Source organism: uncultured Roseivirga sp., assembly GCF_963973945.1.
GTDB lineage: Bacteria > Bacteroidota > Bacteroidia > Cytophagales > Cyclobacteriaceae > Roseivirga.
Window position 1 is genome coordinate 288,357 of sequence record NZ_CAXBBV010000001.1, and the last position, 57,671, is coordinate 346,027.

Below are 57,671 nucleotides of genomic sequence, written 5' to 3' on the forward strand. Positions count from 1 at the left end.
CTCGGCACGAATTCCAAGCCTATGATGCCATCGATACCAAAGCCTACTGTAGAGTCATCATATCTTCTGTCACCTCTTCCGAAGTTCGTTCCTGGGTTTCCATTATTGAAAAAGGCAACGTGACCACCATAGCCATAAAACCAATTCAATTCTGGAGTTTCAAAAGCAGTTGTACGTTTTTCATGTAGTCCAGTAACGCTAAAGCCGTTACCCCAAAAACCTAAGATTCCTTCAAAATTACCTTTATTGAAAGTTACACCACTAGTTCCCCCAAAGCGGAGCCCTACTGCTGTATTATAGTTTTGCGCCTTTGCCTCATTTGAAACGGTAAAACATAGCGCTAATATGAATGTTGTTACAATAAATTTTTTCATCGTTTTTTGGTTTAATATGTGTTGGTTATTTGTTGTCAAAAAGGTCTTCGATGTTTGATTTTACATTTTCTAAACCTTCGCTTACTTTATCGTAAGTTTTACTTACGGCAGATTTTGTGGCTTCCCATGCTTCTTCTGTAGCGTCTGCAACATCATCCATGGCTTCTTCAAGTGCAGATTTTTCATCTACTAAATCTTCTCTGATTTCTTCTAACCTGTCTTTTGTTTCATCTCCTGCATTTTCCATTCTTTTATCTAAATCCTCAATGGCTTTATCAATATTAGCTTCGGCCTTTTCAAGGCGTTCAGTTAGCTCAGCCTTTTCATCAGCAAATGATGACTCATTCTGGCAACTCACTAGTCCCACTACGGAAAATACAACAATTAGGGTTATGGCTTTACAAATATTTTTCATGACTGTTTTATTTAAAGTGTTTAAGTTTAATTACTAAGCTTTTGGTAAGAGCTTAATTTCTTTTGCTTCCAATTGTTCAGAGAGCTTTTCTCCTCCTTTAATTCCAAAATCCAATGTTCTGATTGGGAATGGAATCATAATATCATTTTCGCCAAAAGCCTTCTTAATGGCTATAATTGCCTCGCTTTTAGCTTCTAGGTACATCGGTTTTTTAGGATTATACTCAATCCAAAACATCACCTTAAAGTTTATGGAAGAACTACCAAATTCTTCATAAACCAGTTTTATAGGTTCACCATCCACTAAATACTTGTTAGTGGCAACGGCTTTTTCTACAACTGCCGTTACTTTGTCCAAATCATCTCCATAAGACACCCCCACTTCCAAATCTATTCGTCTGGTATGTGTTCGGGTGTAGTTGGTAAATGGGTTTTGGAAAATATCTTTATTGGGAATAATTACATGTAGCCCTTGGAAAGTTCTGATGAGTGTTGACCTCAACTCAATCCGTTCCACAAAACCTGTATACCCATTAGTTTCTATAATATCGCCTACAACAATTGGTTTTTTGAAAGCCATAATGACTCCGGAGATAAAATTGGCAGAGATGTCTTGAAAGGCAAAACCTAGTGCCAAACCAATGATTCCGGCACCAGCTAATAGAGACGTAACTGCTTTTGTAAGTTGAAGAACGTTTAAGGCAACCACCAGGCCAATGACCAAAGTAAGTAATGCCATAATTGTTGAAAAGAGCCCTATAATAGCAGCTTGGTCAGAGAATTTAGATATCAGTTTTCTTGTACCAGCCTTCACTAAGCGCGACAGAACATAAAAAGCTGTTAAGACCAAAATTGCCACTACAATATTGGGCAACATTGATGTTAATGCTTCTAGCCATCCTTTTAGCTTGCTTGATACAATGTCTACAGCATCATTTATTCCGAAATTCATAAGGTCAGTCAGTTATTATTTGTTTAAACTCTGCAGTGATCTCACGTTTAGTCTTGTCAAGTCTCACTTGTAGTTTGCTAATTAATTCTTCTTCATGCCCTTCTACATACTTCAGATCTTCATCCTTAAGCTCTTCGTATTTTTGCTTTAGTCCTTTCTTGATCTGATCCCAATTCCCCTGAAGAAACCTTTTCATATTTTGTTGTTCTAAGTTGGTTCTGGCTGTTGTATAGAAATAATTATACCAAGCTGCCTCAATTAATAAAAACACGGTTTAAACCAAATCAGGCTATTTTGGAAATAGGAATTTATTTAGAGCGTGGAATATTTTTCACAAAAAAGGGTGGAAAAAAGCCCCCACCCTTAATTACCACATACACCAACTTCAACTTATTTTTTAGAAAAAGCGGTAAGCATCCAATGGTTCTTCTCTGTATATTTTACCATAGAGTTAACCATATCTACTGTTCCGCTATCGCCATTGTTAAGAGCAACATCAATTACACTGAACATGTGCTCTAATAAAATTTCGTAGTCTTTTAAAATTTCTGAAACCATCTCCATTGCACTAAGGTCTGTGCTAGACTCCTTAATGTCAGATGTCTCAAGATAATCTCTCATATTGCTCAGAGGGGTTTGTCCAAAAACCCTAATTCTCTCTGCTACATCATCAATAGCAACTTTGGCATCGTTGTATTGTTTTTCAAACTGTTCGTGAATATCAAAGAAATCAGGTCCCTTTACGTTCCAATGAAAGTTTCTTAATTTCTGATAATGCACACTGTAATTAGCCAACAATCTATTCATTGCATCTACCAACTCCGCAGTTTCCATCTTTGTATAACCCAAGCGAGCGAACGCTCTTTTTTGTAGTTTTTCCTTGGGTTTCTGTGCTGTTTCTCTATCAGTTATCATATCTCTTTTTTTAAATGTTTATCAACTCTTGTGAGAGTATAGGCCAAAGTCGTTCCAATAGCCCCTTGGCTTTAAAAGCAAGATTTAATAAATATTATGAGCAATTTGGTCTACAAGCTTGGGGAGGGGTTCCCTCAATCTATCATAAAAGAGATTCGAAAAACGGTGCCTTCACCAACTGTGCTGGTGGCAGATATTTGCCCTGTGTGACTTTTGATAATATTCTGAACAGCGGTAAGGCCTAGGCCCATCCCTCCAGATTTTGCCGTGAAAAAAGGTTCAAAAAGACTATCCATGCTGTCTTCTGGAATCCCAACTCCGTTATCTGTCACTTCCAAGAACAAGGTATCATCCTCTTGATAAGTTTTTACTGACAATATTCCTTGGCCTGCCTTCATTGCTTCAATGGCGTTAATGAATAGATTAATTAAGGCAGTCTTCATTTGATCTGAATCCAATGGAATTAAAGGAATTGAGGGATCATAATCCTCTATCAGTTTCATTCCTTGAAGCTTTAATCTATCCTTTACAAGAAGTAGAGTCTCCTCTACTACATCATTCAATAGGGTTTTTGTAAGCTTTAATGATTTTGGCTTAGAAGACTCCAGCAATTCTGTAATTAGATTACCAATGCGCTTAGAGTTACGTTCAATAATATCGATGTACAAGTCCGCTTCTTCTACCTCTGGCGGAATTTCATCTTTCAGCTGATCTAAGGCCAATGACAAATTTGTTAACGGATTCCGTACTTCGTGCGCAATGCTTCGTGCAATTTTTCCTGTCATTGAAAGTTTCTCTGCCCAAATCAGTTCTCGCTCTGACAGCTTTTTTCTGGTAATGTCCTTTATAATGCCTTGATATAACCTTAGCCCTTCTTCTGTTTGACTCAATTCAACCACATTGATTAAGCAGATTCCTGTTTTCCCATTACTAAGCAAAAGTTCCGCCTCAAACTCTTCTACTCGGTCATTCTTATAGAACTCCATATTGAAGCGAATAAAGTCTTCTTCATTCAAAAAGAAGTTTTTGAAGGTAAGACTCCTCATAGCTGAACGCACATAACCAAATGTCTTGAGCATGGCGTCATTGGTTTCTAATAAGAGCAATTCATTATTTGTAATAAAAATGGCATCTATCGACTCTTGGAAAAGCTGTTCATAACGGACATCTGAAGCCTTGGCTTTTCTTGCGGTTTTTTCATGCTCGCTTATATCCAAAAAACTTACCGTAAGTCCATCGCCTAATGCACAAGCGTGAATTTCAAACCAATTATCGAAGTGTTCTCCTTCATAGTGTTTTTTTACACTTATGCTTTTCCGGGTTTCTACCACCTTGGCGTATAGATCGAATAGACCTGCTTCTTTATTGCCTGGCATCTTGGTTAAAAGCGTGCTACCCACCATTTCGCTAGATGAAATGCCAGTAATTTTCTCGGCTTTAGGGTTAATAAAACGGCACTTAAAATCTACAATCTTATCCTTTTCGTCACGAATAGATTCAAAGGAAATTATTCCGTATGGTGCGTTGTCAAAAATAGATATGATCAGGTCTTCGAATTCAGGTCTTCTATTCATACTTTCTGTTAATGTTAGGGTAAATTTTACTCACAAGTGGTTTCAATTCCCCAATAAAAATGTAAAAAAGCGCTACAACTACCTCTCAGATAAATGGCATAACCTTTTCTAATTGACTGTGCAAAAGCACGTAACAATTAAACTAGAAAGTCATGAAAAAGATTATTATAACAAGTATTTTTTCTCTGTTGAGCCTAGTGGCCTTTACAAATATGAGCCATGCACAAGAGTTTAGGTCAGGTATAAAGGGTAGTTTTAACCTTAGTAATTTATACACAAACGACATAGATGACAATAACTTAAGGGCTGGCTTTAGTCTTGGTATATTTAAGGAAAACCAGATTGGGCCTTCTTCAGCTATTCAAACCGAACTTTTATTTTCAACAAAGGGGAATCGGTCTGAGTATAGGTCTGGACCATTCGATGGAGAGGCAAAGTTCAATTTGAATTACATTGAGTTACCTATTATGTTAGATCTAAAGGCTGGTTCAGCTCTTGATGTTTCTTTTGGGCCGTATGTTTCTTATTTGATTAGCGCCAATATTACCACCGAGGGTGATTTTGGAAATTCTTTTAGCGAAATAGACCGAGACAATCTTAAACCATTCGATTTTGGTTTTTCTGGTGGTTTAGGACTTAATTTTGGTACTACCGAATTGGGCGCTCGTTATAATTTAGGGCTTACAGAAATTGCCGACTCTGATAATGCTAGAGCTATTATGGGAGACGCTAAAAACTCCGTAATTCAGTTTTACATTGCTTTAGGTATGTAAAACATTAGAAAATATAATAGAAAGGCCCGGCAATGTTATCGGGCCTTTTCTGTTATCGATTTGTTTACTTTTCTTTAAAGGTTAATTCCGTAAGCTTTCAGTTTATTATAGAGTGTTTTTCTATCTACTTTAAGCAAATCTGCCGTTTTGCTCTTGTTGTTTTTAGTCCGTTTCAACACTTCCAATATTGCTCGTTTTTCAGCCGCCTCTGCTACCGACTTTAAGTCTGTGGGCACTTCTCCATTGAAAGACACCTGCAATGATGAGTCTATTTCAGATAGATCTGGGGACACAATTTCTTGTGGCAAATGAATGGTTTCTATGAGGTCTCCTTGACAAAGTAAAACTGCCCTTTTTACCACATTACTCAACTCTCTCAAGTTTCCATGCCAAGGGTATTCTCTCAGTTTTTCCTTGGCTTCATCTGTAAAACCCTCGACTTCTTTATCCAACTGCCTATCGGCCATAAGTAAGAAGTGTTCGGCATAAACAATAATATCGTCTGGTCTTTCCCTTAATGGGGGAACTTCTATTCTAAATTCATTCAATCTATGGTAAATGTCTTCGCGGAATTTACCCTTTTTTACCATTTCCTTTAAATTCTCATTCGTGGCCACTACCAGTCTAACATCTACTTCTACTTCTTTTGTAGCTCCTAAAGGTTTCACTTTTCTTTCTTGGAGTACTCGTAAGAGTTTCACTTGGTTCTCATAAGTGAGGTTTCCTACTTCATCTAAAAAGAGTGTTCCACCATTGGCCAATTCAAAGCATCCTTTTTTGTCAGCAATTGCTCCAGTAAAAGCACCTTTTTGGTGACCAAAGAGTTCGGAACCAGCTAAATCTTTTGGCAACGCACCACAATCAACGGCCTGAAACGACTGATCGGCTCTTTTGCTTTTTTCGTGAATAGCGGTGGCTACAAACTCTTTCCCAATGCCTGTTTCACCCATAATAATCACCGACATGTCTGTGGGGGCTATCAATTCAATATGTTTGGCTAAAGTTTGAGCGGCCATGCTAACGCCTTCTACAAATTCATTCCTGACTTGTTTCTTTTTAATTCTTGCTCTAGGATGGTTTTCTTCCAGCTTTTGATTCAGGGCACTCTGAATTGTCAAAAGAATTTCGTCTGGATACAAAGGTTTGGTAACGTATTCAAAAGCTCCTCTTTTGAGGGCTTCTACCGCCACACGAACATCGGAGTAGCCAGTAATAATGATTACCTGAATATTGGAATCTATGATCTTAATCTTTTGAAGAATTTCAAGTCCCGAATAGTCTGGCAACTTGAAATCACAAAGCACCAAGTCTACCTGATTGGTCTTTAGCCAATCTTCAGCCTCCTTTCCACTGTTTACAACAAAAGCTTCATACCCCTTTTTAGAAAGATATTTTTGGAGGAGCAGGCATATATCCTGATCGTCATCAATTATTAAAATTTTTTCCATTTTACTTTTTTACAGTATTTAGTATCGACTGCTTATTGAAAGGTTTGTGAATAAAATCGTGGACACCAAAAGCTTTGGCTCGACTTAACTCTTCATGCCCATCATGCGCACTTATTATTATTATTTTGGCATTTTTGGCCTTCTCTTGGATTATCGGCACCAGATCGAAGCCCGTTCCATCCGGAAGGTTCAAATCCAAAAAATAGTAGTCATATATTTTATTTAAAAAGTCTTCCCTTGCGGTAAGCATTCTATCAAAGTAGGTTGTGTTAAGCCCTTCATTTTGTAAAAATTTTGACACCATGTGCCCAATAAATTCTTCATCGTCCACAATTGCCACACTCTTCTTTTCTTCCATGGTTCTCTTATGCTGTCTGAATATATCCCTTGTTGGGGAATAAACTACACAGAATATTTATTAAAGTCTAGTAATGCTCACTTTGTTCACAACGGCACGAAGTTTTCTCTATAAATGGATAAAACGAGCTTTAAAAGGAGTGTCTGAATTAACAGAATTTGCAAATCGGGCAATCGAAGCTCAAAATTAAATGGATATCGAATATTGACGATATGCTTTTACTAACACAAAATTTATGGAATCATTACTGTTGAATACATTTGGCTGGAGAAAAAAAATTCCAGAAGAAATTAGAACCCCCACACTTATTGCTCTTTCGCATTACCCAGAGCTTAAGGGTATCAAAATAGAGTTTCGATTTGCTCAAAACAAAAGCAAGTCAGTTATGAGCGCTCGGCCGTCTTTCCGTTCGGTGTTTAGCATTTTAGAAGAGCGTACTTATGTAATTTACGTGAGAAGAAGATTTAACATTGATGGCAAGCTAATGCAAATTGAAGAGCTTCCTCAAACCATTTTGGTAGGCTGGATTGGCCATGAGCTTGGTCATATTATGGACTATAAAGATCGTTCGGTGCTTTCCCTTTTGGGTTTTGGGCTTGGTTACCTTATTTTAGGTAAATATATACGAGCAGCGGAAAGAAGGGCAGACGAATTTGCTGTTCGACACGGTTTAAGGGCTGAAATATTAGAAACTAAGAACTTTATTCTTAACAATACACACTTACCTGAGCGCTACAAGAATAAGATCAAAAGGCTCTATCTATCGCCAGAAGAAATTATGGAAATAGTGAATACTGATGAGAAGGAAATTCCTAAAAAATTAGCTGCGGTTTGATGAAATAAACTTTAAAAAGTCTTTCATTTCGCTCTCCCCCATCATTTGAGGGATCTTAATTTGCCCTCCTTTTTTCTTGGTCTGTTCTGCCCAATCGTAAAAGACCTCAGGAGCTATCAGTTTAACCTTAACACCCTTTAAAGCTTTACTTCTGGCTACTCCGTAGTTTTTATTTGCAGCCTTCAAAGCATCATCTAAGGCCTTGGCTAAAGCTTCTTCTTTTAAATTAGAGCCTTCTTCTGTTCCAATTACCCATTGGTGATAGAAATCTCCATCGTATTTAACTGCTGCTACAGTAAACTCTGAAATTGATGCGTCAAACTCTTCTTCAAGCTTGTGTATGGCATCGGTCATTTTATTTACTGAAAGTTGCGAACCTACTACATTCAGAAAAAACTTTGTCCGACCTGTAATCTTAATTTCAGCCTTTTCTTTATTGGTAAACCTTACTGTATCACCAATGCTATATCGCCAAGCGCCACTTACTGTAGAAATCAGCATTGCATATTCATTCCCCTCTTCTACCTGAGCTAAACTAAGGGCAGGCGCATCTTCTAATGGTGCTCCTTTGTCATCAAAGTATTCGGGCTGAAAAGGAATAAACTCAAAGTAAATTCCGCCATCATATGCTAACTGCATCGACATATCGTCATTAGGATTTACTTGAAGTGCAATAAAGCCTTCTGAAGCCAAATAGGTATCTAAATAGAGCAATGGGTGATCAAGTAACTTTTCAAAGCTCTCTTTGTGTGGCTCAAATGGGACTCCTCCCGTAGTAAATACAGAAAGGGAGGGCCATATTTCATGAATGTTTTTGAGATTATTATGCTCAATTACTTTCTTAAGCATAAGCTCAATCCAAGAGGGGATTCCAGAAAGTGCTCCAATATCCCAATCTGGTGCTTGTTCGGCAATACGTTGTACACGTTCATCCCAGTCTTGAATCTTGGCTATTTCTTCTCCGGGTTTATAGTAGCCTTTAAACCAAAACGGGATATTGCTGGCACTTATTCCACTAATTTCTCCCTCAAAATGGCCTTCTTTTTCTTCAAGCTCGGTACTACTGCCCAGCATAAGTATTCCTTTTTGAAAAAACTCATCGGGCAGGTCATATCCAGAAAGGCTCATAACCTGCTTAAGCCCCGTGGCTCGAATTGCTTCGATCATTTCATTTGTAACGGGAATACGTTTGCTTTCTGCCCCAGTTGTTCCAGAACTAAGTGCAAAATACTCGGGGCTACCAGGCCATGTAACATCGGGAATTCCCTCCACAGTCTTATGCCACCATTCCCCAAACATTCTATCATAGTCAAAACATGGAATAGACACTCTGAATGACTTAGTGAGGTCTTCCGATTTCAGTATTTCATTGAACTGATATCTTTTACCAAAATCAGTGTCCTTAGCCTTTTCAAGAAGGTTTTTTAACACTTCAGCTTGCGCCTCAATTGGGTTTTTATCTTCCTCAAAAATTTCGTTGGCGACATCAATTGATTTCTTAATTAGCTTTCCTAGTAGTGGCATTTGGCTCATTTAAACGATTAATGAACTGATGATTGCAAGAGTTTTGCCATTATTCAAACTCATTGGCTTTAAATAAAAGAAGCCACCCGTATGGTGGCTTCGTAGATTGACTACACCTCAACCAAATAGTCGTCTACCGAAAGTTTTAATATTGATAATATAATATTACCAATTCAACATAATAATAAATAATTAAATTTATAAAAAAATTCTTACGATTTCTTTACATAAATCATATTACTCTAAAGTTAGTCTCTTAAAGTTTCTTTGTAAATAGACCTTTAGGTCTAACCTAAGCCACTGCTTAAAAGCAAAACTGCTGAACAGAGAACCCCAGTAGGATTCTCTGTTTTAAGCAGCTCAAACAAGAACACCCACATCCTGAATTTGAACAGATATAGTCCTAAGACTATTCTTTTTCAAATCTAAATGCTTTATAGCCCGTGGTAAATAGACCTCATGGTCTAAATTCAATTTTTGAAAGAATGATTCTGTACCTATATGTAATTATCACTCTAGTGATATTAAATCTTTAATTGATTTTTATTTTGAAGTACCCAGTTTAACAGAGAGTGTGTTGTTCGTGGTAGTTTAAGCTTTACACAGATATTATGTCTGTGATTTTTGATGGTACTCCCACTTAAATCAAACATTGAAGCCATTTTTTTGAGGTACATCCATTCGCAATTTCCTTTAAAATTATCTTTTCCATTGGAGTAAACTCTGGGAGTCTCTTTGTTTCAGTTTTGCTGGTTTCCACCAATGGTTTATAATTCTTGAAGGCCGAGTGTAATGTGGTTTCTAACGAGAAAAACTCATATGGTTTGATTAAAAAGGCAAATGGGCTAGTGGCTTTTACTTGACTAATGGATGCATTATCTATAGAGCCAGAAAGGTAAATGAATGGAATATTAGAGTTCTGTTTGATATACCTGGCAACGTCAATTCCTGAGCGCTCTCCTTCTATATGAATATCAAGGGTAACAAGGTCTGGGGAGTAGGTTTTAAAATAGGAAATTGCTTCGTCATAAGATCTTGCAACAGGGCAAGTTTCATAGCCAGATGACTGAAGCGACTCGCAAAGACACTCTGCAACTTCTAAATTATCTTCAACAACTAGTATTCTTTTCTGTTTCAAAATAAGTTCGTCTAATCAACAATCATTAATGATGAAAGTTGGTATGTTAAAACTACACTTACATTTAAAATCAGTAAATAGACCTTTAGGTCTAAATTGGTCAGCCAAGAATGAGATTTACCAGATCAACAAGCTCTTGATTAACAAATGGTTTGACAAGATAAGCTGTAGGCTGAGTTAGCTCTGCTTGATGCCTGATTAATTTACTACCCAAAACGGTGATATAAACAATTGGCGTATTAAAACGAGAGCGAACCCATGCAGCAAATTCAATCCCCGTCTTCTTTCCTTGAAGACGAATATCAATAATTACTAAGTCTGGTTGGTGTGTATTGTATGATTCTATGGCGCTATTAAAGTCAAAGACGGGCTCGAGTGGACAAAACCCTATACTGGCTACAGTCATAGCAATATCATCGGCAATGATTACTTCATTTTCAACGACAAGCACTTTTTTAATTGCCGACAGGGTTTCTGTTCCGACCATAACCGCAAATCTATTGCTAAGCAACAGATAGGTAAATAGACCACAAGGTTTATATTATTCTAAGAGCACTTTCTTTACTGATTTACAAACTCACTTTGAGTAAAGTGAATTTCAAAAATTGCTCCATCCTTATATTCGTATTCGTAATGACCATGAAGCTGAAGTGCCAATCGACCAATGAGCCAAATACCTGTGCTTTTGGCGGTTTTCACATCAAAGTTTGCTGGTAATCCAGGACCATTATCTTTAAAGGTCAATACATTCTTTCCATTTTCTTCCTTAAGGTCAACCTGTATTTTAAGCAAACCATTTGGCTGAGAGGCGTATTTAAAGGCATTTGTAACTAACTCGTTTGCAATAAGACCCATCGGAACCATATTATCAATATCTAAGGTGTAGTTGGGGTCAATGTCCATTTTTACCTCAGAGGTTTGGCCTTCAAAGGATTTCTGAATTTCATTGATAAGGTTTTGCAGATATTCGGCTAAATGTATAGTCAAGCCTTCATTGTCGTAAAGCTGGCTATGGATCAACGCCATTGATTTTACTCTGCTTTTACCTTCTGAAATAAGTGCTTTTGTAGCTTGGTCGTCTACGCCTTTAGCTTGTAGTTCAAGTAAGCTAGAAAGGATTTGAAAGTTATTTTTTACTCTATGATGAATTTCGGTCAGAAGAAGTTCTTTTTGATGTAGCTCGTTTTCTACTTGGTCGCTTTTAACCTTAAGTAATTCAGCTAGCTTCTTTTGTCGAATAAAACCATAATAAATAATAATGGCCACTATGAGAATAGCTACCCCCACAATAATGACCATAAGTTTTGAACGCTTTTGAAGCGTAGTCTCATACCGAGACTGTAAAAGCTTTTCTTCATTCTTTAAACTATCTGTGATCTGCTTCTGACGAAAATCATACGATAACTCGAGCTCTTTTACTTCTCTAATTTTCGCTTCACTAAATAATGAATCTCTTAAGGCTACATAAAAATTAAGGTACTTATAAGCATTCGTATAGTCTTTTTGCTGGCGGTAAACATCATTCAAAATCCACGCGATGTCCATTTGATCTTTCTTCTTACCAAGTTGTTCCCAAATATTATAGCCTTTTATAAAATAGGGTAAAGCTTTTGGGTCGTTGCCTACATTACTCCAGTAAGAACCTTGAGCTACACTCACTAATCCTGTAAAATCTGGCTTGTTGATTTCGGGTAGTAAAATTTCTATCTGCTCCAAATAGTATCTGGTACTATCATATTGCTCAGCATCTCGATACGTATCAGCTAAATGTTTGTAGGCAAAAGCTTTACCGTAGGTGAAATTTGCACGTTTGGCATATTCTACTGATTGCTTAATTACTTCTTTTCTTCTGTCAAAAGAAACACAATTGCAGAGTGAGTAAACACTAGCCAAGTTGTTAGACCAAACATTTAGTCGTCTATTATCTCCCTCGGGCTTTAGTATCTCAATAATTTGATTGATGCGCTCGGCACTTTTATCATATTCACTCAAGGAGTAATATATAAATGACTCTCGATTGAGAATATCAATAATTACCGATTTATTATCGGGGGTGCTTTCAGCTAGAATCTTACTCTTGTTCAGCTCTTGGAGTGATTGAGAGAAAAGGGATAAGTGATTGTAAACTGAAGAAAGCAACAGTCTTGCCTTAATAAGAGAAACTGTATCATGAGCAACTTCCGCTAAAGTCAATAACCTCTGCGCAAAATATTTTGTGCTGTCATAGTCGTTTTGTAGCTGTTTTGCATAGGCAACTCTATAGGTTGCTTCAGCCATGTTAGCAGTGTCACCTTGATCTGTATATATATCTAGAGCTCTTTGTGCATGTGTTTGCATTTCTAAGCCATCAAAACTCGATACCAAAGCTAGCTTGTATTCAATATCTGCCACTCTCCGGAAGTCCTCTAACTGCTCCGCCAGTATGATTTGTGCAGAATACAGCTGAACTAGACTGTCTTCAGATTTAGTTTCACTAACAATCAGTTCTAGGCTATCAAGTTTTGTCTTTAAGTTATCTTGAGCAAAGGGCTTAAATGGGAGCAAGACTAAAACTCCAATAATGGCAACATATCTAAGTACTAAATGGCAGAAGTAGTGAGGGGTCATGGCCATTAAATATACTGATTATTCTCCATTACCCATTTAAGAAGCGAGTGGGTTCCAGATGGCAAGTCGAGCTTGACACATATATTATGACGATGATTTTTGACTGTGCTCTCGCTAATAAACAATTGTTCTGCAATTTCTTTTGTAGAGAGGTTTTCAGATATTTTTCGTATCACTACCTTCTCCATTGCTGTAAGATCAGGAATTTTTACACTGTCGATATTTACTCTTGTTTCTGAATAGCGTCTTTGGTTGTTAAAGGCAATTTCAATCGCTGTCATTACATCTTTGGCACCATATGGCTTAACCAAATAAGCGTAAGGCATGGTGTTTTTTGCCAGTTCCAAAGTTTTAGCATCGGTATGCGAAGACAGGTAAATGAAAGGAATATTTAAATGCTCTTGAATGTACTCTGCTACGTCCATCCCAGTTTTTCTTCCGCCTAAGTTAATGTCCAAAATGGCTAGATCTATTGGCTCATTACTCAATACCTCTATGGCTTGTTTATAAGAAAGGGCAGGTTCCATCGCTTCATAGCCAAGTTTGTTCAAAGTATTGCAAAGATCGTCTGCAATAATCACCTCGTCATCTACAACCAAAATCCTTTTCTTCATGGTTATTTAATCAACAAGTATTACTTCTTTCTCCATATTATAAGCACAAAATATATAGGTATCATTCAGAACTGCTCAAGTTAAACATTCTAACCGCTCCATAATTGAGATCAAGTATTATTTAATGCCTTCTCAAAACAAAACAGAGAGATGGAATATTCATTGAGAAACAACCGAATACGCTCACAAAACCTAAAGTAAAGTTTTGGTAGTGATACATTTATGATTGTAAGGTCAGTTTTAAAGCTAGCACATAAAAAAAGCGACTACCATATCTGATAGCCGCTTTTTCTAAAATTTTACTTGAATGGTTTATCCGTTCATAGAAATCAAGAACTCTTCGTTGTCTTTCGTTCCTTTCATTCTGTCTAATAAGAATTCCATGGCTTCGATTGAGTTCATGTCCGACATGAATTTTCTCAGAATCCAAACGCGTTGTAATTCCTCTTTGCTCATCAATAGATCTTCTCTTCTTGTACCAGAAGCAGGAACATCGATAGCAGGGTAAACACGCTTGTTGGCCAACTTTCTATCCAGTTGAAGTTCCATGTTACCCGTACCTTTGAATTCTTCAAAGATTACTTCGTCCATTTTAGAACCAGTTTCGATTAGAGCAGTAGCGATAATTGAAAGCGAACCTCCGTTCTCTACATTTCTAGCAGCACCAAAGAATCTTTTCGGTCTGTGGAGTGCATTGGCATCAACACCACCAGAAAGAATTTTACCTGAAGAAGGCACAACGGTGTTATAAGCTCTGGCCAAACGGGTAATTGAATCCAAAAGGATAACTACGTCATGACCACACTCTACCATTCTTTTTGCTTTTTCTAACACGATATTAGAAACCTTCACGTGCCTGTCGGCCTGCTCATCGAAAGTAGAAGATACTACCTCAGCTTTTACGCTTCTGGCCATATCTGTAACCTCTTCAGGTCTTTCATCAATCAATAAAATGATCAGATAAATTTCAGGGTGGTTCTCAGCGATCGCGTTAGCAATTTCTTTTAACAAAACAGTTTTACCTGTTTTAGGTTGCGCTACAATCATACCTCTTTGTCCCTTACCAATTGGAGCAAACATGTCCAAAATTCGGGTTGAAGTAAGGCTTGGCTTAGTACTTAAATTGATTTTCTCTTCAGGGAAAAGAGGAGTTAAGTATTCGAAAGGAACTCTATCACGAATTTCCTCAGTAGTCTTTCCATTTACAGACTCTACTCTTAACAGAGCGAAATATTTTTCACCTTCTTTCGGAGGTCTGATTTGGCCTTTTACAGTATCCCCTGTTTTTAAACCAAACAATTTGATTTGAGAAGGCGATACATAAATATCGTCTGGGCTAGCCAAGTAGTTGTAATCTGAAGATCTTAAGAAGCCGTAGCCATCTTGCATAATCTCCAAAACGCCTTCGCTTTCAATTAAGCCATCAAAATCCTTAATGCTCTGATTGTACTGCTGTTTGTTATTTTTTCTATTGTCTCTTCGATCACCGTTTTCTCTTCGGTCGTTATTTCTTCTTTCTGGCTTTGCATCTCTAGCTTCGCCTTCTTGTTGCTCACCTTTTTCTTCTTGCTCACCACCTTCATTCTCTGAAGATTTTGGTTGAGCATCTTTATTTCTATCAGGACGTGGTCTTGGACGAGGTTTTTCCGCTTTCGCTTCATCATTCGCTTCTCCCGTGTTTTCAGACTTCTTAGGAGCCTCTTCTTTCTTCACATCAGTTACGTTTTCACGCACCACTCTTTTTTGAGGTCTTTCAGTTCTCTCAGGTCTTTCTTTTTTCTCTTTAGGAGCTTCAGACTTAACCTCTTCTGTTTTTGTAGTGGATTTTTTCGGCAACGCCTCATCTGGGGTTCTGGCCTGCTGATCGAGAATAGCGTAAATAATTTCTTGTTTTGCGAGCTTTTTGTAGTTCTTCAAGCTCATCGCTTCTGCAATTTCTTTCAATTCTGAAAGCAGCATTAGCTTCAATTCTTCAATGGTGTACATAGATTTATACTTTGGGGAATCCCTTATCCGAATGGGTGGGAGTTAATTAAAATTAATGAAATAATTATTTGAGTAATTCAAGAGATGATGTGCAGAAAAAGATCACTCTCATCCTAGGAACATGCAATTATAGAGCATCTCTTGCTACTTATCAAACATTGAACGGTAATTTTCACAAAAAGGATATACTTAGCAGGTTTCGCACCCGCTTTTTTAGAGGAATTGATTTACTTTGCCACCGTAAACGAATAATTAAGTCATGCTGCAAATCAGCCAGATAGTAACGGAAAAAGAAAGGGTAATAGAGGGATTGAAAAAACGCAATTTCCCCAATGTTGAACAAGTTTTGGATCAAGCCATTGCGCTTGACGACAAACGTAAATCGTCTCAACAAAACCTAGATTCCAATTTGGCAGAGGCTAACGCACTTGCTAAAGAAATTGGCGGCTTAATGAAAGCTGGAAAACGCGAAGAAGCCGAGGCCATTAAAGGTAAAACTGCCGACCTAAAAGCCGCCAGCAAAGAACTGGCAGAGGTGAAAGATCAGGTAGAAAAAGAGCTTTTGGCTCTATTATATACCATTCCTAACGTGCCACATTCTTCAGTACCAGCAGGAAACTCAGAGGAACACAACGAAGTTCTGGACACGGTAGGAACCACTCCAAAACTACATGATAAAGCTGTGCCGCATTGGGATTTAATTAAACAATACGACATTGTTGATTTTGAACTGGGCATTAAAATTACGGGTGCGGGTTTCCCTGTATATAAAGGAAAAGGAGCTCGTTTACAGCGCTCTTTGGTGAACTTCTTTTTAGATGAAGCCGTAAGCGCTGGTTATTCTGAAGTGCAGCCTCCAATAATGGTAAATGAAGCCTCTGGTTATGCCACAGGTCAATTACCAGACAAAGAGGGACAAATGTATCATGTAGGAAATGAGAACTTATATCTGATTCCTACTGCCGAAGTGCCTATTACCAACTTATATAGAGATGTAATTGTAAATGAAGATCAGTTGCCAATTAAGCATACCGGTTTTACACCTTGTTTTAGAAGAGAGGCCGGAAGCTGGGGTGCTCACGTTCGTGGGTTGAACAGGCTCCATCAATTCGACAAAGTTGAATTGGTACAAGTATGTAAGCCTGAAGACTCTTACAAAGCACTTGATGACATGTGCAAACATGTTGCTGGCTTGTTAGAAAAACTTGGTTTACAATACCGAATTTTAAGACTTTGCGGTGGCGATATTGGTTTCACTTCTGCTCTTACCTTCGATTTTGAGGTATATTCTGCTGCACAAGAAAAGTGGTTAGAAGTAAGTTCAGTAAGTAATTTCGAGACTTTTCAGGCCAACCGTTTAAAGTTGAGGTATAAGGATGAAGATAAGAAAACTCAGCTTTTACATACCTTAAACGGAAGTGCCCTAGCACTGCCAAGAATAATAGCTGCCATTTTAGAGAACAACCAAACTCCAGATGGTATCAATATTCCAGAAGTACTTGTGCCATATACTGGCTTCGGTAAAATTTAATTTGAAATACAATGGGGCTTAGGCCCCATTTTTTATACCTATCATGAGTATTATCATCAGAAAAGGAACCCCAAACGATTTAAATCAAGCTTTTGAACTTGTTCAAGAATTGGCAGAATACGAAAATGCACTTCATGAAGTAGAAAACTCTGTGGAAAGAATGATGGAAGATGGTTTTGGTAAAAAACCCATCTTCGAATTTTTTGTGGCCGAAGAAAACGGAAAAATTGAGGGCACGGCTATTTTTTATTATCGCTATTCTACTTGGAAAGGCAAAGCCATTTTTCTTGAAGACTTGGTGGTTAGAAAAGCCAAACGAGGCGCAGGCATTGGTAAAAAGCTTTTAGATGCCATCGTTCAAGAAGCCAAAGATGTAGATGCCCGCCAAGTGATGTGGCAGGTGCTCGACTGGAACGAACCCGCCATTAACTTCTACAAAAAACTAGGAGCCGACTTAGACGAAGAATGGATCAATTGTAAGCTAGAGCTTAAGCAGATTCAAGAGTATAAGATGGGGTAAAAGGGTAAAAGAGGATTTCTACCTTTTATACTCAATCACTCCACCTCCTGAAGTAAAGTTCTAAAGGCAGCGAATTTACCAGGAAAGGCTTCTCCTGCTTTTTGCTGAAGGCCAGGGGCGTGTTGACCAAGGTAAGCTTGTAATTTGCTATGATCTTCCGCAAAATATTGAATGCTGTAAGACGAAGACTCCTCTTCTTCTCTCATCACTTTAAAAAATTTATACTCAACAAAAGCACCTGTAGCCATTACTTCGGGAATATGAATATCGCGCATCCACACTTTCCAATCTTCCTCTACAGTTTTTTCAATTGCTACGGTAACGTTGTATAAGATCATAAATATTAGTTTTACTGCAAATCTAAAACAATCTGCTTGAACCCTAAAACAATAAGCGGTTCATCAAGTTTTTCAAAATCATGTTAAAACAACTTCTCTCTACAGGTCGTCAAAATCAACGTATTGCTTTTTTTCTCTTAATAGCCATGCACACTGCTGGGGTGCTAGGTTTATATTTTGAAGAAAGTAGAGCACTTTTTCAGTCGCTTACACCTTTTAACCTACTTCTTACAGCCGCCATTATTTTTCACTTTGAAGAAGGTAAGAATATCAAATACTTCATCTTCATTATTTTCACCTTTCTATTCGGTTTTTTTATTGAAGTAGCAGGCGTTAAAACAGGAGCAATCTTTGGCGAATACGCTTATGGTCCAACTTTAGGTTTTAAGCTTTTTGATGTACCCCTTATTATTGGGCTTAACTGGGCCATACTAATTTACATTACGGGAATTTTCAGTAACAAGCTATCTAGCAGCCTTTGGCTACGCTGTACTCTTGGAGCAGCAATGATGATGGTACTCGACCTATTAATTGAGCCTGTAGCTATACGTTTTGACTTTTGGCAGTGGGCAGGTTCAATCATTCCCGTTCAGAATTACCTAAGTTGGTTTTTAGTAGCTTTTCTGCTCCATTTCATTTTTCAAAAACTAGACTTTTCCAAAAACAATCCACTTGCAATAAAGCTTCTTATTATAGAAGTAGCTTTTTTCGTAAGTCTTAACCTAATTTAAAATTCTGTTGAACAAAGCATCAAACATTGAGTTATGCCGCTAATGATTAAAGCTATGTTGTGGTTATTGGCTGGTTTCATTTTAATGGAAGCTTTCTCATGGTGGATTCACAAGTATATAATGCATGGGGTTTTATGGAAAATTCACAAAACCCATCATCAACATACAAAAGGCTATTTCGAATTAAACGACCTTTTCACACTCATTTTTGGAGGTACAGCCGTAGTGCTCATCTTCTTAGGAGTTGAAAATTTGGATTACAGGTTTTGGTTAGGTTGTGGAATCAGTTTGTATGGAGTACTGTACTTTATTTTACATGATGTGCTCATACACAAGCGACTGAATTTGCTAGGAAGACCAAAGTCGAAGTATTTAAGAGCCATTGCAAAGGCACACAGGGCACATCATAAATCGAAAGAAAAGGAAGACGGAGAATCTTTCGGACTTTTTATGATCCCAAAAAAGTATTTTAAAGAAGGAGATATTTAGGTGGCGAATTATTCAATTAAAGATTTAGAACAACTGTCGGGTATTAAGGCGCATACCTTAAGAATCTGGGAACAACGCTATGACCTAATCAACCCAAAGCGCACAGAGACTAACATTCGGTTCTACGACCAAGATGATTTAAAGCTAGTGCTGAATGTGTCATTATTGAAAGACAATGGCGTTAAAATATCTAAGATTGCTGAAATGACACGTGAGGAGCTGAATGAAGCTATTCTCAATATTTCTGAAGAAAACACCAGTTTTGCCGATCAAATTTATGCCCTTACCCTCTGCATGATTGATTTAGATGAACAGGGTTTCGAAAAAATAATTAGTTCTAGTACCCTTAAATATGGATTTGAACGAACCATGATGGGTCTGGTCATTCCATTCCTATCTAAAATAGGAGTGATGTGGCTTACAGACTCTATAAATCCAGCCCAAGAACACTTCATCAGTCATCTGATTCGCCAGAAAATTATGGTGGCCATAGATGGTGAACCAGCCAACACCAACAGCTCTGCTAAAAAATACATGCTCTTTTTGCCCGAGGGCGAACTTCACGAACTAATCTTGCTTTTTGCTAATTATCTCATCAAATCTAGAGAAGGGAAAGTAATTTACTTGGGGCAAACATTACCGCTTGATGACTTAAAAATGGCTTATGAGTTATATGAGCCCGAATATCTTATCACAGTGCTTACAGGCAAGCCAGAAGGCCTAGGTGTTACCCAGTATCTTGAAAATCTCTCCACCATTTTTCCTAAATCAGAAATCCTTGTGAGCGGTAGACAAGTGGTAGGACAAGACCTTGAATTGCCTGAGAACGTTCTGTGTATGGCTAGCCTAAATGACCTTATCAACTTTGTGGAAGAAAATTCCACACCCTCCACCCCATAGGAGTAATATTCTCCACAACCCAAATCACTTTTAAAAATAGTTCTCTTTCTATCAGAATTATTCTTAAATTAAATAAGCCAACTCAAAACACTTCTTTACGATCTCTCAGAGCATTTATCGCTGCTTTTGAACGACCCTATGTCTAAATGTTAAACTTTATTTAACATCTGTTTTCAAAAGCTTCATGATTTTTGTTTGAATTTTGTTTAACGTTTAACCATATTTGTTCAACAAAACTAAATTACCATGACAGTTCTTGAATACAACCATGAGATCGGGCTTATGACAAAGTCATTAAAACCCTTCGCATTAAAACTTACTCGAGACTCAGAAGATGCGAATGATCTACTACAAGAAACCTTGATGAAGGCTTATAAGAATAGAGAAAAATTTTCAGAAGGAACAAACCTCAAGGCATGGTTATATACTATCATGAAAAACACCTTCATCACCAATTATCAAAGAATGATGAGAAGGGGTACTTTTATTGACACCACCGACAACCTTCACTTTATTAACACCTCAGGCAGTAGAGTTGAAAACAATGCCTATAGCGAGTTTGCTCTAACAGATATAAACAACTCCATCGATCAGCTTGATGATGTTTATAAAACGCCTTTCATGATGTATTTCAGAGGGTTTAAATACCAAGAGATTGCCGATAGAGAGCAAATTCCGATTGGAACGGTGAAAAATAGAATTCACATTGCCAGAAAACTTTTGAAAGATAAATTAAGGACATATAAAACACGTTAGTTAAATAGCCTCTATGAAAAAAGGCGAAGTGGTAGTTATAGGTGCTGGTTTTGCAGGTTTTTCTGCAGCCATTTGCCTGGCCAATAAAGGCTTTAACGTTAAGATATTAGAAAAGAACCCTACCATAGGAGGACGAGCCCGACAGTTTACTGATTCGGGCTTTACTTTTGACATGGGGCCAAGCTGGTATTGGATGCCCGATGTTTTCGAGTCGTTTTTTAATCAATTCGGAAAAACTACAGCCGACTATTACGAACTCATTCGGCTCGACCCTTCCTATCAGGTCATTCATGGCAAGAATGATTACATGCCGATTCCCGCAAACATGCATGAACTCGAGCGGCTATTCGATTCGATTGAACTTGGTGCTGGAGAGCAACTTCGAAAATTCCTTAAAATAGCCGAGTACAAATATGAAGTCGGTATCAACAAGTTTGTTTACAAACCCAGCCGTTCCATTCTTGAATTTGCGAACCCAAAACTGGCCGTTGATGCAGTGAGGCTTCAAATATTTCAGTCCATGGCCAAACATGTTCGCAAGTTCTTTAAGAATGACAGACTTATACAGCTTATGGAGTTCCCTGTGCTCTTTTTAGGCGCATTGCCCGAAAACACTCCCGCTATGTATAGCTTAATGAACTATGCCGATATGGCTTTGGGTACTTGGTATCCGAAAGGCGGCATGTTTAAAATTATAGAAGCGTTAGAAAGCTTGGCCAAGGAAAAAGGGGTTGAAATATTAACAGACCACGAAGTAACCTCTATTAATTATTCAGGGAAAAGAGCCACAAGTGTAAGCACAAACCATGGTGATTTTAAATCGGATGTTGTAGTAGCCGGTGCCGACTACCATCATGTGGATAGCATGCTGCTCGATAGCGAAACCAGAAATTATGATGAGACTTATTGGGACAAACGCGTAATGGCGCCAAGTTCACTGTTATACTATGTGGGTGTGAACAAAAAACTAGAAGGGCTCCTTCATCACAACCTGTTTTTTGATACAGATTTTGCCCCGCACGCTCATAACATTTACACTGATCCAAAATGGCCAGAAAAGCCGCTTTTTTATGTTTCGGCTCCCTCAAAAACAGATAATACAGTGGCCCCAAAAGGCTGTGAAAACATTTTTATGCTTATTCCTGTAGCTCCTGGCTTAGATGACACCGAAGACATAAGAGCCCACTATTTCGACCTAATGTTAGAGCGGATGAAGGATAGAATGGGCCTTGATTTCAAAGAAAATATAGTATTCAAGCGATCTTTTGCGCACAAAGACTTCGTAAATGATTACAACGCTTTTAAAGGTAATGCATATGGTTTGGCCAATACTTTAAACCAAACCGCAATTTTAAAACCGCAGTTGGCAAACAAAAAGTTAAACAATCTGTTTTACACCGGCCAACTAACAGTTCCCGGCCCCGGAGTACCCCCCAGCCTGATTTCGGGACAAGTAGTGGCAAAAGAAATTATAAAGGACTTCGGTTAAGGTGTCAATGAATTATGTAATTTGAATTAATGGAATTATTTGATCAAACCACAATGGAGTGTAGCAAGCTGATTACCCAGCGATATAGCACCTCTTTTACTCTTGGGATTAAAACCCTTGACAAAAAATTCCACATGCCTGTTTATGCCATTTATGGCTTTGTGCGCTATGCAGACGAGATCGTAGACACATTTCACAACTACGATAAAAAATCACTTCTTCAGAATTTTAAAAAAGAGACGTACAAGGCCATTGAAGATGGCGTAAGTTTCAACCCTGTTTTGAACTCCTTTCAGCTTGTGGTGAACAAATACAAAATTGATCACAGTTTAATTGAGGCGTTTTTACATAGCATGGAGTTAGATTTAGAAGAAACTACCTACGACCAAACTGGCTATAATGAATACATATATGGCTCTGCCGAAGTGGTGGGGTTAATGTGTTTGAAAGTTTTTTGTGAAAACAATCAAATCTTATATGATTCTCTAGTAGCACCTGCAAAAAAACTAGGGGCAGCTTTTCAAAAAGTAAATTTCATCCGAGACATTAAAAGCGACTATGAGGAAAGAGGAAGAGTTTATTTTCCGGGAGTTGACTTTAATGAGTTCACCAAGCTGACTAAGGATGAGATTGAAGCAGATATTCAAAAAGATTTTGATGACGCGCTCGAAGGCATTTTAAGTTTACCAAAGGGCGCCAAACTAGGCGTGTATCTGGCCTACAGATATTACTTAAAGCTCTTCAGAAAAATAAAAAGTTTACCAGCTTCGCGCATAAAGCAAGAAAGAATACGGATTAAGGACAGCATGAAGATGCGAATTCTTCTGATGACCTACTTTCAGCATAGAATTAACATGCTCTAAATCCGACCTCCTCAAAAAAACGTATAAATATCACAAGTTTAAAAACAATATAGTTAAACACTGGTTTGTGATCGCATGTTTGACCTAACTGTAGAAATCGACCCTAATTCAGGTTTTTGCTTCGGAGTAGTTTATGCCATTGAAATGGCTGAAGACATTTTGGACGAAACAGGTATGCTTTATTGTTTGGGCGACATTGTACACAATGACGAAGAGGTAAGGCGATTGGAATCAAAGGGGTTAAAGATTATTAATCACGAAGAATTTAAGCATATCAAAAATGCATCTGTATTAATTCGAGCGCATGGCGAACCTCCTTCAACTTACCAGTTGGCGCTAGAAAACAACATTGAACTGATTGATGCTTCGTGCCCAGTAGTTTTAAAACTTCAGAATAGAATTAAAAACTCGTTTGATAAGGAAGAAAAGATTTACATCTATGGCAAACATGGCCATGCAGAAGTAGTAGGGCTTTTGGGTCAAACAAATGAAGAAGCCATAGTTTTCCAAAACCTAGAAGAACTTGATTTGGCTACTATGCCTAAAGAAATAACCCTCTACAGCCAAACCACAAAAAGCACCGATAGTTTTTATGAAATCAATAAAGTATTGGCTGAAAACGGAATTAGGGTGAACACAAATGATACGATTTGCCGCCAAGTGTCTAATAGAGATAAAGAGCTTAGGGATTTTGCCAAAAACTACGATAGAATTGTGTTTGTAAGCGGCACAAAATCTTCAAACGGAAAGGTGCTTTATAATGTATGTTTAGACCAAAACCCAAACACCTACTTTGTTTCTTCGGTTGCCGATTTGAAAGCAGAATGGTTTAGTAAAAATGAGCGTGTTGGAATTTGTGGAGCTACCTCCACCCCAATGTGGCTCATGCAAGAGGTTCAGCAACACTTGCAACATCTCTAACTGAATATTCCTTTCTTTGTAGTATGAATAGCATCAAGAATCATTTTGGGGTGATTATCGCGCTAATCATTATTATGGCTTGGGCTGTCTGTCTTGTATTCGCCCTAAATTTAAATATTAACTTTTCCTCCCCATTTACCTACCTATTAGTCTTTCTTCAAATGCATTTATATACGGGGCTTTTCATTACCGCTCACGATGGCATGCATGGTACGATTTCTAAGAATAGACAAACCAATAAGCTAATAGGCACTGTAAGTGCTTTACTTTTTAGCTTCAACTTCTATCATAAGCTTTTCCCCAAACACCATGAACATCATCGATATGTGGCTACGGATAAAGACCCTGATTACCACCATGGTGGTTTTTTCCCTTGGTACTTCAGCTTTCTAAAGCAGTACGTCACTTGGCAGCAAATTGTATTAATGGCCATTAGCTTTAATGTGTTGAAACTTTATTTTCCCGTAGAAAACCTGACTCTTTTCTGGATGTTACCTGCCGTACTTTCTACTTTTCAGCTTTTCTATTTCGGCACTTACTTACCCCATAAAGGCCATCACGAACCTGAAAACAAACACTTTTCGCGAAGCCAAAGTAAAAACCACCTATGGGCCTTTTTAAGCTGTTACTTCTTTGGTTACCACTATGAGCATCATGATTCCCCAGGAACACCTTGGTGGCAATTGTATAAGGTGAAGGGAAATCTCTAAGCAACAAGCTACATTCATTAGATATAAAAAAGTAGACATTGAGAATTTAGCATATCTTGAATCCATAACTTAACGCGACTATGGAAGCAAATCCATTCCCTTTGATCTTAGAGTTTGATCAAGTCGACCTGACTGACCTCAAGGTAGCCGATGTCAAAAGTCTCCTACCAGCCACTTCATTTGATTCCATAAAGCAAAAACTAAAAAACGGAGATATTAAGATATTTGTGAATCAAGATATACCTCTTGAAAGTTTTGAAGAAAGTTCTTCTATTTTAGAAAGAGCAGTATATGTATCATTAAATACTATTCCCCTAATCTTACTTTTAACAATTTTTGCCAGTGCCTTAATTATAAGTCCATGGAGCTTACTTGCTTTGCTTTGTTTCCCAATAGCTCTTTTAGCGACACCTTTCACCTATAATTACAGACATTTAGTTTATAGCATACTCTTGGCCGCCTTAGTTTATTCAGTAATTATTGAATCAAATTTAAATCTAGGGTTAAATATCCTCACTCTTCTATTCACCTTAATTTGGTTTCATTATCGTGATCAGAAAAAAGTAGATGTTATACTGAGGTCAGTTTTAGAAAATGAGCATGTTTTTTTAAATGCCTTCTTAAGTAACAAAGTTATAATAGCCAATAATGACAGAATTTTCAACTCTATTGATCTAGCAGAGGAGGTTCTAAAAAAACACCTCTTGGAGCAGCCAAAGGAACTTTCACTTGATGACAAACTATTCTTTTGTAAACAATGTACAAACCGAGCATTTGATAAGTATAGTGGGGTTGTTTGCGGCTTAACTCGAAAAAAGCCTACATTTATTGCTGACTGCCCTGAATATAGTCTGAACAAGGACTATGGATTGAAAGAAGCTCAAAAATATCATAGGCGAGAAAATTTAAACAGTAAAGCCTTATTTTCAACAAGGCTTTCATTCATACTAATTGATATAATCATTATTGGAACAACCCTCTCTGCATTGAGTGTCATATTCAAAAATGAACCACTAATATTTCTTAATTCTGGATCGGTTTACTTGTTGTTGGAATCCTTTGAAGGAGCACCATATTTTCAATACTTTATGTTGCCGGTGTTATTACTCATTTTTGGTTTTCTCGCTAAGCTAAAGCTCAAACAAGCGCTACTAATCACAACGATTATAATAAGTATTGATACTGTTATGCTAATTTTCTATAAACAGTTTTTCTATGAGCCACATATCCGAATAGCGTTAGTAATGGCAATTGGAAATGGATATCTTAATATTGAAAATGCCAAAACGTATTCAAAAAATCTAGCAGGCTCAAATGCTTTTTTAAGGTCTTATTTTAAAGAAGTAAACGATGAATCTAAGAAATAAAAAAAGCTACACTTAGGTAGCTTTCAATTTCAAAGGGCGACCAATAACAATTAATGCGTATCATCTGTATCAATAGCACCATCCACAATATTGATGGTTCGTTTGCCATACGCGGCATTTTCTTTGGAATGTGTTACTTGAACAATCGTCATTCCTTCGCTATTTAGTTTTTGAAATAGCTTCATGATTTCTTCAGCTTGGTCGGAATGTAGATTACCAGTTGGCTCATCGGCCAATAGCAATTTGGGTTGCCCAATTAGCGCACGCGCTACACCTACCAACTGCTGCTGCCCACCTGAAAGCTGCTCTGGGAAAAGGTCTTTTTTCGCCACCATTTGGAAGCGATCAAGCATTTCAGCTACCAAGCTTTTTCTTTCCGCAGATTTTACTCCTTTATACAAAAGTGGTGTTTCTATATTTTCGTAAACCGTAAGTTCATCAATTAAGTGATAGGCCTGAAAAACGAATCCGATATGGTGTTTATGAAGTTCGGAGCGTTTTCGTTCTTTCATTTTATGGATAGGCTCATCCAAAAAGTAGTACTCACCCTGAGATGGCTCATCGAGCATTCCGATAATATTCATTACCGTAGATTTTCCTGCGCCACTAGGGCCCATTATGGTAACAAATTCGCCTTGCTTTATTTCTAGATCGATACCCTTTAGAATAAAGGTTCTTTGATATTTTGAATCGACAAATTTATCGACATCGTTTAGTTTAATCATTGCGGTTGATTTAGATTCTGACCTTTCTGCATTTACCAATTAACATGCCAAGGCCTAATTTATTCATACTAAGTAGTTAAGCAAAATAAACATCTTTAAATGTGTTCATTACCGATCACATACGTTCGATTTTGACACTCAAATCAGTCAATTCGTAGCGCCTTTACAGGGTTAGACCTTGCTGCATTTAGGGTTTTATAGCTAATTGTTGTTAGCGCAATCAACAATGCACCTACTCCTGCTAAAAAGAAAGTTATAGCTCCTACGTTGACTTTGAAAGCAAAGTTTTGAAGCCACCAATCTGATAGTAAATAGGCAGCTGGCGCAGCAATCAAAAACGCCACTAAAATCAAAACAATAAAATCTTTAGACAGCAAAAGAAGCACTTGGGCCACCGAAGCGCCCAACACTTTTCTTACTCCTATTTCTTTAATGCGCTGCTCAGTAGCAAAAGACGCTAGACCAAATAATCCAAGGCAAGCAATGATAACTGTAAGTATAGCAAAGAAAATCACCACCTGACTGAGTTGCTCTTCTGATTGATAAAGTTGATTTAAATCATCTTCTAAAAATGAATATTGAAAAGGTTGTTGAGGAGCAAACTGTTCCCAAGTAGTGCGGGCAAATTCAATGGATTCCGCCACTCTATCGGGTCTTACTTTGACATAAATAAAAAGGTTGGAACCGTACAAAGTCCCATACATGGTTGCTTCTGTTTTACGTTGCAGGGGCTCGAAGTTAACATCAGCTACCAAACCAATTACTCTTTTGTTTACCCAGTTTTGCCCCTGACTAATTTGAATAATTTTACCAACAGGATCTTCAAGTATATTGAGCTCTCTGGCTGCTTGCTGATTTAACAAAATGCTCTGTGTAGAATCGGTTGGTATGCTTTTGTCGAAGTCGCGGCCTTTCAGAATCTCAATACCGAAAGTATTCATGTAATCGAAGTCTGTACTAATACCTGCCAAATTCAGCTTGCCTTCATCGTCTATCACAGTTTCAGACTTTATAAAGATAATGGGCCTTAAGCCTCCTGGTTTACTCATAGAAGAGGTTACACTTTCTATGGAAGGGTTTTTCATCAATTCATTCTTGAAAGCGTTGAGTTGAGGTGTTACGGCATTTCGGGCATTTGAAATCACCAACATGTCCTTCTTCTGAAACCCCAAGGACTTATTCTTCATATAAGTCAGCTGATTATAAACTGTATAGGTGCCTATCATCAACATAATAGAAATGGCGAACTGAAAAATGACCAATCCTTTTCTTAAACTTCCTGAGCTGTTCATTCCTGGCGAAAGTTTGCCCTTGAGCACTACCACTGGTTTAAAGGATGAAAGAAAAAGGGCAGGATAAATACCTGAACCAAAACCAATAAGCACCACCACAGCTAGCAATACAGCAATAACCTTAAGCTGAAATAGCATATCGATAGTTAGCGCTTTACCTGTGAAATCTGCCATTAGGTTAATTGTAGCCCCAATAACAGCGATGGATAGTAAAGCGGAAATAATAGCTAGCACCACAGACTCACCCATAAATTGAGCAACCAATTGCTTCTTATAGGCTCCAAGCACTTTTCTAACACCTACCTCTTTTGCTCGTTTGGCAGATCGGGCGGTGGCTAAATTCATATAATTGATTGCTGCTATTAAGAGGATGAAGATGGCAATGGCAGAAAAAACATAGACTACATCCGTACTCCCATTAGGCTTCATTTCATTTCTCAAATTTGATTTCAGGTGAATGTCCGTCATAGCAACCAAAGTTGGGTTAACCATAATACTGTTACTTTCTTCTACATACTTCGCCTTCAAATCAAGCATTTTCTGAGCTACCAACTCTGCCGATTTTGGTGAGTTAAGCTTAATGTAGGTAAATGCTCCTCCTGCATTCCAGCTATTGAGGCTTGTAGGGTTGTTTGGGTTACGGAGCGTTTCTATAGAGAGTAATAAATCAAAATTCATATGTGAGTTGGCTGGCACATCGGCCATTACCCCGCTCACCAAATAGCGGGCATCATTGTTTCCCTTCAAGGTTAATATTTCTCCCACTACATCCTTTCTGCCAAAAAATCGCAAAGCAGACTTTTCTGTAAGCACTGCCATTAGTGGCTCATCCAATACCTCGGCTCGGTCTCCATGAATCAGTTCAAAATCAAAAAACTCGAAAAAGGTAGAGTCAGCATAAAAAGTACCCTCAACGGGATACAGCTCATTGCTTACTTCAAAAATTTGTTGTTGGCCATTCCCCGTTAATCGCGTAAAAGCTGTTACCTCTGGCACCTCAACTACCAATGAAGGACCAATGCCGCTTGGCCCATTTGGGTATTTGTATTCTCCACTACTTAGTAATAATGCATTATCTACTCTGTAAATAAGGTCAGAGTCTTTATGAAACCGATCGAAACTGAGTTCGTACTGAACGACCAAAAAAATGAAGAGAAAGCAGGTGATGCCCAGCGTTAAACCAAAAATGTTAATGCCCGAATAGCCAGGGTTTTTCAGAATACTTCTAACAGCTATTTTTAAGTAGTTTTTAATCATCTTGCCGACTTTAACAGTTAAGTAACTGAGTTTGAACACTCTTCTTGAAGTTACATTAAATGCCGACCATAGGCATGCCGCTCAAAAAATAATCCATTAGGATTATTAACAAGCCCAAATTGTTTGATGATTTAAATCGAGCCCTTGAGTAGTTAAAAAGTGTAGAAACTTGGAATATCTTGGGGTGGGAAGAACATCATAGCACACAAAAACGCCAAAATAGAGAGCACAAAGCCTATCATAAAGGTGGTATAGCACAATCTTAGAAGGCGATATTTTTTACCAAGTACTACTCCCAAAAAGTAAATGTCTTTGGTTAAGCTGCCATAAAGGTAGTCTCCATCTTTCATCATTTCGCGCATACCCCATTGGTAGCGGTCTAACTTCATTTTATGAAAGTTACCAAAGAAGAGGAGGTTGGTTTTTTTGTTTAAAACATCTTCATCTGTAAACACTCCTGAAGAAACGTTAGGCCTGGTAGCTAAAATCGCCAACACAATAGTGACCAAACAAACCACTATGAGCATCATAGTAGGAATAACCAAATTTGGGTACTCGTAAAGTTTTCTCACCAAAACAGAAACCACCACAGAAATAATAATGGTGTTTACTGAAATCATAATGTTGGCCTTGTTATCTGCCATTGCACTTAGTTCTAGGTGATTCTTAGAGGTGGTTCGAAACATAGTTTCAATTCCTCTTTCGGGCTTAAGTGCTACTTTGCCTTCTAGCTTTTCGATTTTCTCTTCGAGCTTCTTTATGTATTTATCGTCTTTGTTCGACACCTTAGTTTTCTTTTTAATTGACTTAAGGTTTTGTTTTTTTATTGGCTCTAAGTATTGCTTGCCATAATTAGTAAAGTAACGGTGGTCTTTAAAAAAATTGAAATTCATGCTATTCCAATCTTCTTCCTTTATTTCATACCCCTTAATTTTCTCTATTTCAACGTGCATCTTTTCAGACATCACGCTATAATCCGAACATGCCAAATGATGCAAATCCGCATCGCATAATACTTCTTCGAGCAGGTTTTTGGGAGATTGAGGCATTTGTGTGGCCATAATACAGCCTTCCACTTTGGCAATCTTTTCTTCAGGGTAACCCTCTTTACGCAAAAACTCTAGTGCTAATTTGGCACTCGCCTTTTCATGCTTAATACAACCAAAACAATACCCTAAATCGTGAAACCAAGCAGCAATCGTTACTATTTCAAGCTCTTCTTCAGAAAGCCCGCTTTCCTTACCAATCATTTTAGCGGCCTTAACTACCCGCGTAGTATGATAGAGGTCGTGGTAAACAAAGTCAGAAGAAATCTCCTTTTCGAGGGTTTTTTCTGCGTACGATGCCACCTTTTCTAGTATCGAATTCTGATCAATCATTGCTTAAATATAATCTGCTCATTTCACATAACATAAAAGTACCTACTGCCGTGAATTATATATCTGTTACTTTTGTTTGCATGAGCATGAAACGAACGCCCATTCTATTCATTATCGTATACTTAATCACTCTTCAATTTTCAGCTTGGGGTCAAGGCAAAGAAAGTTTTCCTTATAACCTTGAATCCCCCTCCGTTAAATACCGTCTTCCTTCCGTGCTAGAAGAAATATCCGCTCTTAGTTATTATGGGCCCAATCAATTAGCCACGCTCAACGATGAGCAAGGCAGAATTTACGTTTATGACCTTGATAAAAAAGAGATTGTTAAACGCATAAGGTTTGAAGGCAATGGCGATTTTGAAGGTTTAGAGTTAGTTGGTAAAGACATGTATGCTATAAAAAGCAATGGCAAGCTATATAAGTTCAATATTGACATTGAGGGTGTAGTAGAATCTATAGACACTCCGTTTACTTCAGAAAATGATGTAGAAGGTCTGGGCTACGACAAATCTACCAACACGCTACTTATTGCTTTAAAGGGAAAGGGAGATACTGACCATGTGAAAGTGAAAGGAAAAGCAGTTTATGGCTATAACCTTACTACTAAAGAGTTCACCAAAACACCCCTTTTTGTTTTAAAAGACAAAGACCTTGAGCGTGTTTTGGGTTCAGATAGCTCTAAATTCCGTCCATCAGGAATTGCGGTTCATCCAATAAGTGGTGAAATCTATATGATTGCTTCCGTTGGCTCTGCTCTTGTGGTGTTTAACAATGACGGTAGCCCAAAAAATTTGAGCATTTTAAAGAGAAGTCTTTTTCCTCAGCCAGAAGGTATTGCCTTTATGCCCAATGGAGATTTATTTGTATCGAATGAAAACGATAATGGGGGCACAATTCTCCGCTTCAATATGAAGCAAAATTGAGTGCATTAATTTGAATAACTTATTTTTACAGCAGTTTATAACTCTATGAAAAACATTGCCCTAGTTATTGCTAGTCTTATCTTATTCGGAACATCAGCGTATAGTTTCCAAGAGCAAGAAGCACCTATATATTCTGTTTTTTTGGTAGGCGATGCGGGCGAACCCGGTAAAAACCCAGTCTTGGATTTGCTTAAAACCGAGCTTGAAAAAGTAGGAGATCGAGGTAGTGTAATTTTTCTTGGTGATAATATTTACCCTCAAGGAATGCCTCCAAAAGGCCATAAATTAAGGGCAGAAGCTGAAATTGCGATAGATGGGCAAATCAATGCGGTAAAAGACTTTAAGGGGAAGAAAATATTTGTCCCTGGTAATCACGACTGGGCACAAGGAAGGCCCGATGGGTTTGATTGGCTGCAAATACAAGAGAAGTATGTTGAAAATAAATTGGATAGCCAAGATGTCTGGATTCCCACAAGGGGTTGCCCAGGGCCAGTTGAAATTGATCTCAACGAAAAAATTACACTCATAGTAATTGACACCCAATGGTTTTTACATCGGGGTGATAAACCGGGTGAAGGCTCGGACTGTGAGGCCACCACGCTGGTAGAAGTGGCAGCGAATTTTCAAGATGCACTAAAGAGAAATGCTCACAAAAAAGTGATTGTGGCTTCGCATCACCCCATGTACACTTATGGAATTCATGGAGGAATATTCAGTGTAAAAGACCACCTCTTTCCACTTACCGCCTCAAGCAAAACAAAAAATCTTTACATCCCTTTACCCATTTTAGGCTCTATTTATCCACTTTACAGAAAGTGGTTCGGCAACATTCAAGACACAGCCCACCCTGTATACCGCCAGTTTCGTGATGCAATGGTTTCACTTATGAAAAATCACCCCGACATTGTAGATGTAGCAGGCCATGAGCACGCACTTCAGCATATTCAGAAAGAGGGGATGGACTTTGTAGTAAGCGGAGCCGGATCAAAAAACAATGCCCATGTAAAGCAAAAAGGTGATGCACTGTTCGCTACAAACACCATGGGCTATGGACGCTTAGATTACTATGCAAATGGAAAAACTGAGTTAAGGTTTATTACTCCAGAAGAAGAAAAACCTTCTGAGATTTACGCCACAGTACTTTCAGAAAAGCCATTTAAACCAGCTCCAGAAGATTTACTAAAAAAATTCACCAACCTGTCATATGTTGGACAAGACACTGTTTTTGCAGCAAGTGAACTCTATCATGTTCGAAGTAATTTCCACATAAAAATGTTTGGAGAAAACTATCGAAATGAATGGGCGACTAAAATTAAAGTCCCTGTTTTCGATATTGGAAGTGAAAAAGGAGGATTAGAAATTCTTAAAAGAGGAGGAGGACATCAAACCATTTCGCTTAGGTTAGAAGCCAAAAACGGAAAGCAATACGTGCTGAGGTCTATGGATAAAAACCCAGCCCTTACCTTACCCCCCGAGTTCAGAAAAACTTTTATAAAGTCCATTGTTCAGGATGGTATTTCAGCCTCACACCCATACGCTCCTTTCATTCTTCCTCCTTTAGCCGATGCTGCAGGAATCTTCCATACTAACCCAAAAGTGGTTTACATTCCAAACGACCCAAGATTTGGGCTACACCAACAGGATTTCGCAAATACACTCGCTTTATTCGAAGAAAGGCCAAATAAAGAAAATATTGAAGAGCCTTTTTTTGGAAGTGGAGACGATGTGCTGTCAAGCCCAGATTTGTATGAAAAACTTAGAAATGATAATGACAACCATGTAGATCAAGTTTTTGTAGCTCGAAATCGGCTTTTTGATTTCTGGATTGGCGACTGGGATCGTCATGACGACCAATGGAGATGGGTAGAATACGATAAAAAGGATGATGAAAAACTTTACAAGCCTATTCCAAGAGATAGGGATGTAGCCTTTTTTGCAGGGGAAGGCATCTTCAAAAAAATTGCCTCCTCAAAATGGGCCCAACCCGCACTCAGAGGTTTTCATGACGACATAGACTACCTGCCTAGCTTAGGAAGTTACCGTATTCGTTACTTCGACCGAATTTTTATGACGGAAGTTTCCATGGAAAGTTGGGTGGAACAAGCACGTGAACTAAAGGCTGCCCTAACCGATGAAATCATTGAAAAATCTATAAGGCAATGGCCCGATGAAATTTATGATTTACATGGCGAAGAGATTATTCGCAAGCTCAAAAACAGAAGAGATAACCTTGAAAAATATGCCAAGGATTATTACTCATTGATTTCAAAAGAAGTAGATGTTTTAGCGAGCGACAAACAGGAGCTTTTTAAAGTAGAGCGGCTTGATGATGAACATACAAAAGTGACTGTTCATAAAATCTCTAAAAAAGGAAACCTAGATAAAATTATTTACCAAAGAACCTTCAAAACCTCAGAAACCGATGAGATAAGGCTTTTTGGTTTCGATGGAAATGACAGGTATGAAATTACAGGAGAAGTAAATAAAGGCATTAAAGTAAGGATTATAGCAGGGGCTGACGATGACATCATTGAAGACAGCAGCCAAGTGAGAGGCCTTTCAAAAAAGACTATTGTTTATGATGAAAAAACGGGTACTGAGCTAATAACTAGTAATGAAACCAAAAACTTAACTACCGATAAAGACCCTAATATAAATGCATACAATCGCCAAGAATTTGATTTTAACCTTTTGGCTCCTTTAGCATCGGTAAACTACAATGCTGATGATGGTCTGTTCTTAGGAGGAGGTGTGTATATAAAAACCGATGGTTTTAGAAAGGCGCCTTATGCCACCAAACATAAGGTTTTGGGCAATTATGCGATAGGAACATCATCTTATCAGTTCTCATACGATCTGGACATTATTGATGCACTTGGAAAGCTAGACTTCTCATTATCAGCCGAAGCTAAGGCGCCCAATTTTGTGAACAACTTTTTTGGAATGGGCAACGAAACGCCTTACGATAAAGACATTGAAGAGCGATATTATCGTACTAGGTTTGAAGAATATTCTGTAAGACCAACGTTTACCCTAAACCTTGGAAAGAATGCTTCTCTAAATTTTGGGCCTACCTTTCAGGCCATAGAGGTAGAAGAAAGCTCAGATAGATTTATTAATGACTTTGCCAATACCGCCCCTTTAGGGGCAAGCGTTTTTGAACAGAAAGTTTACGCGGGAGGAACTGTTGGTTTTCACTTTAATGAAACATCAGATCAGCTAATTCCAAAGAGCGGACTGAACTTTAATGCTGTTTTAGACTACAACGCTGGTTTTAATTCCTTTTCTGGTAATAGTGCCCAGCTCAAAACCGATGCTTCTTTCAGATGGAGCTTTCACGAGCCTTCTAGAACCGTGTTTGCTACCAGAATGGGTTACCAAAAAACGCTGGGAGATTATGAGTTTTTCCAGTCGGCTCAATTGGATGGGTTTAACACTTTAAGGGGCTATAGAAGGTACCGTTTTTCAGGCGAAAGCAGCTTGTATCACCAGGTAGAAATGAGAGTGAAGCTCTTCGATTGGAGGTCTTTCTACTTCCCTTCCCAAGTAGGAATGATTTTGTTTAACGACTTAGGCCGTGTTTGGGTAGACAATGAGGAATCTAATAAAATTCACCACGGCTATGGTGGCGGGGTCTACATTACTCCATTCAACTTTGCCGCTATTAATGTTCTTTTGGCGGTTTCCGAAGAAAGCGTAATGCCTCTAGTAAAGTTTGGCTTCTATTTTTAATAGAGAAAAAGAAGTTATACTTCTGGTAAATTAACAAAGAACGAGGTGCCTTTACCAAGCTCACTTTTAAAGGTAACTGTACCCTCATGAATCTCGACAAAATTCTTAACGATAATTAGTCCTAAGCCCGTTCCTTCAATATCGCCTACATTTGTGGCGCGAGAAAAAGATTCGAAAAGCCCTTTCTGGTCTTTCTCAGGGATTCCGATTCCGTAGTCTTTTATTTCTACACAAACGCCCACTTTCTTATAAATAATAATTACCTCGGGGTCTGGTCTGTTCTCCGAGTATTTAAGAGCGTTATTAATTAAGTTAGAAAGTGAGTGACCTATTAATTGGCTATCCAATTCAATCTGTCTTTCCTGTCCTTTAATACTGACTTTAACATTTCTGGATTTATGCTGAACGCTGTTCTCTAAAACCACCTGTTTTACAATGCCTGTTAAAGAAGTAATGTCTTTTTTAATTACTGTTTTACCTACATCTAACCTGCCCAGCGTGAAAACATCCTTAAGCAAGGAATTCATTCGCTCCAATTCCGCTCTTATTCGGCCCACGTGCTTTTTCAATTTGGTGTTAGGCTCAGGGTCTGCATCCAAATACATATTGATCAGTTCATTACTGGACTGAATTGTGGTAAGTGGAGTTCTAAATTCATGCGAGGCCATAGAAATAAAACTCGACTTGAGTTTACCCAACTGCCTTTCTTTTTCCAAAGCTTTAATTCTTTCAGAAATATCGCGAGTAGAAGATTGTAGGTATAAAAAGTTACCGTTTGAATCTTCTATGGAACTGTATGATGATTCAACCCAAATCCATTGCTCGTCTTCAGCCTGAATTCTATAAGTAACCTTAACGTTCTTACTCTTATTTTCAACTACTTGGTTAATAATGGATTGAACAAAAGGCTGTTCTTCTGGGTGAATTAAATCAGAATAAAAAGTATCCAATAGTGCATCTTGTGCATAGCCAAGTAAAAATTTAGATGAGGGGGAAATGAAAGAAATTCTGCCTTCAAAATCTTGCAAGGCAATCACGTCTCCAGAGTTTTCCGACACTAGTTTGTATTGTTCTTCCTTTTCTTGAAGTTTCTGTTGGGTTAAAATTTTCTCGGTAATATCTCTCTGATTACTTCTTATGTAAATTATTCGGCCGGCATCGTCCAAAATAACACCTTCCTGCGCTTCCATCCATCGCCAATCGCCTTCCTTGTTTTTATATCGGAAGGTCATTTTATGGTCTTTTAGCTTTTCCTCAACTGTTTTATCAAGCTCCCTCACCACTTCGTCTAAATCTTGCGGATGAATAAATGAGGAAATCTTCCTTCCCAAAACCTCATTGATTTCGTACCCCAGCATTTCTTTTACTGAAGGCGACACAAAATCATAAACACCTTCGGTATCCATGAGCGTAACAATGTCGTGTGAGTTTTCGGTAATCAGCTTATACCGCTCTTGGCTTTCTTTCAGCTTTTGAGCGGCAATAAAGCGCTCGGTTACATCCCTAGTGGAGGTTAATAAATACAAAGGATCTCCTTCTGTATCTGTAATTAATCCCCCCCTACTTTCTAGCCATACATCATACCCTCTTTTATGCTTGGCTTTAAAAGTAACGCTGGCCATTTTAGTGCTCTGGTTAATTACATTAAGCATGGCTTGCGACACCTGAATTAGGTCATCCTTTTCTATAAATTCGCGTAACCTCAATTGCTCTAACTCAGAAGAATCATAGCCTATAATATCTTTACAAGATGGGCTTACAAATATGAATGTGCCATCTGGGCTTTGTAGACAAATGCAGTCGCTGGAGTTTTCAGAAATAAGCTTGTATTTCGCTTCACTTTCTCTCAGTTTTGACTGCGCTTGTTTTAAAGAAGTAATGTTGGACAATGAGCCAACGATCTTTCTTGGGCGACCTTTACCACCACTATACAGTATTTTTGCCTTTACGAAAATCCAAAGAATTTTACCATCCTTACCCACCATTCTGGTTTCCATTTCCAGTTCTTCATTCTTTGTTTCAAACTTGTTGTGAATGAGTTGCAAAAACTCCACTCGGTCTTCTTCATGAATAAACTTGGCCAACAAGTTTTTATCCAGTGGGTTCTTCTTTGGCTTTAGGTCCATCGCCTCCCAAAACTGCGGAGAAAGGTATGAGCTAGATTTTTTGAAATCATATTCCCAAATCACATCATTAGTACCCTCCACTGCAAGTTGGTAGCGGTCATTACTTTGCTTTAATTCTCTTTCAAGTGATTTTCTAACCGTAATGTCTTGTAGAATAGTAATGTAACAAGGCTCGTTTTGAAACTCCAATGGCATAGTAGAAGCACTGACCCAATATGACGCTCCTTTACTATTCTGGAGCATGAGCTCATGGTTTTGCACCGATCCATTTTTCACCAGAGTTTCGAGGTATGACTTTCGCCCTTCAAAGTTTTGATAAAACTGAATCACCTTTTTCCCCAAAAATTCATTGGGCTTCATTCCATACACTTCAAAAAGCATCTCGTTTGCAAAAATTGCTTTTCCCGTGTTTTGTGTAGAAATAAAAACAGGGTCAGGCAAGGCTTCTACAATGCTTTTAAGGCGCTGTTGGCTAAGCTCTAAATCTCTTCTGGATTTTCTGATGTCGTCAATATCAGTAGTGATTCCATCTAGTCGAACAGGTTTACCGTTTTCATAGTATACCTTCACCCTATCCCTCACATACCGATAATTGTCCTCTCCGCGTAAGGCCCTATAAGCGTAATTGCCACTTCCTAAATTAAGAACACTGACAACTTCATCTAAAATTCGCTCTTGGTCTTCGGGGTGAATGGTGTTTTGCCACTCCTCAATGGTGGTAGCAGCTTTTTTATAAACTTCTCCTGGAGTTCGGCTCAGCGGATCGTTAAGATAAATAATTTCATAAGGCTCTACCGACATGTTGATGCTCCAAACAACTTCATAGAGGTTTTTGACTACAGACTCGTAATTGATACCTTTTGCGTTTGTATCTGGTATTTCGTCTGTAGAATCATCGAAAACGTTTTGCATAACAACTATGGCCTCTGTGAATTAATTTGTCTAAATTTAAGATAGCATATTCAGTAATTACTGACAAAAAAACAATTCACCCAACACACCTAAATAGAAATTTAAATGGCTGTAATCAACAATGACTATGACCAATCGCCAAGAATTCTCATAGTTGAAGATGAACCTTTTATTGCGGAAAACCTTCAAGAAATGCTAGGCATTTTCGGCTATGAACAAACCGAAATAGCCAATTCGGCAAACCAGGCGATCAAAGCAATTAAAGCTTCACTGCCCGATCTTATATTACTGGATGTAAAGATCAAGGGCGACCAAGATGGAATTGAATTAGGAGGCATTATTCATGAGCAATATAAAGTGCCTTTTGTTTACATTACCTCATACTCAGATAAGGAAACTGTTAATCGCGCAAAACATACTCGCCCACTAGGTTTTATAGTAAAACCCTTTACCAAAGATGATGTTTATGCGGCTATTGAGGTAGCACTATTTAACAAGAATAGGATTGCAGCAAGCTCAGGCCAAAACCTTTTCAACACTAACCCAACCACTTACAGTAACGATTCAATCTTTATTAAGAAGAAGAGTTTACTTGAAAAAGTAAAGTATTCTGATTTAATATGGATAGAGGCAGATGGAAATCATATTACCCTGCATGCTACAAAAGATAGGAGTTACACCGTAAGGAAGTCATTGAAAGAAATCACTGACAAGCTTCCTAAAGATAAATTTCTGAGGGTGCATAAATCGTTTGTTGTTCAAGTGGATGCTGTTACGGCTATTGATACCAACCACGTACATATGGATGACAAAAAGATTCCGATTGGAAGATCATATTATAATGCCTTCACCGCAACCTTAAATACGATTAGCGCCAGTTAGTTTCTTCTATAAAAAAACAAGGGAACAGGATCAGCAGAATTCTTTTCACTTACAGTATAAAATCCGGAGCCATCTGTTGAAAAGCAGATGGCTTCTCCTTGTGGTTCAGCTGTATACATCAATCTGCTAGGCTTTTCACTTAAGGCATCCTTTATGGTTACTCCGTTAGGTCTTGCCCAATGATAAACCTCAAAGTAAGTTTTGATTAAAACTTCTGTACCATCAAAAGAAATGTCACCTCCTACAAAGCCTGTATAAGGCATGCTCATAATGAATTCGGCCGTATCCATTTCTACTACCGACTGCGGAAATGGTAATACGTAAAGACCCACTTGAGATTCTCGTTTAGAAACTATGTAAATGTCTTTGGTCAACGGATCAACCATCAGGCTTTCGGCATCTCGTGCTCCATTTGAATACACATAATTAATGGCTTCTACATTTGACAGGGTCTGTGAACTTGGAATGTTTGGCACATTCAAATCAGGCTCAGCCACTCTGTAAATGGTCAAATTGTTTCTAGTAGCTCGGTTATCCCCTATGTCGCCTACATATAGGTATTGAATAGCATCGTCTGGCCCAGGCCCCATAGCAATATCTTCCCAATCTGTATTTTGACTTCCTTCTAATCTGGCCTGACTCGCTTCTGCACCCGTTTTAGACATAAGGTAAACAATAGGTTCGCCTCCGCTATCATTGTGTGTCCACAAATAATTATTGTTTGATCTGCTACTTACAAGCCCCGAAGCTTCATCAATATCTTCTGAAGCAATTGAACCTACTTCTTGACCAGCAGCAAACAGATTACTGATTTGGCTATCGTCTTTAGGATCATCATCACCAGAAACTTCTTTGCAGCCTGCCGCTACAAAAGTCGCTAGCACAAAAAGTATCAGTCCAGTTTTTAGGGTTTTCATTACAGCCTTAACGCTCATTTTCTTAAAAGTATTTCTGCCTTGGATAAAAAACGATTGGTAGCAAATAAAAATAGCCTCGTTGGAGGCTATCTAATTCTCAGCTATTTTTTTGCCCGAACCTTGGCTACGTGTTCTGCTGTTACTTTATCTCCTTTATTACCCCATGAATTTCGGACGTAATTAAGTACATCGGCAATGTCTTTGTCATCCAAACCAGTAGCTGGCATGGCGCCTTTATACTTTTTTCCGTTTACAGTAATTTCTCCTTGTTGCCCGTCAATCAACACTTTAATTGATCTATCGAGGTCTTTCATCAAGTAATCCGATTTAGCCAATGGTGGAAAAACGCTGGCTATACCTTGCCCTTCATTCATATGGCAAGCCATGCAAAGTCCTTCATAGACACTTTTCCCATCAGCCATGCTCTTTTTCAAAGCGGCATCCTGAACGGTTGTAAAACTGAATGAAATTGTGGCAACGGCCAATACTGCAAATAGAATGTATGTTTTTTTCATCTTTCTTAGATTGTATCGTTAGTAAAAGTATGAGAATATTTTTGAAACCCGCAGCCAGTAAAACAAAAAAGCCGCAACATTAATTTCAAGCCATACTCTGCACAAATCGAACCAAACTAACCTAAGTTAAATTTCGATCTCAATCTGGTTTCGAACTAAATCCTCAAAAACCTCTCTTTGTCTAATCAGTTTTGCTTCACCTTTATGAATCAAAACTTCCGCAGGCTTTAATCTTGAATTATAGTTTGAGGCCATACTGAACGAGTATGCACCTGCATTTTTGAAAGCAATTACGTCACCTTCTTTTACTTCGCTCATTTTCCTATCTAAACCAAAAGTATCTGTTTCGCAGATATACCCTACTACAGTGTAAATTCGCTTGGTTCCATTTGGGTTAGAAAGGTTCATAATTTCATGGTAGGAATCGTACATCATTGGGCGAATCAAATGGTTCATGCCCGAATCGACCCCAACGAATACGGTAGCTGGTGTAGTTTTTACCACATTGGTTTTGGTAAGAAACACGCCTGATTCGCTAACAAGAAATTTGCCTGGTTCAAACCACATTTCCAGTTCTCCGCCATACTCCTTGCAGAAGCTTTTGAATGCCGCACTTAACTTTTCACCTAGTTCTTCAATATCGGTTACAATATCGGCTTCTTTATAGCCCACTTTAAAACCACTTCCAAAATCGATAAATTCTAAATCTTTAAAGTTTTTGGCTGCATCAAACAAAATTGCAGCAGCTCTTAAAAAGACTTCTGCATCTAGTATATCAGAGCCCGTATGCATATGTAGCCCTGTTACATTGAGGCCATAGGTATTTACTACTCTTGTAATATGCTGAAGCTGGTAAATCGAAATTCCAAATTTAGAATCGGCATGGCCGGTTGAAATTTTCTTATTTCCTCCCGCCATAATATGCGGATTCAAGCGAATACAGACAGGAACGGTATTGTGAAATTCGTTTCCAAATTGTTCTAGAATGGAAATGTTATCGAGGTTAATCATTACCCCTAAATCCACCGCTTTTTTTATTTCTGAAAAAGAAACGCAATTGGGAGTATATAGAATTTGATCGGCCTTAAACCCTGCCTTCAACCCCATGTGCACCTCTTGAATAGATACACAATCGAGTTCGGACCCGATGCTGCGTAAAAGCTTAAGAATGGAAATATTAGTCAACGCCTTGGTTGCATATTTTACCTTCATCTTCACTCCGCTAAAAGCGGAAGTAAGCTTTTTAAATTGAGCTTCAATTTTTTCGGCATCATACACATAAAGTGGTGAGCCATAAGTTTCGGTAAGCTCCACTAAGTCTACACCTTGAATGGTGTATCGGTCATTCACTAAATCCATTTTGAATAAATTAAGGCGCAAATATACTGTGTAGAAAAATAAAAAAGAGGAAGATTGACCAAACCTTCCTCTTAGAAAATGAGAATGAAAATTTACTACTCAATAATCACTCGCTTTGTAAGCGTTTTATTGTTCTGAATTACTTGTAAAATGTATACGCCTTCTCGTTCATCTGAAATATCGATTTTGAAATTATAGGAAGCAGCTCCAGAAGAGTCGGTTTTCTCATAAACTACATTTCCTGTGGGGCTTACAATTTTTACTTGCAGTGGTCCTTTATCGGTGGTTTCTATTTCTAAATTGAACCTACCATCGCTCGGGTTTGGGTAAAAACTGATGTCTTTGATTTCAAGCGGTTCCATTTTATCGGCCCCAACTACTTCCTTATCCTTGTCTTTTGCTGCGCGAACAAAAACCCGTGCTCTCGAAATTACATGAAATCCGTCCTCATCCTTGTCATCTCCAAAACTCCAAGCATTAAAGTTTCCGTCTTCATTATCATTGTCAAAATCGAAGTCAAAACTCATATCGCCAAACTTATTTTTAAACGCCTCTCTTAAAGAATCCATGTCCATTATCTCATTGCCATTCTGGAACATTTTTCCATTCTTGAAATGAAAATTGAGTTTATTTTTCAATGAGTCCATGTCCATAAAAAAGGGAGTGTCATTATCAAAATCAAAAAAGAAATTGTTGGTTCCAAAACCACCTCGCATCATAGATTCCATATACTTTCGCATATTGTCCATGTCGAAATCAAACATAGAAGAGGGCCCTTGACCCATTCGGAAAGAACTTGAAGAGCCAAAGCTTGAGCTCCCCCCACCAAAATTCCAGTCGCTTAAATCAATACCGTTTTTCTCTAAATCAGGGTCACCATTGATTTCATCATAGCTATCATAAGTCTTTTCAAAAGTCTTTGTGTCGTCACCATCTTTCATAACGACCTTGAGTTTTACCTTACCGTCTTCAGTAGTATTAATAGATACTGACTTAGATTGACTGCGTTCTTGAGTTTGTGCAAAGCCATCAAAACTGGTGGCCATTAAAATGATCATGGCAAAAAAAGCCACGAGTTTAAGTGTTTTTTTATTCACTGACCGTTTCATCTTTTAAACCTTTAAGTTGTTGATACGAAAGTATTTAATTAACCGAAATGGCTTTGTTAAAAGGCGGTTAAATCATGTTAATTTTTGTTAAGCTCACAGCCATGACCATTTTATTAAAGTACTTTTGAGCCATGAGTAGAATGAAGATAAGGTGGCTGATAGGATTGCTGAGCATAGCCATGCTCGGTTTGATCGTCTTCCAGTTTTATTGGATCAAAGAAGTAACCAAGGTAAATGAGGAACGATTTACCCAAAATGTTCAGACGGCCTTAAATGAGGTAACGAACAAGCTCGCTCGGCAAAATGACACCAACTTTTTGCAGACGGACGTTAGCCAAATGATGCCAAATCAGCCAGAAAGAATGCAGCAGGGCGATAGTTTAACCAATCCTTTTCGTCCTCAGAACAGGCGGCCAATGCCATCTCTAAATCCAAACCTAATTACCTACGACCTCCAGGTAGATGAAATAAATAATAAAATTGATTTCAACGTAAACCTTGGGTTAATGCTCCAAGACTTTTACTCCCAAACCAACCCTAATCTCGATCAAGAACGCATTCAGCTAGAGCAACAAATGAAGAGTAGGTTAAGGTCTATTCAGAAAGATTGGGCAGAGCACTTGGTGGGTAGTAACAACCTTTTTTCAAGAGTCAATCCAGCCGAGTTAGATACGCTTCTTAGAAGAGAAATGAGAAATCGTGGGATTGATTTGGACTACAATTATGGAATTATTGAAAGAAGAACAGGTAAGGCCAATTTAATCAATTCCTCGAGTGTAGATGATTTAGATAATATTAAGAATTCAAAACTGCAGGCCAACCTCTTTCCAACAGACTTACAGCCGAAAGATTATTTTCTTAGCGTTTACTTCCCAAGCCAAAAGCAATTCCTTTTAAAACAAGGTTTGCTGCCGTTATCAGCCTCTGGGCTATTAATGTTTATTCTTATCGGTTGTTTTACATACGCCATTGTAATCATACTTAGGCAAAAGAGAATTTCAGAAATTAAGAATGACTTCATTAATAACATGACACACGAGTTCAAAACCCCAATTGCTACGGTGTCTTTAGCTACTGAAGCCCTTCAAGATGCGGACTTGAGAAAAAATGAAGGTATCGTAGATCGATACATTCAAGTAATCAGGGACGAGAATAAAAGGCTCGGAATGCAGGTAGAAAAGGTACTTCAAATTGCCAGTCTCGACAAAAAAGACTTTAGGTTGAAATTCGAAACTGCCGATGTGCACGATATTATTGAAAAGGCACTAGTGAACATCGATATTCTAGTGCAAAAGCGCCAGGGTAGTATCACAAGTCAGCTTTTAGCTTCAAACCCAAATATTGAGGCCGACAAAGTCCATCTTACGAATATTATTTATAACCTACTGGACAACGCCAATAAATACTCACCAGAACCACCAGAAATACATATCAGAACTGAAAACATCTCTACGGGAGTAATCATAAAAATATCTGATAAGGGAATTGGTATGGGGCGAGAAGATATTGACAAAATTTTTGAAAAATTTTACCGGGTTTCTACTGGTAATATTCATGATGTTAAAGGATTTGGCCTTGGCCTTTCTTATGTAAAAAACATTGTTGAAATGCACAAAGGAACCATTTCTGTGAAAAGCGACCTAGGAAAAGGAAGCACATTTAAAGTATATTTACCTTTCAATCATGGCTAGTTTTAAAATTTTACTTGTAGAAGATGACCCCAACCTTGGGCAAATCTTAAATGAATACCTAATGTTAAAAGGGTATGAAACGAAACTTTGCCGCGATGGCGAGGAAGGTGTCAAAGCATTTAAGCGTGAAGCTTTTGATCTATGCCTTTTTGATGTAATGCTTCCTAAAAAAGATGGGTTTTCTATGGCCAAAGAAATAAGGAGAGACGATAAAGTAACTCCTATCATTTTTCTAACGGCCAAATCAATGAAAGAAGATACTATTGAAGGCTTTAAAATTGGGGGTGACGACTACATTACCAAACCTTTTAGTATGGAAGAATTGCTGCTTCGTATTCAGGCCATATTGAGAAGAACAGCCGAAAAGAATCCCCAAATTTCCGATCAGAAAATCTTTGAGTTCGGCTCTTTTCGCTTCGACTTCGACAAACAAATTCTTTCTTGGGATGGAGGTGAAAACAAACTTACTTCTAAAGAATCAGAGCTCTTAAGGCTTCTCTGCCTCCATGAAAACCAACCATTGGATCGTTCTACAGCTTTAAAAATTATATGGAGAGACGACAGCTACTTTAATGCCCGTAGCATGGACGTTTACATTGCTAAACTCAGAAAAATGTTGAAAGCAGATGAATCTGTACAAATTATTACTATCCATGGGTCTGGTTTCAAATTAATTACCGAGAACACGGCAGAAAAAGAATAACTAAAACTGAGATATTGACGTTCAGTGGGTTAATATTTTATAGGCAATAAACTTTGAATAATGGTTCAAAAAGCCTATTTTACTTGGCTTGAATTCTAACATAATATTAATATAGATTTTTTCTTTTTGGTGTTAGAAACCGCTAATTTTGGCTCCTCAAGCTTTATATACCCAACTAATATGATAAAAATTGTTCCCTCAATATCGATTATCAACGGAAAACTAACCCGATTAAAGCAAGGCGATTATGAACACGGTACTGTATATAAAGACAGCCCTGTTGATATTGCTCGAAGGTTTGAAGATTGTGGGGTAAAGAAAATCCATATTGTTGATTTAGATGGAGCAAGAAGCGGCACTCCAGTAAACTATCATGTATTAGAATCAATAGTAGGTTATACAAAACTGAAAGTAGACTATAGCGGTGGTATTGCTACTGATGGAGACATTAGCAAAGCTTATGAATATGGAGCTACTTCAATCACTGCCGCATCTATTGCCACTTCCGATAAAGAACAGTTTGGTTCTTGGCTTGTGTCATACGGTAGAGAAAAAATCATTCTTGGGGCAGATGCCAGAAATAGCAAAATAGCCATAAGAGGATGGCAAAAGGATACCAACATTGATATGTTTGACCATATTGACTACTACTACATGCGCGGGCTTAAGTATGTAAAGAGCACAGATGTAGCCAAAGATGGTATCCAAGAAGGTCCAAATTTTGAGATGTACAAAGAAATTGTGTCTCGCTTTAAAGGAATCCACGTGCTTGCCAGTGGTGGAGTAAGATCTATTGACGACATTAAGAAACTAGAAGAGATTGGTGTTAAATCTGTGATTTTTGGAAGGGCCTACTACGAAGGCAACCTAACCTTGAAGGACATTGAAAAATTCATTGTCAACCAATCTAAATAATCCCTTAAAAACTGTAATTCAATTTAACGCTAAAGTTTCTACCCGTCTCGTCCGAGTAGTAACGCAGCCTGTTCATGTAATCGCGATAGCTATTATTGAACATGTTTTCAACAGAAGCATACAGCGCCAAGTAATTTCCAGAAACAGGCACTTTAAAACCAACACTAAAACCAATATTGGTATAGCCAGCAGGCGGAGCTAAAAAGTCAAAAACAGTTTGGTTGTCCGTAAAAAGATCAGAGTTTGTTTCATTGGCTTCTATTACTTCAGAGATACTCACCACCCTTGGTGCATTTCTTTGCTTGTCAACCATATCGGCTGATAATGAAATGTAAGGATCTTTCAACCAGCCATCATTGAAATTATATGTAATACCCGTGGAAAGTCGGTTGGTAGGAATACTAATCAATGGCCCCTTATTCAGCTGGTCTTCCGCCCTGATTAACGACAGCTTACCCGTAACATCAAAATGTTTGTTCAAATGGTAGCTTACATCCGTATCTAGCCCAATAAAAGAAGCATCCGTTTGGGTATAACTCAACAATGGAAAAGCACCTTGAATGGTAAGCTCAACATTCTCTGGCCTCAGATAAATGTAGTCGTAGATATAATTGTAGTAAGCCGCTATGTTCATATCAAACTTCTCTGTGGCCTTTTCAAAGCTACTAATCCACTTGATGGCCTTTTCACTAGCAAGACTCTCATTTCCTCTTTCAATGGCAGCAGAGCCATGGTGAAGGCCTCCACTGTACAACTCGTTAATATGGGGTGCGCGCCAGGCAGTTCCTAAATTAGTTCTGAAATTCCATCCTGAAGGAAGAAAAAACACCGCTCCCAATGAGCCTGTTACATTATTGAAATCAAACTCTGGAGTCAGTAGGTTATTTTGCGAATCAAAACGCTTTACTAAATAATGCTTGAAATCGTAACGAACACCCCCTTCTAGTTCATACTGATCTTGGATATACCTCCAAATGGCATGTACCCCAACGGTCCAGTTGTCAAAATTGGGAATCAATGGCTTAATACCTGTTTCTGGGTTATTGGAGTTTCCTTGAAAAAGAAAGCTGGCACCAATATCTCCTTTAAAATCGCCTAGGGGATTCATGTCTAAATCTAACTCAACTGTATGCGTAATCAGCTCTAGCGAAAGGGCCGGAATAGCAGACCTTCCACCTCTTCTTATATCAAATTCTTCTCTCTGATTTCGTTGAAGGCCGTACTGCACAGTAACTTCACCAAGGTCGTTCCAATCTAAATGTCCATTAAACTTTAATAACTGATGTTGTACCCTTTGTCTTGGGTTATTGATGTCATAGCTGAAATCACTAATATAAAGTGGTCTATCACTTCCAATTGCTCTTTCTAAATCTGTAAGGTTTCCTATATGGGCACTTCTAAGCACTCCTATTTCGGCATCAAAACTACTGAAGTATAATTCGAGTCCTCCTTTTTCTTTATGGTAACCTAAACCCACCGAAAAGTTCTTTTCTAATGTACCAGTATTGGTTAGCCTATAATTTGGTGCTTTAGAATCTCCAGCCTTCTTATAGCTGCCTTGAAGTCTCCAGTCAAAGCCATTAAGTCCTTCAACACCTCCTTCAACCATAGCACTTCCAGTATACATTCCATTATTGGAATTACCAACAGCATTGAATGAGCCAGAAATACCTGCTGCTTCTGGTAAATCCGGTGGATTTACTAAAATAACACCACCAATTGCATCGGAACCATATTTTACTGCCGCAGCACCTTTAATTAATTGAAGGTTAGTCGCTACAAATGGGTCAATCTCTGGTGCATGTTCCTGCCCCCATTGCTGACCTTCTTGCCTAATTCCATTGTTCAAAATAAGGATACGGCTGCTATGCAACCCGTGAATAACTGGCTTGGCAATGTTTGGCCCTGTTTGAAGCATATTTACTCCAGACATACTAGAAAGGGTTTTGCCTAGTGATTCACCACTCTTTTTAAAGAGTTCTTCCTTCTTTAATTCCAGCTGTTTTAAAGTGGCTACTTCTTCTGCTTTTTCACCTTCAACCGTAACTTCATTCAAATCTGTAATTTCGGGAGCCAGCCCCACTTGAATTTTAGTCGATTTTGTAAGGGTAATGGTTTGTTTGTATGGTTCGTAGCCAACAAATCGAATTAAGATTTCATAAGTTGTTGCGCAAAGTCCTACGATTTCAAATTCCCCTTTTTCATTGGCCACTACTCTTTTTTGAGTATTCTGGATTTCAATTGTTGCCAAGGGAATTGTCTCTCCACTATCGTTTCCTTTAATAACCCCAGATAGTTTCAAATCGCAATTGGTTTGACCAACAGCAACTAGGTTAAAAAAGCTTAGCAATAAAATTACAACTGGGAGACGCTTCAAAATCATGCCGCAAGTTATACGTAAATGCAACACCATTGCAACAATGAATTTTCAAAAGGTCAAAAGAAGTTAAAGAAGGTATTTATTTCTTCTCAAAAACCTCTGAGGGCTTAAACTTGTAAAAGATGTAGTAAAGAAAATTAAAAGAAAGAGCCGATTGATTGTCTTCTTTATTGGCAACTTTTGGTTGATTGTCCTTTCTTTCTGATGGTTTTTCTAGAGAAACAGTGTTCAACTCTGAATTTAATATGACAGACTCTCCATTACCACGAGGGGTCTCGCGCTTACCTTCAGAATGTAAATCCACTGGGATCAGACTATCTTGAATAGCTGTATTTTCATGTCTAGGAACAGGTAAGAGCACTTCTTCACCCTCTTGACCCAAGGCACTCATAGAATGCATTGACATCCCTAAAATTCCGAAAGTGAAGATACGAAGTAGTTGTCTATTCATAGTATTTATCTCATGGGGGGGATAAAATTAATAAAAAATCGCAATTATCTAAACGGTCGATATTTTATTTTGTTTAGTTTTCTGCTCTAAGCGCTAACTTAGTGTTAAAACTCCGTAAACAATAATTATACATGAATAACCTCATCAGCTGGTCAGACTTCGAAAAAATTGACCTCAGAGTAGGCACTATAATACAAGTGGAAGATTTTGAGAAGGCAAGAAGGCCTGCTTGGATACTATTTGTCGATTTAGGGCCTGAACTGGGAATAAAAAAATCCAGCGCGCAGATTAAACACCATTATACAAAAGAAGATTTGCTTAACACTCAAGTAATGTGCGTTGTAAACTTCCCCCCTAAGCAAATCGCCAATATTAAATCCGAAATTCTAGTTACGGGATTCCCCGATGAAGATGGAAATATAATACTGGCAAGACCAGATAAGGCCGTGCCGAATGGTGCTAAACTTTACTAATTTTAAAGCTTGAAACTCTCACAGATTTTTGATGTAATTAATGGCGAATATCTATCTAAGGCGATAGATAATGATATTGCCCATTTAATGACGGACAGCCGAAAGGCCTTTGATTTAGAGTCGGGGCTTTTTTTCGCCATTGATGGGCTGCATCATGACGGCCATTCATTTATTCCCGAATTGATCAAAACGGGCTTTCAAAACTTTGTAGTAGAAAAGGAGATTGGAGAGATTCCTGAGAACGTAAACATTATTAAAGTAGCCTCATCTGTTAAAGCCCTGCAAATTATAGCCGCTACTAAAAGAGCCGCCTTTAATAAACCAGTTGTGGCTATTACGGGCAGTAACGGAAAAACCATTATAAAAGAATGGTTGGCTCAAATGCTTTCAGAAAAACAGAATGTATGTAAAAGCCCAAAAAGCTTCAATTCGCAAATTGGTGTGCCGCTATCGGTTTGGCCTTTAAATGAAGCGCATGATCTGGGAATTTTTGAGACAGGAATTTCGGAACCTGGGGAAATGAATCCTCTGAAAGAGATAATTCAACCTACTCATGGAATTCTTACTAATATTGGCTCGGCTCATGAGCAATACTTTAACTCAATCAGTAAAAAACTGGATGAAAAGCTCATTCTTTTTGAAGGGATTGATCAGCTCTATTATCGCAATGATAACCCACTGATTAATGAGGGTATAAACAGGATGAAAAAGCCACCCAAGCACAAAACTTCTTGGGGCTTTAATTCTGAAGCCGATCTTCAAGTAACAAAAAAGGACGGTTCCTTTTTTGAACTGAAAAGTAAAACCGAGTCCTTCAGCTTAAAAGTACATTCTGTTAATGATACTTATGTAGAAAACATAATGCACTGCATTTGCTTTGCATATTTTAACGGTTGGTCTCCTTCGGAAATTCAAAAAGGAATAGATGCTTTGCGGCCTATAAAAATGCGGCTAGAGCTGAAAAAAGGAATTAACCAGACCTACATTATAGATGACACCTATAATAATGACTTGGCTGGGCTTGAAATTGCACTCGACTTTTTGTCTCAACAAAAGCACTACCCCAAAAAATCACTGATTCTTTCCGACATTCCACAGTCGGCCCCGAAAGAAACTACATATGCGCGTGTGGCCGAACTGGTACAAGAAAAAGGAATTACACAACTTTATGCTATTGGAAAAGAACTGGCCGACTTTAAAAGCTTGTTTCCGACTTCAACCAAATTTTACCCTTCAACCGAAGACTTTCTTCAGCATTCGACAGATAGTTTTGAGAAAGAAGTTGTTCTGATTAAAGGCGCCCGAAGTTTTGGCTTTGAGCAAATCGCGAAGCAGCTGACAGAGCGTATTCACCGCACGGTACTAGAAATTGATTTGGATGCGGTGACGCACAACCTTAATGTATACCGTCACCTGTTAAAGCCAGAAACCAAACTGTTGATAATGGTGAAGGCATTGGCTTATGGAAGTGGAGGATCTGAAATTGCTCATCTTTTACAGTTTCATAAGGTAGATTATTTGGGCGTGGCTTATGTAGATGAAGCCGTTCAGTTACGAAAAGCAGGAATCAACCTTCCGATTATGGTAATCAACCCTTCGGAGGAAGATTTACCTAATTTGGTGACTTATAATATCGAGCCTGAAATCTACAGTTTCGTGCAGCTAAAAGTGTTTTCGGAGTTTTATATGAAAAAGGGTATTGAGCTGAAAGGCCACTTTACCATCAATACTGGTATGAATCGCTTAGGTTTTGACCCAGAAGATTTGGAAGCTTTAGTCAATGAACTTAAGCATCTGCACCATGTTAAAGTACAAAGTTTGTACACGCATTTAGCGGCATCGGACGAAGCAGAACATGCAGATTTTTCTCTTCAACAATTACGTACTTTTAAAACCTATGCTGAAAAAGTAGAGCAGCAACTGGGTATAAAAACCATAAAACATGCTTTAAACTCAGCCGGAATTGTGGCCTATTCCGAATACCAATTCGATATGGTGCGATTGGGCATTGGGCTTTACGGCATTGAACCCTGTGGTAATTTGCAGGATGAACTGAAGTCGATCAGCACCTTAAAAACGGTGATTTCTCAAATCAGAAATGTGAAAAAGGGAGAAACGATTGGTTATGGAAGAAAAGGAAAAGTAACCAAGAACATGCGCATTGCTACCATTGCGATTGGCTATGCCGATGGCTTTTCAAGAATTTTCAGTAACGGAAATGGAGAGGTAATGCTGAACGGACAAATGGCCAAGGTGATTGGCAATGTGTGCATGGACATGACGATGATAGACATTTCTAATATTGAAGCCGAAGAAGGAGATTCCGTGATCATTTTTGGTGAAAAACCGACCATTTCTGAATTGGCAAAAAACGCGAAAACGATTCCTTACGAAATATTGACCAATGTGAGTGACAGAGTAAAGCGCATTTACTTTGCCGAATAGATTAATCGTGATTGCTGTATTTAGAATATAGCTTGTTGATTTTTTCTTTGGCCCTAGAAAGACGCATTTTTACAGCACTTTCCGAAATGCCCATGGTTTGCTCAATTTCTTTAATCGAGTGTTTTTCTTTGTATTTGAGCAGCAGAATTAACTTTTCTTCAGGCGTAATCTCTTCCAATAATTTAAATAAGGCGGTTTCCATGGCGTCCTTGTCCAATACATCCTCCTCCACCAAGTCGATCATTTCGTCCATCAACTTTTCAGAAATTACGGTGTGCGTTTTCTTTTTCTCCTTCCGCAAATAATCAATGCAGGTGTGGTGGATAATGGAATAGAGCCAGGTTTTAAATTTTGCATCGCTGCGGAAATTCTTGAGCTGCATAAACACCTTGATCAGAATTTCCTGACAAAGATCTTCCGAAACGTCTTCATTCTTTACGTAGCTACGACACTTCTTAATAATATAAGTTTCATACCTTATGGTAATGATCTCGAAATAGCGTTCGTGGCCCCCTGCTCTAAAGAATGCAATTACCTCCTCGTCCGATAAGTTGTCGTTTTTTAGCATAAAGCTTTAACCCAATGTTGTTTTCTTAAGCCTTGACTCAAGAAATACAAAGGTAGAAAAATACATGATCGTTTTTGGGAAAGGTTGATTTCGAGTTTTACGCTTCAAATTTATCTAAAAAATAATGATGCTCATTATTCTGATCGAGTTCAGCATGCTGGGTAATGGGCGGCCCTAGTTCTTTCAGCATTAGGTCTTTAATTTCTTCATAGCTGGTTTCGGCATCATAAGCCAACTCTTCATACTTGTAGAGTGGAGCAACATCGCCTAGCCATATTACTTCTGTACCGCCCAAAGCCTTTACTACCTTTTCAATATTTGGCCGAGTGCGTTGGTAGAAGGCTGCATCGAATAAAAAATTGTACCTGTGGCCTGTCATGATATATCCAACTTCTGGGTAAAGTATTGGTTCGTACCATGTAGGGTTTTCAAAAACGATTCCTACTTCTTCTTCTCTATTTTTAGATTCTAGCCAAACCAGCTCTTTATAATAATGCCAAGGGCTATGAGAGATGCATTCTTTGCCATTATGATTTATATAGGTGGTTGAAAGATTGAGTGATTTTAGTTTTTCTAAAATGGCAACATAATACGCTTTGCCGTGGTTGGGCGGTAATGACACGTTAGTGATGGCGGTTAGCGTTATTCCCATTTGCTCTAATTTATCTTTCTTAAATTTTCACAGCATTAACTACAAGTAAACCATTTCTATTCGCAGTTATTCTATTCAGATTTCGTTCTGAATCCATTATTTGTCTTTAATCATATTAAAATAATCATTAACAGTTATTTGTTGGCTCTTAATTCATCTAACCCATTAAATCATGAGCCCTTTATGAGCCCTTTCAATTCCACCAAAAACAAGTACACCATATTGTAAAGCACATATTCATCTTTTCGACCCATAATCATGAGCCCTTTATGAGCCCTTTATAATGTAGTAGGTTCCTTCACCTGTTTTACCGACTCTTTCAAGAAACTCTCCGTCAAGTTCTGTCAAGTATCTAGTTGCAGTAGCTTTACTAACATTACAAATATCTCTTACTCTAGAATTATTGGTGTTTCCTTTTTCTAGTGTATCCAAAACTACTTTTATAAGCTCTTTCTTTAATTCCTTTCTTTTAAGAAACTCTTCCGCATCCGAGAAGAAGCTTACCATCATTCCTGACATTTCAGTATTAAATTCAGGTGGAAGTATTTTGCCAGCAACGGACTCCTTAATCATTTTAATAGTGCCTCTGCCCCATGATTCAATTTCACCACATCTGAAAAGGGCTTGAGCTAAATCTGGATTAAATGGTTTTGAAGGATGTTTTCGCTTTAAATTATCTGCCGTCCAGTTTTCCGGAAGTTGTCCTGCATTCCAAAAAACGATATGGTCTGGATAAACACTGATTTGAATAGGCTCGGCCTCACTATAGTCTTTATGAACTAAAGCATTCAGAAGTGCTTCCCTTAACGCCAAACGAGGGAAAAGTTCTTTCTCTACCCTGCTAGTACCCAAATATTCAATGGCAGAAGTAGTATATTTCGTTATGATTAGGTCATATATCTTATCGACCTGTTCCATAAGGTTACCTCGAACCTCATCTTGATAAACCAGATCATCATCGGTTCTAAAAAAACCTATTTTAGTATATGCTCCTTGAAAATATTTCTCTGGGTCTGGATGAAACAAAAGGATAGCAGCCCTTTTTAACTTTCCTGACTCTAGAAGTCTTAGATTCTCTAATAATATCTCATCAGAATCTTCTAAAGCCTCTTTTACAATTCTATTCGTTTTCGATGCTTTTTCTCTATAAAGCCTTAGCGCAATAGGGCTTAGTTCCTGAATAGTGATATTGGGAAGAGTAACTCCGTCCCATCGTTTACCCGTCTTTTCTAACAAAAACTTATTTAGTGCATTCCCCTTTAACTCTTGTTTAGTACTTCCACTTCTTATGTGGTATTGCCCTTTATAGTTAATGGGATAAGGGTATGCTTCAACAACAATTTCTAAATATTCTTTTCCTTCCTCTGAATGAAGATTAGTTTCAATCAGAATACCCAAAACATCCCTCACTTTATTAGGAATGTCTTCCATCAATTTCTTTGCATTGGCGATTCCCTGTACAATTCCCTTATCCGTAATCCCAATATAGATTTTCCCTCCTTCGGCATTGGCAAAGCCACAAATCCATTTCAGAAATTCATCTCTCCATGACTCTTTATATTCTATATTTTGAGATTCAGGCATATTGTTAATTTAAGAATTCTCCACAATCTCAATCTCCTCCTCGCTTAGCCCATACAGTTCATACACCATCAAATCAATTTCGCGCTCTAAGGCCGAAGTATCGGCCTGTGGGTTGTCCTTTTTAAGCGAAAGGATTTGCTCGACTTTGGTTTCGATCTCAGAACTTGTAGAGTCTGGAATTGGAAAGTCTTTGAAGTAGACGAAACTTGGTTCATAAAACCCTCCTCTTAGCATTGGTAGTATGTTTCTAAATAAAAAGAATGTAACGGAGCTATTTAGTATTCCTAAAAGAAACTCAGAGCCATTGGGAATAATAAAACACTTCTGATTAGTGTATTGAAAAGAATCATCCATGAGAAACTCAGGCTGCTTGCAAATATTGGGGTAAATAATCTTCGGCTTCTCAAATTCTTCATAATAATCCACAGCATCTTGAATTTCATACCATTTGTAGCTACCGGGTTTTCTTCCTGACCAATCACCTTTATAGTCTTTAGGCTTTGGTTCAAGACTTGTTTTGTATTGACTGAGATATTTTAAAACTGCTGGATAATTGTCAATGTCAATTCCCCTTCGGGTAAAAATCAAATACTTATCACTCTTGGGTTGCTGATATCGTTTAATGTCTCGGCCAGCCAAAAACGGTTTAATGATTTCGGCACTTTTGGGGTCTTCTTCAATCAGTTGGTTTTTGGTAGCCTCATCAATAACAAAGGCTTCATTATAACCAGTTAATACACCTCTGTAAATTTTACCCTCTACATATTCGCCAAGTGGCGTTCCTTGGTTTTTTATTTTTTCTAAAAGGCGCTGAACTTTATCGTTCACAAGCGTCCAGCCGTTTTCTGGCAATAGGCTTTGGTTAACCTCAAACTGGTTTTGCCTTACATATTCGCCTAAAGACAGTTCAAAATCTAGTGATTCAATTGCAGTAGCTTTAAAGTTGGGTTCGGCATTGGCGGTTTTGCTCATATGCCAAATGCAAGGGTAGGTGGTGGCTTCTTCAAAAACGGGTAAATCGCCAAAGTCTACAATAGATTCGATGGAAAACTGCCCCACCCAATTGCGCAGGTTTTTACCATAGCCCGCCCGCATCCATTTGTTCGGCAAAATGTATATGAACTGGCCGTTTTGTGCCAATACGTTCATTCCCCTTTCCACAAAATACACAAAGAGATCGGCCGTGCCTGCTGCGGTTTGGTAATGTTGCTGTAAATAGGGTTTATCGGCAGAAAAAGCCTCTTGCCTAATGTAGGGCGGATTTCCAATCACCACATCGAAGCCCAGAAAATCGCCATCATGGTTTAGCACTTCAGGGAACTCGAAGCGCCACTCAAAGGCGTTTTCGAAAATCTTATTGCTTTCAATTTCTTTAATTTCTGTAGAAAGCTTGTTGAGTTCCTTTTCCTTTTTGGCAATCTCTGTTTGGCGCTTTTTCTTTTGGGCAGCGCTTTCTTCAAAGAGGCTTTCTTGGGTAAGGTTAAAGAGTTCTCCGCCCAGCCGGTTTTTGCGGATCATCTTTTTATCATTTTTGGCAATCTCGCTACGGAAGTCTTTTTTTATCTGGCCGATTAGTTGTTCCAACCCTTTCTTTTCTTCCTTGCTGCTGGCATGTTTATAGTCTAGCACAAAGCCTTTATAAACCTCAATATTCCATTTTACCGATTTAAGAATTCCGCTCAGGTCTTCATCTAGCCCAAAGCGGCTAATCAGTGAGTTACCACACTTAATGTTGATATCGATGTTTGGGAGGGTTTCCAAAGTTGCACAACTCCCTATTTTATCATAACCCTCCAAGGGTTCTAAACCCTTGGAGGGCTCAATATTTTGACGATAGTATGCATGCTTTAACAGCTCAATCCAAAGCCTAAGGCGGCAAATTTTTACAGAGTTCGGGTTAATGTCTACCCCAAAGAGGCAGTTTTCAATAATGCTCTGCTTTTCATGAAAAATGGTTTCCTGAATGCGCTGACTGGTTGGGTTCTTTGGGTTGTATTCAAAAAGCTCATCGTCTAGCTTTATAATCAGCTCATCGTTAATTACATCAAAAGTACAGTCGCGCAAAGGCTTGCCTTCTTTGTCAATCAGTATTTCCAATTCGCTTTTAATGGCGATCAATTCATTTAAAGCCGAAACTAAAAAGTGACCCGAACCTACTGCTGGGTCACAGATTTTTAGGCTGTTGATGGCCGCATTGTAGGCTGGCTTTTTCTTTCTGTCCAGCTGACTGTAGAGGTCATCAATATCATCGGCTTCAATGCTAAATTCATCCTTAAATTTTTGTAACACCGCCTTTCTAATGGTTTGGCGGCACATGTACATGGTAATAAAACCAGGCGTAAAGAAAGAGCCGTCTTTGTAGCCATTAATCTTCTCGAAGATGAGCCCCAGCACCGAAGCATTGATGAGCGTTTTCTTTTCTTCCTGAATACCTTCGCCATTTTCTGAACTGAAGTCATAAGCATCGAGAAAGCTAAAGAGGTATTCTAGCGTGCTTAATTCACCACTTCTTTTTTTGCCGTTGCTGTCTTTCAATACTGTTTGACCAAGCAGC

At 38.3% G+C, this 57,671-nt stretch carries 50 protein-coding genes (2 of these 50 cut by a window edge); 21 read left to right on the forward strand and 29 right to left on the reverse strand.

Annotated features, from left to right (window positions below; translation table 11 throughout):
• The 6 genes from AAC026_RS01395 to AAC026_RS01420 form a co-directional block, all read right to left on the reverse strand.
• Positions 1–374, reverse strand: the 5' portion of a protein-coding gene (locus AAC026_RS01395) for a hypothetical protein (RefSeq protein ID WP_339607396.1). Its footprint begins 115 nt before the window's first position; only the first 374 of its 489 coding nucleotides appear in the window; the start codon lies at positions 372–374; its stop codon lies off the left edge, out of view.
• Positions 375–399: 25 nt separating this feature from the next.
• Positions 400–789, reverse strand: a complete 390-nt coding sequence (locus AAC026_RS01400; protein ID WP_339694407.1) for a hypothetical protein — start codon at positions 787–789, stop codon at positions 400–402.
• Between the two features lie 33 nt (positions 790–822).
• A complete protein-coding gene (locus AAC026_RS01405) occupies positions 823–1,740 on the reverse strand; it encodes a mechanosensitive ion channel family protein (RefSeq protein ID WP_339694408.1) in 918 nt (305 codons plus the stop codon).
• 4 nt (positions 1,741–1,744) lie between these two features.
• The gene (locus AAC026_RS01410; protein WP_339694410.1) at positions 1,745–2,011 is read right to left on the reverse strand and encodes a hypothetical protein; all 267 of its coding nucleotides are present in this window, start codon (positions 2,009–2,011) and stop codon (positions 1,745–1,747) included.
• A 119-nt stretch (positions 2,012–2,130) separates the two neighbouring features.
• Positions 2,131–2,655: a DNA starvation/stationary phase protection protein gene (locus AAC026_RS01415; RefSeq protein WP_339607392.1), complete on the reverse strand. Its 525-nt coding sequence runs from the start codon at positions 2,653–2,655 to the stop codon at positions 2,131–2,133.
• Between the two features lie 134 nt (positions 2,656–2,789).
• On the reverse strand, positions 2,790–4,229 hold the full coding sequence (locus AAC026_RS01420; RefSeq protein ID WP_339694413.1) for an ATP-binding protein: 1,440 nt from the start codon (positions 4,227–4,229) through the stop codon (positions 2,790–2,792).
• A gap of 152 nt (positions 4,230–4,381) precedes the next feature.
• Here AAC026_RS01420 and AAC026_RS01425 point away from each other — a divergent pair, with 152 nt between their 5' ends.
• Complete coding sequence (locus tag AAC026_RS01425) at positions 4,382–5,002, forward strand: porin family protein (RefSeq protein WP_339694416.1); 621 nt, start codon at positions 4,382–4,384, stop codon at positions 5,000–5,002.
• A gap of 74 nt (positions 5,003–5,076) precedes the next feature.
• On the opposite strand, the gene AAC026_RS01430 is transcribed toward AAC026_RS01425, so the two are convergent.
• Positions 5,077–6,450, reverse strand: coding sequence for a sigma-54 dependent transcriptional regulator (locus AAC026_RS01430; RefSeq protein ID WP_339694419.1), 1,374 nt, complete (start codon positions 6,448–6,450; stop codon positions 5,077–5,079).
• A 1-nt stretch (position 6,451) separates the two neighbouring features.
• On the reverse strand, positions 6,452–6,808 hold the full coding sequence (locus AAC026_RS01435; RefSeq protein WP_339607388.1) for a response regulator: 357 nt from the start codon (positions 6,806–6,808) through the stop codon (positions 6,452–6,454).
• A gap of 235 nt (positions 6,809–7,043) precedes the next feature.
• Between AAC026_RS01435 and AAC026_RS01440 the strand changes: the two genes are divergently transcribed.
• Positions 7,044–7,643 (forward strand): hypothetical protein, encoded by a 600-nt coding sequence (locus tag AAC026_RS01440; RefSeq protein ID WP_339607387.1) that lies wholly within the window; start codon positions 7,044–7,046, stop codon positions 7,641–7,643.
• On the opposite strand, the gene AAC026_RS01445 is transcribed toward AAC026_RS01440, so the two are convergent.
• From AAC026_RS01445 to rho, 6 genes are all read right to left on the reverse strand, one after another.
• On the reverse strand, positions 7,629–9,167 hold the full coding sequence (locus tag AAC026_RS01445) for a GH3 auxin-responsive promoter family protein (RefSeq protein WP_339607386.1): 1,539 nt from the start codon (positions 9,165–9,167) through the stop codon (positions 7,629–7,631). The two genes, AAC026_RS01440 and AAC026_RS01445, sit on opposite strands and share 15 nt — an antisense overlap.
• A 640-nt stretch (positions 9,168–9,807) precedes the next feature.
• Positions 9,808–10,305, reverse strand: a complete 498-nt coding sequence (locus AAC026_RS01450; RefSeq protein WP_339694421.1) for a response regulator — start codon at positions 10,303–10,305, stop codon at positions 9,808–9,810.
• A 100-nt stretch (positions 10,306–10,405) separates the two neighbouring features.
• Entirely contained in the window at positions 10,406–10,792 is a 387-nt protein-coding gene (locus tag AAC026_RS01455) for a response regulator (RefSeq protein ID WP_339694423.1), read from the reverse strand.
• A gap of 74 nt (positions 10,793–10,866) precedes the next feature.
• The gene (locus AAC026_RS01460) at positions 10,867–12,918 is read right to left on the reverse strand and encodes a sensor histidine kinase (RefSeq protein WP_339694426.1); all 2,052 of its coding nucleotides are present in this window, start codon (positions 12,916–12,918) and stop codon (positions 10,867–10,869) included.
• Positions 12,918–13,526, reverse strand: a complete 609-nt coding sequence (locus tag AAC026_RS01465) for a response regulator transcription factor (RefSeq protein ID WP_339694428.1) — start codon at positions 13,524–13,526, stop codon at positions 12,918–12,920. Before AAC026_RS01465 ends, AAC026_RS01460 begins: the two co-directional genes overlap by 1 nt.
• A gap of 312 nt (positions 13,527–13,838) precedes the next feature.
• Positions 13,839–15,512 (reverse strand): transcription termination factor Rho, encoded by a 1,674-nt coding sequence (gene rho / locus AAC026_RS01470; protein WP_339694431.1) that lies wholly within the window; start codon positions 15,510–15,512, stop codon positions 13,839–13,841.
• A 259-nt stretch (positions 15,513–15,771) separates the two neighbouring features.
• Between rho and serS the strand changes: the two genes are divergently transcribed.
• Positions 15,772–17,043 carry a serine--tRNA ligase gene (serS, locus tag AAC026_RS01475; RefSeq protein ID WP_339694433.1) on the forward strand — a complete coding sequence of 424 codons (1,272 nt, stop codon included), beginning with the start codon at positions 15,772–15,774 and terminating at the stop codon, positions 17,041–17,043.
• A gap of 43 nt (positions 17,044–17,086) precedes the next feature.
• Positions 17,087–17,563, forward strand: a complete 477-nt coding sequence (locus AAC026_RS01480) for a GNAT family N-acetyltransferase (RefSeq protein WP_339694435.1) — start codon at positions 17,087–17,089, stop codon at positions 17,561–17,563.
• 35 nt (positions 17,564–17,598) lie between these two features.
• Here AAC026_RS01480 and AAC026_RS01485 read toward each other — a convergent pair whose 3' ends face one another.
• Complete coding sequence (locus tag AAC026_RS01485; protein WP_339607737.1) at positions 17,599–17,901, reverse strand: DUF4286 family protein; 303 nt, start codon at positions 17,899–17,901, stop codon at positions 17,599–17,601.
• Positions 17,902–17,981: 80 nt separating this feature from the next.
• Between AAC026_RS01485 and AAC026_RS01490 the strand changes: the two genes are divergently transcribed.
• The 9 genes from AAC026_RS01490 (at position 17,982) to AAC026_RS01530 (ending at position 26,127) form a co-directional block, all read left to right on the forward strand.
• Positions 17,982–18,632, forward strand: coding sequence for a carotenoid biosynthesis protein (locus AAC026_RS01490; RefSeq protein WP_339694437.1), 651 nt, complete (start codon positions 17,982–17,984; stop codon positions 18,630–18,632).
• Between the two features lie 33 nt (positions 18,633–18,665).
• Complete coding sequence (locus AAC026_RS01495; RefSeq protein ID WP_339607735.1) at positions 18,666–19,121, forward strand: sterol desaturase family protein; 456 nt, start codon at positions 18,666–18,668, stop codon at positions 19,119–19,121.
• Positions 19,122–20,021 carry a MerR family transcriptional regulator gene (locus tag AAC026_RS01500; RefSeq protein WP_339694440.1) on the forward strand — a complete coding sequence of 300 codons (900 nt, stop codon included), beginning with the start codon at positions 19,122–19,124 and terminating at the stop codon, positions 20,019–20,021.
• A gap of 246 nt (positions 20,022–20,267) precedes the next feature.
• A complete protein-coding gene (locus AAC026_RS01505) occupies positions 20,268–20,777 on the forward strand; it encodes an RNA polymerase sigma factor (RefSeq protein ID WP_339607733.1) in 510 nt (169 codons plus the stop codon).
• Between the two features lie 13 nt (positions 20,778–20,790).
• On the forward strand, positions 20,791–22,266 hold the full coding sequence (crtI, locus tag AAC026_RS01510; protein WP_339694443.1) for a phytoene desaturase family protein: 1,476 nt from the start codon (positions 20,791–20,793) through the stop codon (positions 22,264–22,266).
• A gap of 29 nt (positions 22,267–22,295) precedes the next feature.
• On the forward strand, positions 22,296–23,129 hold the full coding sequence (locus AAC026_RS01515) for a phytoene/squalene synthase family protein (RefSeq protein WP_339694446.1): 834 nt from the start codon (positions 22,296–22,298) through the stop codon (positions 23,127–23,129).
• 75 nt (positions 23,130–23,204) lie between these two features.
• Entirely contained in the window at positions 23,205–24,050 is an 846-nt protein-coding gene (locus tag AAC026_RS01520) for a 4-hydroxy-3-methylbut-2-enyl diphosphate reductase (RefSeq protein ID WP_339607730.1), read from the forward strand.
• Positions 24,051–24,073: 23 nt separating this feature from the next.
• Entirely contained in the window at positions 24,074–24,760 is a 687-nt protein-coding gene (locus tag AAC026_RS01525) for a fatty acid desaturase (RefSeq protein WP_339694449.1), read from the forward strand.
• Positions 24,761–24,840: 80 nt separating this feature from the next.
• Positions 24,841–26,127, forward strand: a complete 1,287-nt coding sequence (locus tag AAC026_RS01530; protein ID WP_339694452.1) for a hypothetical protein — start codon at positions 24,841–24,843, stop codon at positions 26,125–26,127.
• Between the two features lie 50 nt (positions 26,128–26,177).
• Here the strand turns inward: AAC026_RS01530 and AAC026_RS01535 are convergent, their stop codons facing one another.
• From AAC026_RS01535 to AAC026_RS01545, 3 genes are all read right to left on the reverse strand, one after another.
• Entirely contained in the window at positions 26,178–26,852 is a 675-nt protein-coding gene (locus AAC026_RS01535; protein WP_339607724.1) for an ABC transporter ATP-binding protein, read from the reverse strand.
• 143 nt (positions 26,853–26,995) lie between these two features.
• Complete coding sequence (locus AAC026_RS01540) at positions 26,996–29,401, reverse strand: ABC transporter permease (RefSeq protein ID WP_339694456.1); 2,406 nt, start codon at positions 29,399–29,401, stop codon at positions 26,996–26,998.
• A gap of 152 nt (positions 29,402–29,553) precedes the next feature.
• Positions 29,554–30,780 carry a Pycsar system effector family protein gene (locus tag AAC026_RS01545; RefSeq protein ID WP_339694459.1) on the reverse strand — a complete coding sequence of 409 codons (1,227 nt, stop codon included), beginning with the start codon at positions 30,778–30,780 and terminating at the stop codon, positions 29,554–29,556.
• A gap of 80 nt (positions 30,781–30,860) precedes the next feature.
• Here AAC026_RS01545 and AAC026_RS01550 point away from each other — a divergent pair, with 80 nt between their 5' ends.
• Both AAC026_RS01550 and AAC026_RS01555 read left to right on the forward strand, forming a co-directional pair.
• Complete coding sequence (locus AAC026_RS01550) at positions 30,861–31,703, forward strand: SdiA-regulated domain-containing protein (RefSeq protein WP_339694461.1); 843 nt, start codon at positions 30,861–30,863, stop codon at positions 31,701–31,703.
• A gap of 45 nt (positions 31,704–31,748) precedes the next feature.
• Entirely contained in the window at positions 31,749–35,435 is a 3,687-nt protein-coding gene (locus AAC026_RS01555; RefSeq protein ID WP_339694463.1) for a metallophosphoesterase, read from the forward strand.
• A gap of 14 nt (positions 35,436–35,449) precedes the next feature.
• Here the strand turns inward: AAC026_RS01555 and AAC026_RS01560 are convergent, their stop codons facing one another.
• Positions 35,450–38,473: a PAS domain S-box protein gene (locus AAC026_RS01560; protein ID WP_339694465.1), complete on the reverse strand. Its 3,024-nt coding sequence runs from the start codon at positions 38,471–38,473 to the stop codon at positions 35,450–35,452.
• A gap of 105 nt (positions 38,474–38,578) precedes the next feature.
• Between AAC026_RS01560 and AAC026_RS01565 the strand changes: the two genes are divergently transcribed.
• Positions 38,579–39,355, forward strand: coding sequence for a response regulator (locus AAC026_RS01565; RefSeq protein WP_339607488.1), 777 nt, complete (start codon positions 38,579–38,581; stop codon positions 39,353–39,355).
• Here AAC026_RS01565 and AAC026_RS01570 read toward each other — a convergent pair.
• The 4 genes from AAC026_RS01570 to AAC026_RS01585 form a co-directional block, all read right to left on the reverse strand.
• Positions 39,352–40,290, reverse strand: a complete 939-nt coding sequence (locus tag AAC026_RS01570; protein ID WP_339694467.1) for a hypothetical protein — start codon at positions 40,288–40,290, stop codon at positions 39,352–39,354. The two genes, AAC026_RS01565 and AAC026_RS01570, sit on opposite strands and share 4 nt — an antisense overlap.
• An 83-nt stretch (positions 40,291–40,373) precedes the next feature.
• Positions 40,374–40,787: a cytochrome c gene (locus AAC026_RS01575; protein ID WP_339607486.1), complete on the reverse strand. Its 414-nt coding sequence runs from the start codon at positions 40,785–40,787 to the stop codon at positions 40,374–40,376.
• A gap of 126 nt (positions 40,788–40,913) precedes the next feature.
• Positions 40,914–42,146, reverse strand: coding sequence for a diaminopimelate decarboxylase (lysA, locus tag AAC026_RS01580; RefSeq protein WP_339694469.1), 1,233 nt, complete (start codon positions 42,144–42,146; stop codon positions 40,914–40,916).
• Between the two features lie 95 nt (positions 42,147–42,241).
• On the reverse strand, positions 42,242–43,255 hold the full coding sequence (locus AAC026_RS01585; protein ID WP_339694471.1) for a T9SS type A sorting domain-containing protein: 1,014 nt from the start codon (positions 43,253–43,255) through the stop codon (positions 42,242–42,244).
• Positions 43,256–43,386: 131 nt separating this feature from the next.
• Between AAC026_RS01585 and AAC026_RS01590 the strand changes: the two genes are divergently transcribed.
• The 3 genes from AAC026_RS01590 to AAC026_RS01600 all read left to right on the forward strand — a co-directional run bounded on the left by AAC026_RS01590 (position 43,387) and on the right by AAC026_RS01600 (position 46,564).
• Complete coding sequence (locus AAC026_RS01590) at positions 43,387–44,946, forward strand: HAMP domain-containing sensor histidine kinase (protein WP_339607483.1); 1,560 nt, start codon at positions 43,387–43,389, stop codon at positions 44,944–44,946.
• Positions 44,939–45,649 carry a response regulator transcription factor gene (locus AAC026_RS01595; RefSeq protein ID WP_339607482.1) on the forward strand — a complete coding sequence of 237 codons (711 nt, stop codon included), beginning with the start codon at positions 44,939–44,941 and terminating at the stop codon, positions 45,647–45,649. Before AAC026_RS01590 ends, AAC026_RS01595 begins: the two co-directional genes overlap by 8 nt.
• A 180-nt stretch (positions 45,650–45,829) precedes the next feature.
• Complete coding sequence (locus tag AAC026_RS01600; protein WP_339607481.1) at positions 45,830–46,564, forward strand: 1-(5-phosphoribosyl)-5-[(5-phosphoribosylamino)methylideneamino] imidazole-4-carboxamide isomerase; 735 nt, start codon at positions 45,830–45,832, stop codon at positions 46,562–46,564.
• 4 nt (positions 46,565–46,568) lie between these two features.
• Here the strand turns inward: AAC026_RS01600 and AAC026_RS01605 are convergent, their stop codons facing one another.
• A complete protein-coding gene (locus AAC026_RS01605; RefSeq protein WP_339694473.1) occupies positions 46,569–48,947 on the reverse strand; it encodes a TonB-dependent receptor in 2,379 nt (792 codons plus the stop codon).
• Between the two features lie 76 nt (positions 48,948–49,023).
• A complete protein-coding gene (locus tag AAC026_RS01610) occupies positions 49,024–49,395 on the reverse strand; it encodes a hypothetical protein (RefSeq protein WP_339607479.1) in 372 nt (123 codons plus the stop codon).
• A 131-nt stretch (positions 49,396–49,526) separates the two neighbouring features.
• Here AAC026_RS01610 and AAC026_RS01615 point away from each other — a divergent pair, with 131 nt between their 5' ends.
• Positions 49,527–49,868 carry a tRNA-binding protein gene (locus AAC026_RS01615; RefSeq protein ID WP_339607478.1) on the forward strand — a complete coding sequence of 114 codons (342 nt, stop codon included), beginning with the start codon at positions 49,527–49,529 and terminating at the stop codon, positions 49,866–49,868.
• A gap of 9 nt (positions 49,869–49,877) precedes the next feature.
• Positions 49,878–52,313, forward strand: coding sequence for a bifunctional UDP-N-acetylmuramoyl-tripeptide:D-alanyl-D-alanine ligase/alanine racemase (locus AAC026_RS01620; protein WP_339607477.1), 2,436 nt, complete (start codon positions 49,878–49,880; stop codon positions 52,311–52,313).
• 1 nt (position 52,314) lies between these two features.
• Here AAC026_RS01620 and AAC026_RS01625 read toward each other — a convergent pair whose 3' ends face one another.
• The 4 genes from AAC026_RS01625 to AAC026_RS01640 form a co-directional block, all read right to left on the reverse strand.
• Positions 52,315–52,881 carry an RNA polymerase sigma factor gene (locus tag AAC026_RS01625; RefSeq protein ID WP_339694475.1) on the reverse strand — a complete coding sequence of 189 codons (567 nt, stop codon included), beginning with the start codon at positions 52,879–52,881 and terminating at the stop codon, positions 52,315–52,317.
• 97 nt (positions 52,882–52,978) lie between these two features.
• The gene (locus AAC026_RS01630) at positions 52,979–53,533 is read right to left on the reverse strand and encodes a hypothetical protein (protein WP_339694477.1); all 555 of its coding nucleotides are present in this window, start codon (positions 53,531–53,533) and stop codon (positions 52,979–52,981) included.
• A gap of 267 nt (positions 53,534–53,800) precedes the next feature.
• Positions 53,801–55,117, reverse strand: a complete 1,317-nt coding sequence (locus AAC026_RS01635) for an RNA-binding domain-containing protein (RefSeq protein WP_339694479.1) — start codon at positions 55,115–55,117, stop codon at positions 53,801–53,803.
• A gap of 9 nt (positions 55,118–55,126) precedes the next feature.
• Positions 55,127–57,671: the 3' portion of a TaqI-like C-terminal specificity domain-containing protein gene (locus AAC026_RS01640; RefSeq protein ID WP_339694481.1), read on the reverse strand. The gene runs 1,259 nt beyond the window's last position; the window shows 2,545 of its 3,804 coding nt (coding positions 1,260–3,804); its start codon lies off the right edge, out of view; its stop codon occupies positions 55,127–55,129.

Coding starts and splice junctions, on each gene's coding strand:
- AAC026_RS01400 (WP_339694407.1), bottom strand. CDS start 789: ATGAAAAATATTTGTAAAGCCATAACCCTAATTGTTGTATTTTCCGTA.
- AAC026_RS01405 (WP_339694408.1), bottom strand. CDS start 1,740: ATGAATTTCGGAATAAATGATGCTGTAGACATTGTATCAAGCAAGCTA.
- AAC026_RS01415 (WP_339607392.1), bottom strand. CDS start 2,655: ATGATAACTGATAGAGAAACAGCACAGAAACCCAAGGAAAAACTACAA.
- AAC026_RS01420 (WP_339694413.1), bottom strand. CDS start 4,229: ATGAATAGAAGACCTGAATTCGAAGACCTGATCATATCTATTTTTGAC.
- AAC026_RS01425 (WP_339694416.1), top strand. CDS start 4,382: ATGAAAAAGATTATTATAACAAGTATTTTTTCTCTGTTGAGCCTAGTG.
- AAC026_RS01430 (WP_339694419.1), bottom strand. CDS start 6,450: ATGGAAAAAATTTTAATAATTGATGACGATCAGGATATATGCCTGCTC.
- AAC026_RS01435 (WP_339607388.1), bottom strand. CDS start 6,808: ATGGAAGAAAAGAAGAGTGTGGCAATTGTGGACGATGAAGAATTTATT.
- AAC026_RS01440 (WP_339607387.1), top strand. CDS start 7,044: ATGGAATCATTACTGTTGAATACATTTGGCTGGAGAAAAAAAATTCCA.
- AAC026_RS01445 (WP_339607386.1), bottom strand. CDS start 9,167: ATGCCACTACTAGGAAAGCTAATTAAGAAATCAATTGATGTCGCCAAC.
- AAC026_RS01455 (WP_339694423.1), bottom strand. CDS start 10,792: ATGGTCGGAACAGAAACCCTGTCGGCAATTAAAAAAGTGCTTGTCGTT.
- AAC026_RS01460 (WP_339694426.1), bottom strand. CDS start 12,918: ATGGCCATGACCCCTCACTACTTCTGCCATTTAGTACTTAGATATGTT.
- AAC026_RS01465 (WP_339694428.1), bottom strand. CDS start 13,526: ATGAAGAAAAGGATTTTGGTTGTAGATGACGAGGTGATTATTGCAGAC.
- rho (WP_339694431.1), bottom strand. CDS start 15,512: ATGTACACCATTGAAGAATTGAAGCTAATGCTGCTTTCAGAATTGAAA.
- serS (WP_339694433.1), top strand. CDS start 15,772: ATGCTGCAAATCAGCCAGATAGTAACGGAAAAAGAAAGGGTAATAGAG.
- AAC026_RS01480 (WP_339694435.1), top strand. CDS start 17,087: ATGAGTATTATCATCAGAAAAGGAACCCCAAACGATTTAAATCAAGCT.
- AAC026_RS01485 (WP_339607737.1), bottom strand. CDS start 17,901: ATGATCTTATACAACGTTACCGTAGCAATTGAAAAAACTGTAGAGGAA.
- AAC026_RS01490 (WP_339694437.1), top strand. CDS start 17,982: ATGTTAAAACAACTTCTCTCTACAGGTCGTCAAAATCAACGTATTGCT.
- AAC026_RS01495 (WP_339607735.1), top strand. CDS start 18,666: ATGCCGCTAATGATTAAAGCTATGTTGTGGTTATTGGCTGGTTTCATT.
- AAC026_RS01505 (WP_339607733.1), top strand. CDS start 20,268: ATGACAGTTCTTGAATACAACCATGAGATCGGGCTTATGACAAAGTCA.
- crtI (WP_339694443.1), top strand. CDS start 20,791: ATGAAAAAAGGCGAAGTGGTAGTTATAGGTGCTGGTTTTGCAGGTTTT.
- AAC026_RS01515 (WP_339694446.1), top strand. CDS start 22,296: ATGGAATTATTTGATCAAACCACAATGGAGTGTAGCAAGCTGATTACC.
- AAC026_RS01520 (WP_339607730.1), top strand. CDS start 23,205: ATGTTTGACCTAACTGTAGAAATCGACCCTAATTCAGGTTTTTGCTTC.
- AAC026_RS01525 (WP_339694449.1), top strand. CDS start 24,074: ATGAATAGCATCAAGAATCATTTTGGGGTGATTATCGCGCTAATCATT.
- AAC026_RS01530 (WP_339694452.1), top strand. CDS start 24,841: ATGGAAGCAAATCCATTCCCTTTGATCTTAGAGTTTGATCAAGTCGAC.
- AAC026_RS01535 (WP_339607724.1), bottom strand. CDS start 26,852: ATGATTAAACTAAACGATGTCGATAAATTTGTCGATTCAAAATATCAA.
- AAC026_RS01540 (WP_339694456.1), bottom strand. CDS start 29,401: ATGATTAAAAACTACTTAAAAATAGCTGTTAGAAGTATTCTGAAAAAC.
- AAC026_RS01545 (WP_339694459.1), bottom strand. CDS start 30,780: ATGATTGATCAGAATTCGATACTAGAAAAGGTGGCATCGTACGCAGAA.
- AAC026_RS01550 (WP_339694461.1), top strand. CDS start 30,861: ATGAGCATGAAACGAACGCCCATTCTATTCATTATCGTATACTTAATC.
- AAC026_RS01555 (WP_339694463.1), top strand. CDS start 31,749: ATGAAAAACATTGCCCTAGTTATTGCTAGTCTTATCTTATTCGGAACA.
- AAC026_RS01560 (WP_339694465.1), bottom strand. CDS start 38,473: ATGCAAAACGTTTTCGATGATTCTACAGACGAAATACCAGATACAAAC.
- AAC026_RS01565 (WP_339607488.1), top strand. CDS start 38,579: ATGGCTGTAATCAACAATGACTATGACCAATCGCCAAGAATTCTCATA.
- AAC026_RS01570 (WP_339694467.1), bottom strand. CDS start 40,290: ATGAGCGTTAAGGCTGTAATGAAAACCCTAAAAACTGGACTGATACTT.
- AAC026_RS01575 (WP_339607486.1), bottom strand. CDS start 40,787: ATGAAAAAAACATACATTCTATTTGCAGTATTGGCCGTTGCCACAATT.
- lysA (WP_339694469.1), bottom strand. CDS start 42,146: ATGGATTTAGTGAATGACCGATACACCATTCAAGGTGTAGACTTAGTG.
- AAC026_RS01585 (WP_339694471.1), bottom strand. CDS start 43,255: ATGAAACGGTCAGTGAATAAAAAAACACTTAAACTCGTGGCTTTTTTT.
- AAC026_RS01590 (WP_339607483.1), top strand. CDS start 43,387: ATGAGTAGAATGAAGATAAGGTGGCTGATAGGATTGCTGAGCATAGCC.
- AAC026_RS01595 (WP_339607482.1), top strand. CDS start 44,939: ATGGCTAGTTTTAAAATTTTACTTGTAGAAGATGACCCCAACCTTGGG.
- AAC026_RS01600 (WP_339607481.1), top strand. CDS start 45,830: ATGATAAAAATTGTTCCCTCAATATCGATTATCAACGGAAAACTAACC.
- AAC026_RS01605 (WP_339694473.1), bottom strand. CDS start 48,947: ATGATTTTGAAGCGTCTCCCAGTTGTAATTTTATTGCTAAGCTTTTTT.
- AAC026_RS01610 (WP_339607479.1), bottom strand. CDS start 49,395: ATGAATAGACAACTACTTCGTATCTTCACTTTCGGAATTTTAGGGATG.
- AAC026_RS01615 (WP_339607478.1), top strand. CDS start 49,527: ATGAATAACCTCATCAGCTGGTCAGACTTCGAAAAAATTGACCTCAGA.
- AAC026_RS01625 (WP_339694475.1), bottom strand. CDS start 52,881: ATGCTAAAAAACGACAACTTATCGGACGAGGAGGTAATTGCATTCTTT.
- AAC026_RS01630 (WP_339694477.1), bottom strand. CDS start 53,533: ATGGGAATAACGCTAACCGCCATCACTAACGTGTCATTACCGCCCAAC.
- AAC026_RS01635 (WP_339694479.1), bottom strand. CDS start 55,117: ATGCCTGAATCTCAAAATATAGAATATAAAGAGTCATGGAGAGATGAA.